Annotated in this window: 52 protein-coding genes and 1 riboswitch (2 of these 53 only partly in view); of the genes, 16 read left to right on the top strand and 36 right to left on the bottom strand. The window is 60.4% G+C overall.

Going from position 1 to position 57671, the window contains the following annotated elements:
- Positions 1 to 103: the beginning of an oligoribonuclease gene (gene orn / locus HGP31_RS02835; RefSeq protein ID WP_020798550.1), read on the bottom strand. 440 nt of this gene lie to the left of the window's left edge; only the first 103 of its 543 coding nucleotides appear in the window; its start codon is at positions 101 to 103; the stop codon falls past the left edge of the window.
- Between the two features lie 107 nt (positions 104 to 210).
- On the opposite strand from orn, the gene rsgA reads away from it, so the two are divergent.
- From rsgA to HGP31_RS02815, 4 genes are all read left to right on the top strand, one after another.
- Positions 211 to 1242 carry a small ribosomal subunit biogenesis GTPase RsgA gene (rsgA, locus tag HGP31_RS02830; protein ID WP_020798551.1) on the top strand — a complete coding sequence of 344 codons (1032 nt, stop codon included), beginning with the start codon at positions 211 to 213 and terminating at the stop codon, positions 1240 to 1242.
- Between the two features lie 198 nt (positions 1243 to 1440).
- Positions 1441 to 1608, top strand: coding sequence for a hypothetical protein (locus HGP31_RS02825; protein WP_020798552.1), 168 nt, complete (start codon positions 1441 to 1443; stop codon positions 1606 to 1608).
- A gap of 2 nt (positions 1609 to 1610) precedes the next feature.
- Positions 1611 to 2570, top strand: coding sequence for a caspase family protein (locus HGP31_RS02820; protein WP_168757134.1), 960 nt, complete (start codon positions 1611 to 1613; stop codon positions 2568 to 2570).
- Positions 2570 to 3061, top strand: a complete 492-nt coding sequence (locus HGP31_RS02815) for a toll/interleukin-1 receptor domain-containing protein (RefSeq protein ID WP_020798554.1) — start codon at positions 2570 to 2572, stop codon at positions 3059 to 3061. Before HGP31_RS02820 ends, HGP31_RS02815 begins: the two co-directional genes overlap by 1 nt.
- Positions 3062 to 3190: 129 nt before the next feature.
- On the opposite strand, the gene motB is transcribed toward HGP31_RS02815, so the two are convergent.
- Positions 3191 to 4207: a flagellar motor protein MotB gene (motB, locus tag HGP31_RS02810; RefSeq protein WP_151143881.1), complete on the bottom strand. Its 1017-nt coding sequence runs from the start codon at positions 4205 to 4207 to the stop codon at positions 3191 to 3193.
- 3 nt (positions 4208 to 4210) lie between these two features.
- Positions 4211 to 5062 (bottom strand): flagellar motor stator protein MotA, encoded by an 852-nt coding sequence (gene motA / locus HGP31_RS02805; protein WP_008063575.1) that lies wholly within the window; start codon positions 5060 to 5062, stop codon positions 4211 to 4213.
- A gap of 166 nt (positions 5063 to 5228) precedes the next feature.
- Between motA and HGP31_RS02800 the strand changes: the two genes are divergently transcribed.
- Genes HGP31_RS02800 through asd form a run of 3 tightly spaced genes read left to right on the top strand, consistent with a single transcriptional unit; the run spans position 5229 to position 8504 of the window.
- Positions 5229 to 6767 carry an HDOD domain-containing protein gene (locus HGP31_RS02800; protein WP_168757133.1) on the top strand — a complete coding sequence of 513 codons (1539 nt, stop codon included), beginning with the start codon at positions 5229 to 5231 and terminating at the stop codon, positions 6765 to 6767.
- 42 nt (positions 6768 to 6809) lie between these two features.
- Positions 6810 to 7625, top strand: a complete 816-nt coding sequence (locus HGP31_RS02795; RefSeq protein WP_168757132.1) for a rhodanese-like domain-containing protein — start codon at positions 6810 to 6812, stop codon at positions 7623 to 7625.
- Positions 7626 to 7643: 18 nt separating this feature from the next.
- The gene (asd, locus tag HGP31_RS02790) at positions 7644 to 8504 is read left to right on the top strand and encodes an archaetidylserine decarboxylase (RefSeq protein ID WP_020798559.1); all 861 of its coding nucleotides are present in this window, start codon (positions 7644 to 7646) and stop codon (positions 8502 to 8504) included.
- A gap of 127 nt (positions 8505 to 8631) precedes the next feature.
- Here the strand turns inward: asd and serB are convergent, their stop codons facing one another.
- Entirely contained in the window at positions 8632 to 9846 is a 1215-nt protein-coding gene (serB, locus tag HGP31_RS02785) for a phosphoserine phosphatase SerB (protein WP_168757131.1), read from the bottom strand.
- A 135-nt stretch (positions 9847 to 9981) separates the two neighbouring features.
- Here serB and HGP31_RS02780 point away from each other — a divergent pair, with 135 nt between their 5' ends.
- Together HGP31_RS02780 and HGP31_RS02775 are read left to right on the top strand one after the other, a co-directional pair.
- Positions 9982 to 11502, top strand: coding sequence for an AhpA/YtjB family protein (locus HGP31_RS02780; protein WP_020798561.1), 1521 nt, complete (start codon positions 9982 to 9984; stop codon positions 11500 to 11502).
- Positions 11503 to 11773: 271 nt separating this feature from the next.
- The gene (locus tag HGP31_RS02775) at positions 11774 to 12943 is read left to right on the top strand and encodes an IS4 family transposase (protein WP_168757130.1); all 1170 of its coding nucleotides are present in this window, start codon (positions 11774 to 11776) and stop codon (positions 12941 to 12943) included.
- A 105-nt stretch (positions 12944 to 13048) separates the two neighbouring features.
- Here HGP31_RS02775 and HGP31_RS02770 read toward each other — a convergent pair whose 3' ends face one another.
- The 9 genes from HGP31_RS02770 to HGP31_RS02730 form a co-directional block, all read right to left on the bottom strand.
- Positions 13049 to 13762, bottom strand: coding sequence for a PqiC family protein (locus HGP31_RS02770; protein ID WP_168757129.1), 714 nt, complete (start codon positions 13760 to 13762; stop codon positions 13049 to 13051).
- Positions 13763 to 13938: 176 nt separating this feature from the next.
- Positions 13939 to 16206, bottom strand: coding sequence for a DNA topoisomerase IV subunit A (parC, locus tag HGP31_RS02765; RefSeq protein ID WP_020798563.1), 2268 nt, complete (start codon positions 16204 to 16206; stop codon positions 13939 to 13941).
- 7 nt (positions 16207 to 16213) lie between these two features.
- Positions 16214 to 16738 (bottom strand): retropepsin-like aspartic protease family protein, encoded by a 525-nt coding sequence (locus tag HGP31_RS02760; RefSeq protein ID WP_020798564.1) that lies wholly within the window; start codon positions 16736 to 16738, stop codon positions 16214 to 16216.
- Positions 16735 to 17724: an esterase-like activity of phytase family protein gene (locus HGP31_RS02755; RefSeq protein ID WP_020798565.1), complete on the bottom strand. Its 990-nt coding sequence runs from the start codon at positions 17722 to 17724 to the stop codon at positions 16735 to 16737. Before HGP31_RS02755 ends, HGP31_RS02760 begins: the two co-directional genes overlap by 4 nt.
- Positions 17724 to 19631 (bottom strand): DNA topoisomerase IV subunit B, encoded by a 1908-nt coding sequence (gene parE, locus HGP31_RS02750; RefSeq protein WP_020798566.1) that lies wholly within the window; start codon positions 19629 to 19631, stop codon positions 17724 to 17726. The genes HGP31_RS02755 and parE overlap by 1 nt, the downstream gene beginning before the upstream one ends.
- A 43-nt stretch (positions 19632 to 19674) precedes the next feature.
- On the bottom strand, positions 19675 to 20283 hold the full coding sequence (locus HGP31_RS02745; protein ID WP_168757128.1) for a YqiA/YcfP family alpha/beta fold hydrolase: 609 nt from the start codon (positions 20281 to 20283) through the stop codon (positions 19675 to 19677).
- Between the two features lie 182 nt (positions 20284 to 20465).
- Positions 20466 to 21281 (bottom strand): 3',5'-cyclic-AMP phosphodiesterase, encoded by an 816-nt coding sequence (gene cpdA / locus HGP31_RS02740; RefSeq protein WP_168757127.1) that lies wholly within the window; start codon positions 21279 to 21281, stop codon positions 20466 to 20468.
- 98 nt (positions 21282 to 21379) lie between these two features.
- The gene (locus tag HGP31_RS02735; RefSeq protein WP_008063540.1) at positions 21380 to 21832 is read right to left on the bottom strand and encodes a DUF1249 domain-containing protein; all 453 of its coding nucleotides are present in this window, start codon (positions 21830 to 21832) and stop codon (positions 21380 to 21382) included.
- Positions 21823 to 22440 (bottom strand): NUDIX domain-containing protein, encoded by a 618-nt coding sequence (locus tag HGP31_RS02730; protein ID WP_020798570.1) that lies wholly within the window; start codon positions 22438 to 22440, stop codon positions 21823 to 21825. Before HGP31_RS02730 ends, HGP31_RS02735 begins: the two co-directional genes overlap by 10 nt.
- A gap of 219 nt (positions 22441 to 22659) precedes the next feature.
- Here HGP31_RS02730 and HGP31_RS02725 point away from each other — a divergent pair, with 219 nt between their 5' ends.
- A complete protein-coding gene (locus HGP31_RS02725; RefSeq protein ID WP_008063538.1) occupies positions 22660 to 23406 on the top strand; it encodes an RsiV family protein in 747 nt (248 codons plus the stop codon).
- Here HGP31_RS02725 and cytX read toward each other — a convergent pair.
- Together cytX and thiC are read right to left on the bottom strand one after the other, a co-directional pair.
- Positions 23375 to 24667 carry a putative hydroxymethylpyrimidine transporter CytX gene (cytX, locus tag HGP31_RS02720; RefSeq protein WP_042955490.1) on the bottom strand — a complete coding sequence of 431 codons (1293 nt, stop codon included), beginning with the start codon at positions 24665 to 24667 and terminating at the stop codon, positions 23375 to 23377. The genes HGP31_RS02725 and cytX overlap by 32 nt on opposite strands.
- A 155-nt stretch (positions 24668 to 24822) precedes the next feature.
- Positions 24823 to 26712 carry a phosphomethylpyrimidine synthase ThiC gene (gene thiC / locus HGP31_RS02715; protein WP_008063536.1) on the bottom strand — a complete coding sequence of 630 codons (1890 nt, stop codon included), beginning with the start codon at positions 26710 to 26712 and terminating at the stop codon, positions 24823 to 24825.
- Between the two features lie 164 nt (positions 26713 to 26876).
- Positions 26877 to 26982, bottom strand: a riboswitch (TPP riboswitch).
- Positions 26983 to 27175: 193 nt separating this feature from the next.
- On the opposite strand from thiC, the gene HGP31_RS02710 reads away from it, so the two are divergent.
- A complete protein-coding gene (locus HGP31_RS02710) occupies positions 27176 to 28609 on the top strand; it encodes a TolC family outer membrane protein (protein ID WP_020798574.1) in 1434 nt (477 codons plus the stop codon).
- 73 nt (positions 28610 to 28682) lie between these two features.
- Here the strand turns inward: HGP31_RS02710 and waaA are convergent, their stop codons facing one another.
- Entirely contained in the window at positions 28683 to 29960 is a 1278-nt protein-coding gene (gene waaA / locus HGP31_RS02705; protein ID WP_020801204.1) for a lipid IV(A) 3-deoxy-D-manno-octulosonic acid transferase, read from the bottom strand.
- Complete coding sequence (locus HGP31_RS02700; protein WP_083350046.1) at positions 29953 to 30867, bottom strand: LysR family transcriptional regulator; 915 nt, start codon at positions 30865 to 30867, stop codon at positions 29953 to 29955. The genes waaA and HGP31_RS02700 overlap by 8 nt, the downstream gene beginning before the upstream one ends.
- Before the next feature lie 104 nt (positions 30868 to 30971).
- Here HGP31_RS02700 and HGP31_RS02695 point away from each other — a divergent pair, with 104 nt between their 5' ends.
- From HGP31_RS02695 to HGP31_RS02680, 4 genes are all read left to right on the top strand, one after another.
- The gene (locus tag HGP31_RS02695; RefSeq protein ID WP_008055699.1) at positions 30972 to 31304 is read left to right on the top strand and encodes a DMT family transporter; all 333 of its coding nucleotides are present in this window, start codon (positions 30972 to 30974) and stop codon (positions 31302 to 31304) included.
- A 151-nt stretch (positions 31305 to 31455) separates the two neighbouring features.
- Positions 31456 to 32631 carry an NAD(P)/FAD-dependent oxidoreductase gene (locus HGP31_RS02690; protein ID WP_168757126.1) on the top strand — a complete coding sequence of 392 codons (1176 nt, stop codon included), beginning with the start codon at positions 31456 to 31458 and terminating at the stop codon, positions 32629 to 32631.
- A complete protein-coding gene (locus HGP31_RS02685; RefSeq protein WP_020801208.1) occupies positions 32628 to 33440 on the top strand; it encodes an aldo/keto reductase in 813 nt (270 codons plus the stop codon). The genes HGP31_RS02690 and HGP31_RS02685 overlap by 4 nt, the downstream gene beginning before the upstream one ends.
- A 33-nt stretch (positions 33441 to 33473) precedes the next feature.
- Complete coding sequence (locus tag HGP31_RS02680; RefSeq protein WP_020801209.1) at positions 33474 to 34442, top strand: hypothetical protein; 969 nt, start codon at positions 33474 to 33476, stop codon at positions 34440 to 34442.
- Positions 34443 to 34550: 108 nt separating this feature from the next.
- Here HGP31_RS02680 and hldE read toward each other — a convergent pair whose 3' ends face one another.
- The 3 genes from hldE to HGP31_RS02665 form a co-directional block, all read right to left on the bottom strand.
- A complete protein-coding gene (hldE, locus tag HGP31_RS02675) occupies positions 34551 to 35975 on the bottom strand; it encodes a bifunctional D-glycero-beta-D-manno-heptose-7-phosphate kinase/D-glycero-beta-D-manno-heptose 1-phosphate adenylyltransferase HldE (RefSeq protein ID WP_033039386.1) in 1425 nt (474 codons plus the stop codon).
- A 75-nt stretch (positions 35976 to 36050) separates the two neighbouring features.
- Complete coding sequence (gene msbA / locus HGP31_RS02670; RefSeq protein ID WP_168757125.1) at positions 36051 to 37856, bottom strand: lipid A export permease/ATP-binding protein MsbA; 1806 nt, start codon at positions 37854 to 37856, stop codon at positions 36051 to 36053.
- 15 nt (positions 37857 to 37871) lie between these two features.
- A complete protein-coding gene (locus HGP31_RS02665; RefSeq protein ID WP_168757124.1) occupies positions 37872 to 39044 on the bottom strand; it encodes an O-antigen ligase family protein in 1173 nt (390 codons plus the stop codon).
- 110 nt (positions 39045 to 39154) lie between these two features.
- On the opposite strand from HGP31_RS02665, the gene HGP31_RS02660 reads away from it, so the two are divergent.
- Positions 39155 to 39760 carry a serine/threonine protein kinase gene (locus HGP31_RS02660; RefSeq protein WP_168759125.1) on the top strand — a complete coding sequence of 202 codons (606 nt, stop codon included), beginning with the start codon at positions 39155 to 39157 and terminating at the stop codon, positions 39758 to 39760.
- Here HGP31_RS02660 and HGP31_RS02655 read toward each other — a convergent pair.
- The 16 genes from HGP31_RS02655 to glnE form a co-directional block, all read right to left on the bottom strand.
- On the bottom strand, positions 39755 to 40849 hold the full coding sequence (locus HGP31_RS02655) for a glycosyltransferase (RefSeq protein WP_168757123.1): 1095 nt from the start codon (positions 40847 to 40849) through the stop codon (positions 39755 to 39757). The two genes, HGP31_RS02660 and HGP31_RS02655, sit on opposite strands and share 6 nt — an antisense overlap.
- 48 nt (positions 40850 to 40897) lie before the next feature.
- Positions 40898 to 41659, bottom strand: coding sequence for a hypothetical protein (locus HGP31_RS02650; protein ID WP_020796228.1), 762 nt, complete (start codon positions 41657 to 41659; stop codon positions 40898 to 40900).
- Positions 41660 to 41714: 55 nt separating this feature from the next.
- Entirely contained in the window at positions 41715 to 42671 is a 957-nt protein-coding gene (locus HGP31_RS02645; RefSeq protein WP_020796227.1) for a glycosyltransferase family protein, read from the bottom strand.
- A gap of 85 nt (positions 42672 to 42756) precedes the next feature.
- Positions 42757 to 44157: a PIG-L deacetylase family protein gene (locus tag HGP31_RS02640; RefSeq protein ID WP_168757122.1), complete on the bottom strand. Its 1401-nt coding sequence runs from the start codon at positions 44155 to 44157 to the stop codon at positions 42757 to 42759.
- A gap of 8 nt (positions 44158 to 44165) precedes the next feature.
- A complete protein-coding gene (locus HGP31_RS02635) occupies positions 44166 to 45062 on the bottom strand; it encodes an antimicrobial resistance protein Mig-14 (RefSeq protein WP_168757121.1) in 897 nt (298 codons plus the stop codon).
- A complete protein-coding gene (locus tag HGP31_RS02630) occupies positions 45062 to 46192 on the bottom strand; it encodes a glycosyltransferase (RefSeq protein WP_020796224.1) in 1131 nt (376 codons plus the stop codon). The genes HGP31_RS02635 and HGP31_RS02630 overlap by 1 nt, the downstream gene beginning before the upstream one ends.
- Positions 46176 to 47933, bottom strand: coding sequence for a carbamoyltransferase family protein (locus HGP31_RS02625; protein WP_020796222.1), 1758 nt, complete (start codon positions 47931 to 47933; stop codon positions 46176 to 46178). Before HGP31_RS02625 ends, HGP31_RS02630 begins: the two co-directional genes overlap by 17 nt.
- 165 nt (positions 47934 to 48098) lie before the next feature.
- The gene (locus tag HGP31_RS02620; protein WP_080725275.1) at positions 48099 to 48434 is read right to left on the bottom strand and encodes a YceK/YidQ family lipoprotein; all 336 of its coding nucleotides are present in this window, start codon (positions 48432 to 48434) and stop codon (positions 48099 to 48101) included.
- A 121-nt stretch (positions 48435 to 48555) separates the two neighbouring features.
- Positions 48556 to 50007, bottom strand: coding sequence for a lipopolysaccharide kinase InaA family protein (locus HGP31_RS02615; protein WP_033039391.1), 1452 nt, complete (start codon positions 50005 to 50007; stop codon positions 48556 to 48558).
- The gene (locus HGP31_RS02610) at positions 50007 to 50759 is read right to left on the bottom strand and encodes a lipopolysaccharide kinase InaA family protein (protein WP_020796219.1); all 753 of its coding nucleotides are present in this window, start codon (positions 50757 to 50759) and stop codon (positions 50007 to 50009) included. The genes HGP31_RS02615 and HGP31_RS02610 overlap by 1 nt, the downstream gene beginning before the upstream one ends.
- On the bottom strand, positions 50756 to 51490 hold the full coding sequence (locus HGP31_RS02605) for a lipopolysaccharide kinase InaA family protein (protein ID WP_020796218.1): 735 nt from the start codon (positions 51488 to 51490) through the stop codon (positions 50756 to 50758). Before HGP31_RS02605 ends, HGP31_RS02610 begins: the two co-directional genes overlap by 4 nt.
- On the bottom strand, positions 51490 to 52296 hold the full coding sequence (gene rfaP, locus HGP31_RS02600) for a lipopolysaccharide core heptose(I) kinase RfaP (protein WP_020796217.1): 807 nt from the start codon (positions 52294 to 52296) through the stop codon (positions 51490 to 51492). The genes HGP31_RS02605 and rfaP overlap by 1 nt, the downstream gene beginning before the upstream one ends.
- A complete protein-coding gene (locus HGP31_RS02595; protein WP_168757120.1) occupies positions 52297 to 53418 on the bottom strand; it encodes a glycosyltransferase family 4 protein in 1122 nt (373 codons plus the stop codon).
- Positions 53418 to 54479 carry a lipopolysaccharide heptosyltransferase I gene (waaC, locus tag HGP31_RS02590; protein ID WP_020796215.1) on the bottom strand — a complete coding sequence of 354 codons (1062 nt, stop codon included), beginning with the start codon at positions 54477 to 54479 and terminating at the stop codon, positions 53418 to 53420. The genes HGP31_RS02595 and waaC overlap by 1 nt, the downstream gene beginning before the upstream one ends.
- A 1-nt stretch (position 54480) precedes the next feature.
- On the bottom strand, positions 54481 to 55515 hold the full coding sequence (gene waaF / locus HGP31_RS02585) for a lipopolysaccharide heptosyltransferase II (protein ID WP_020796214.1): 1035 nt from the start codon (positions 55513 to 55515) through the stop codon (positions 54481 to 54483).
- Positions 55516 to 55718: 203 nt separating this feature from the next.
- Positions 55719 to 57671, bottom strand: the 3' portion of a protein-coding gene (gene glnE / locus HGP31_RS02580) for a bifunctional [glutamate--ammonia ligase]-adenylyl-L-tyrosine phosphorylase/[glutamate--ammonia-ligase] adenylyltransferase (RefSeq protein WP_020796213.1). The gene runs 987 nt beyond the window's last position; only the last 1953 of its 2940 coding nucleotides appear in the window; its start codon lies off the right edge, out of view; it ends in the stop codon at positions 55719 to 55721.

Here is a 57671-nt window from a genome sequence, read left to right as displayed (position 1 = left end):
CGCTGTCAGTGACGATGGTGGCCATTTCGATGATGACATCGGTATCCGGGTTCAAACCGGTCATTTCCAGGTCGATCCAGATCAGGTTCTGCGGGTTTTGCATGTGTCGGCTCCTAGGCAATGCTGCGCAGTTTAGCCTAGGCCGGTGGCCGGGCGTGCTAAACTCGCGGCCGTTTTACCTAATCGCTGCATTATTACTACGGAACACCCATGGCCAAACGCCAACTCAATCGTCGTCAAAACTGGCGCATCGAAAAGATTCAGGGCGAACGCGCTGCCCGCGCCGCCAAACGCGAGTCCTCGGCTGTCGAGGCACTTGAGGGCGGCGATCTGGGCCCGGAACAGCACGGCCTGGTGATCGCCCACTTCGGGGTGCAGGTCGAAGTCGAAGCCCGCAATGGCGCGCTGGCCGGCCAGGTGTTCCGTTGCCACCTGCGAGCGAACCTGCCTGCGCTGGTGACCGGCGACCAGGTGGTCTGGCGTGCCGGCAACCAGGGCATCGGCGTCATCGTGGCGCAATTGCCACGCAACACCGAACTCTGCCGCCCGGACAGCCGCGGCCAGCTCAAACCCGTAGCAGCGAACGTCGACATGATTGTCATTGTGTTCGCGCCACTGCCTGAGCCCCATGCCAACCTGATCGACCGCTACCTCGTAGCCGCCGAACACGCAGGCATCAAGCCGCTGCTGCTGCTGAACAAGTTCGACCTGATCGACGAGCACAACGCCCCGGCGCTGAATGCCCTGCTCGCGGTCTATCGCACCTTGGGTTACCCGGTACTGGAAGTGTCGGCCCACCACGGCGACGGCATGGAACAGCTGCAGAAGCAATTGGACGGGCGCATCAGCGTGTTCGTCGGCCAGTCCGGCGTCGGCAAGTCGTCGCTGGTCAACAGCCTGTTGCCGGAAGTCGAAACCCGCGTCGGCCCGTTGTCCGAGTTGTCCGGCCAGGGCACCCACACTACCACTACCGCGCGCCTGTTCCACTTCCCCGGTGGCGGTGAGCTGATCGACTCCCCGGGTATCCGTGAATTCGGCCTGGGCCACGTCAGCCGTGCCGACGTCGAAGCCGGCTTCATCGAGTTCAACGACTTGCTCGGCACTTGCCGCTTCCGCGACTGCAAGCACGACCGCGAACCCGGTTGCGCCCTGCTCAAGGCACTGGAAGACGGTCGCGTGCAACAGCAACGGATGAACAGCTACCGCTCGATCATCGCCAGCCTGCCGGAAAACGGCTACTAAACAGACGTGCCGACCGCCCTGCTTCAGCGGGGTGGTTGGAGTCTGCGTCTCCCCCTCCATTTAAACTCAGACTTTTCTGTAAGGCCTACCCACGCTTGTTTGTAGGACATTTCTCTTTTCGCGCCAGTCCCTTGTGGCCGCCCGGCAATCGCCTAGGTTCAAACCCTCTTCGCACTCCTGCGACACTGAGGGATACCCATGCAGACCTACCATTTGTTCATCCGTCATTCGGGCAAGATGATCATTGCGTTCAAGCCATTGGCTACCGAGCGCATTGACACGCGGGTACGTGACGCGGCACAGGCCGAATGTGCGTGGAACACCGATAGCATCGTCACCGCTATTCGCCAGCACACGGCGGTGTAACCATGCGCAAGGGACTGTTTATCGGCATCAACGACTACACCCATGTGTCGAGCCTGAGGGGCTGCAGCAACGACGCCATGGCCATGGCCTCGGTGTTGAAGACCGACGCCAATGGCGATCCGAACTTCAAGAACATCGTGCTGACCTCCGCCGAGGACTACCTGGGCCGGGAAAAACTCGAAGACCAGATCCGCGAGCTGTTTTCCGGGGATTGCAATGTCGCCCTGCTGTATTTCGCCGGCCACGGCAGCTTCGATATCGACACAGACGAAGGCATGTTGATCCCGCAGGACTACAGGAGCGCCAAGGACGGGATTCGCCTCAGCGACATCCTGAACTGGGCCAGCAAGGCCACGAAGATCAAGAACAAAGTGATCATTCTCGACTGTTGCCAGAGCGGCTCGGCCGGCGAGGTGCGCGCCTTGCGCAGTGAGGGGAGCGTGGTCGGCGAAGGCATGACCATCCTGACCGCCTGCAAAAAGGAAGAGCCGGCGATGGAGGGCGCACAACACGGTGTGTTTACCGGGTTGTTACTCCAGGCCTTGCACGGCGGAGCGGCGAACATCCTGGGCAAGATCACCCCCGGCAGCCTGTATGCGTTTGTCGACAACGCGCTCGATGCCTGGGAGCAGCGCCCGGTGTTCAAGACCAACGTCTCGCAGTTCATCTCCCTGCGCGAAGTGTCACCGCTGATTCCCAAGGAAATCCTGCGCAAACTCCCCGAGTGGTTTGCCGAAGAGGAGTCGACTTACCCCCTCGCCCCCAGCTTTGAGCCCACCGAACCCGAGTTCAACCCGGAACAGGGCGAGGTCTTCGCCCAGCTGCAAAAGTGCAACCGCCACAGCCTGGTCGAACCGGTGGACGCCGAGCACATGTACTACGCCGCCATCCACTCCACCGGCTGTCGCCTCACCGCCCTCGGCGCCTATTACCGCGAACTCGCGATCAAGGGACATTTCTGATGCCAGTGTTTATCAGCTACCGCCACATGGACCGCGCCTACGCGATCAGCATCAACACGCGCCTGATCCAGGCCAACATCAAGACCTACCTCGACGTACTGGATGCCGAATCCCAGACCACCGACGACATCACCGGGGTGATCACTCGCAACATCAGCGAATGCACGCACCTGCTGGCGGTGGTCTCGGAGAAAACCGCGCTGTCCTGGTGGGTGCCCTTCGAAATCGGCGAGGCGACCATCACCAATCGGCGTATCTGCTCGTTCAAGACCGGCCCGACAGAGCTGCCGCTGTACCTGGACAAATGGCCGAAGCTGAGCAGCGAAAGGGATATCGAGTTCTTTATCGATGCTTATCGCAACGAGATGACGGTCAAGCGTTCGATGTCATTGGAATCGGTGACGGGCAGTGAGTCGGTGCGCAGCGTCAACAGGACTAACGCCGATCGATTCCACACTGACTTGAAGTCCAGAATCATTCGCGGTTTCTGATTTTCTCACCCACCCCCTGTAGGAGCCGGCTTGCTGGCGATAGACTCAAATGCGCCGAGTGCATCCAGGCAGCACGCGTTATCGTCAACGACCATCGCCAGCAAGCCGGCCCCAACAGCCAGTGTCAGGTCACTGCTTGGCCGGCTCACCCGGCTTCGGCGCCGGGTCATCGAACAGGTTCAAGCGCTCACGCAATTCGTGGGCCGGCAGCGGCTCCTTGTCCGCCGGCAATGCGTTCGGATCGACCGGTGCAGCCGGAGCGGCAGAACCTTGCGGTACATCGGGAGCAGGCTCGGCGCCTTGCGAACCTTCGATGGCACGCTGTGCCTTCTTGGTCAGCACAACAATGTCGATTCGACGGTTGACCGGGTTGAACGGATGCTCACGATCGAACAACGCCGACGAGGCATAACCGACCACGCGCGCCACTTGCGACTCGGGATAGCTGCCCGCCACCAGTGCACGGCGCGCCGCGTTGGCACGGTTGGCCGAAAGCTCCCAGTTACCGAATTCACCGGTGCCGCTGTACGGCTTGGCGTCGGTATGGCCGCTAATGCTGATCTTGTTCGGCACGGCCTTGATGGTATCGGCCATGGCCAGCAGGATGTCTTCGAAATAGGGTTTCAGGCGGGCTGAGCCTGAGTCGAACATCGGCCGGTTCTCGGCGTCCACGATCTGGATGCGCAAACCGTCCGGGGTGATCTCGAACAGGATCTGGTCTTTGAATTTCTGCAGTTGCGGGTTCTCTTCGACCTTGTTCTGCAACTCTTGCAGCAGCAGTTCCAGGCGCTCCTTCTCCACCATCTCGGCCATGCCTTCGACCTGTTCGACGTCGACTGTCACCTTGTCCGGCTGCGGCTGGGTCTTCATCTCTGGGTTGAGGGTGTTGTCCGGCGCCATGGTCGGCGTGCCCCCCAGATCGATGATGTACGGCGTGCCACTTTCAGAAAAGCCGATCGGGTCCTTGAAATAACCGGCGATGGCGATCTTCTGTTCCGGGGTGGCGGTGGACAACAGCCACAACACCAGGAAGAACGCCATCATCGCTGTGGCAAAGTCGGCGAAGGCGATTTTCCAGGCGCCCCCGTGATGCCCGCCGGCGATGCGCTTGACGCGCTTGATGATTATCGGCTGATTGTTCTCCATGGCTTAACGACCACGAACCGCTTGTTCCAGCTCGGCGAAGCTTGGGCGGTGCGCCGGGTACAGGACCTTGCGCCCGAACTCCACGGCCAGCGACGGCGGCATGCCGGAAGCGGAAGCCACCAGCGAGGCCTTGATAGCTTCGTAGACGTTCAGCTCTTCCTTGGCATCGTGGGCCAGGGAATGCGCCAGCGGGCCGAAGAAACCGTAGGCCGCGAGAATACCGAAGAAGGTACCGACCAGTGCCGCACCAACGTGCAGGCCGATGGACTTCTGGTCGCCCTCACCCAGCGAGGCCATGGTCACCACGATACCCAGGACCGCCGCGACGATACCGAAACCGGGCATGGCGTCGGCAATACCGTTCACCGCGTGGGACGGGTGCTCCAGGTCCTCCTTGAGGCTGTAGAGCTCCATGTCGAACAGGCCCTCCAGCTCGTGGGGCGCCATGTTGCCGGAAGACATGATGCGCAGGTAATCACAGATGAACGCGGTCATGCGCTCATCCTTGAGGACCGTCGGGTACTTGGCGAAGATCGGGCTCGCCGCGGCATCTTCGATGTCCGCTTCGATGGCCATCATGCCTTCGCGGCGGCTCTTGTTGAGAATCTCGTAGATCAGGCCCAGCACTTCAAGATAGAAGGCATGGCTGAAACGCGAACCGAACATGCTCAGGGATTTCTTGAGCACGTGCATGGTCATGTAACCAGGGTTGGCCTGCAGGAATGCACCGAGGGCCGCACCACCGATGATCATTACCTCGAAAGGCTGGATCAGGGCGGCAATCTTGCCATGGGAGAGCACGTATCCGCCGAGCACGCTCGCGAATACGACGATGATGCCGATAATTTTAGCCATAGGTAGGAGAGCACTTACTGAGTCGGGTTCAAGGTCATATTCGGAAGTTAAAAAATCTCTTCTTCTACTTATCGGCAAAACTGCGCCAGACTATAGCCAGTTCAGGCGAAAAGCTAATTTGACCCCCTCCGGGCATAGGTATTGTTGACGATGATCGCCTCCAGACATGGCTAAAAACACGAACGCCCCAACGCCAACTCCGACCACACTCGAAGACTGGGTCAAACTTCTCGACGGTGTACGCCTGCCGGTTCCGCAGGCCAGTCACGACCGTGTCTGCCGGGCCTTGCGCGACAGTCGCAGCTCTGTGCGCAAGATTGCCGACTTGATGCAGGACAGTCCGGCCCTGGCCTTGAGCGTGATTCGCGAGGCCAACCGACACAGCCATGGCAGCATGACTGAGCCTGCGGAAAATCTTGAGGTCGCCATCAATCGCCTCGGTTTGAAACGCACCGAGGAGCTGCTCGCGCGACTGCCCGCCATGCCCCAGGGCGAGATTCCCAAAGCCCTGCGCCAGTTGCAATTGATCAGCCAGCACGCCAGCCAACAGGCCAACGGTTTTTTTGCCAGCCGCCTGGCCCGCCTGTGGCAGGACATCCATTGGGGCAGCCTGCTGTTTCTGTCACCACTGTGGCCGTTGGCGCTGACGCATCCGCACCTGCTCGATGACTGGGAGCTACGGGTCATTCATAAAGGCGAATCAGCGCGTACCGTCGAAAAGCAACTGTTTGGCGCTCGCCTGCTGGAGATCGGCCTGGCCCTGGTGAACCTGTGGCACCTGCCGATCTGGGTTCAACAGGGCTATCGACTGTTGCTGACCGAGCAACGGGAGCTGGTCAAAGTTCTGCGCATTGCCCGTGACAGCGAGCATCCGCTACGCCAGCAGAACCGCCTGGATGACGACCCGACCCTGCGCCGCTGGCTCAATCAACCGGCCAACACGGTACTTTTAGCCAACGGGCTGGCGCTCTCGGCGCACCATGCCTGGGACAGTCCGCACAGTGAGCGCTGGCAGTACCTGACCAGCCTCTACTTGCAAATACCGATGAGCGAGGTGCAACAACAACTGCACCAGCAAGCCGCCAACAGCGCGCGTTATCACGCCATGCCCGACCTTTGGCATCCCGCTGTCGCGCTGATCTGGCCATGGGGCACGAGCCCTGTGCATGCCAGTTTGCAGCCAGCCCCGGCACCCACCGCCGAAGACCTGGCGAAGTGGCGCAAACAATGCGCTGAGTTGCTGGTCGAGCCGAGTCGCTTCACCAACGCCATCCACCTGACCACCTCTGCCCGCGACGCACTGGTTGCCTGCGGCATGCGCAGGGTGATGATCCTGATGGCCGACCGTACTCATACCCAGCTGCGTGTGCACCAGACGGCTGGGCTGCCTGTCGAAGCATCTGGCCTGAACTTTGTCGTCAGTCAAAGCGCCGTGCTGCAACGCTTGCTCGCGCAACAGGCCCAGGTTCGCCTCACGCCGCTCAACAACGCGCAGTTTTCCGCGTTACTGCCCAACAGCCTGCGCAGCCAGTTCAGCGGCGAACACCTGTTACTGCGTTCGCTGCTCAACAATGGACGGGTAATCATGATCGTCGTGGCAGACCAGGGTGGCGGGCCATTCTCGGACATCACCCTGCAAGCCTTCGGCAAAACCGCACAATGCATTGAAAAAGCGCTGCACAGCTTTAGCCAGCGCGGCCAATAAGGCTGCGCTACAATCCCCCCTTTTGTGCTCTGGAGACCTCACATGTCTGACTTCTCTGGCTTGCCGCTGGTGATCGAGCCGAGCGACTTGCTCTCTCGCCTCGATGCCCGCGAACTGATCCTGGTGGACTTGACCAGTCCTGCCCGCTACGCCGAAGGGCACATTCCCGGCGCGCGCTTTGTCGATCCTAAACGCACGCAATTGGGGCAGGCGCCCGCCCCGGGACTGATGCCACCGCAGGCAGCACTCGAAACGTTGTTTGGAGAGCTGGGGCACAACCCCGATGCCGTCTATGTCGTTTATGACGACGAAGGTGGCGGCTGGGCCGGTCGCTTTATCTGGCTCCTGGACGTCATTGGCCACAGCAAGTATCACTATGTCGATGGCGGCCTGACGGCCTGGCTGGCAGAAGGCATGCCCATGTCAATCCAGATCCCGCCACCCGCTGGCGGCCCGGTTGCGCTGACCCTGCACGACGAACCCACGGCTACCCGCGAGTACCTGCAAAGCCGTCTCGGCGCTGCCGACCTGGCGATCTGGGATGCACGTGGGCCACTGGAGTATTCCGGCGAGAAAGTCCTGGCGGCCAAGGGCGGACACATCCCAGGCGCCGTGAGTTTCGAATGGACCGCGGGCATGGACAAGGCGCGTAACCTGCGCATCCGTACCGACATGCCACAGATCCTCGAACAGCTCGGCATTACCCCTGACAAAGAAGTGATTACCCACTGCCAGACTCACCATCGATCTGGCTTCACCTATCTGGTGGCCAAGGCTCTCGGTTATCCGCGGGTCAAGGGCTACGCCGGCTCCTGGGGCGAATGGGGTAACCATCCCGACACGCCCGTAGAGATTTAAGGTTTTTAAGGACAGTTAATGAACAAGCGTCTGTTTATCGTCAGCCAATACCTGCTGCCCCACAACCTGCTCTCGCGACTGGCCGGCTGCATCGCCGAATGCCGCGTGCGCTGGTTCAAGAATGCATTCACCGCGTGGTTCGCCAAGCGCTACCAGGTGAACATGTCCGAGGCACTGGTCGAAGACCTGACCGCCTACGAGCACTTCAACGCTTTCTTCACCCGCGCCTTGAAAGACGGTGCGCGCCCGCTGGACGAGACACCGGGCGCTATCCTCAGCCCGGCGGACGGCGCCGTCAGCCAGCTCGGCCCGATTGAGCACGGCCGTGTCTTCCAGGCCAAGGGCCACAGCTTCAGCGTGCTGGAACTCTTGGGTGGCGATGCGGCGAATGCTGCGCCGTTCATGGGCGGTGATTTCGCGACTATTTATCTGTCGCCCAAGGATTACCACCGTGTGCACATGCCACTGGCCGGCACCCTGCGCGAGATGGTCTACATCCCGGGCCGCCTGTTCTCGGTCAACCAGACCACCGCTGAAAACGTTCCTGAATTGTTTGCCCGCAACGAGCGCGTGGCGTGCATTTTCGACACCGAGCGCGGGCCGATGGCCGTGGTGCTGGTGGGCGCGATGATCGTGGCATCGATCGAAACCGTGTGGGCTGGACTGGTTACGCCACCGAAACGCGAGCTGAAAACCTTCCGCTACGACGAAGCCGCACGCGCGCCGATCCACCTGGAAAAAGGTGCGGAGCTGGGTCGTTTCAAACTGGGTTCGACCGCTGTCGTGCTGTTCGGGCCGGATCAGGTGAAATGGGCTGAAGAGCTGGTAGCGGGTTCGCCGGTGCGGATGGGTCAGGGTATGGGCCTGCCGAAGGCCTGATACACACCTTTACTGTAGGAGCGAGCCTGCTCGCGATGAACCTGAGGACGACGCGGGCATTCTGAATGCCCGCGTCATCGTTGACGTCCATCGCGAGCATACTCGCTCCTACAGGTGTTCTGCGGTGTTACAGCTGGCCGTCGCGGTCGCGGAAGCCCAGCAGGTACAGCACGCCATCCAGCCCCAGGGTGGAAATCGCCTGCTTGGCCGACTGCTTGACCAACGGTTTGGCGCGGAACGCAACGCCCAACCCGGCAATCGCCAGCATCGGCAAGTCATTAGCACCGTCGCCGACCGCAATGGTCTGCTCCAGACGCAAGCCTTCCTTATGTGCCAGTTCCTTCAGCAGATCGGCCTTGCGTTGTGCATCGACAATCGGCTCGATCGCCACGCCAGTCACCTTGCCGTCGACCACTTCCAGCTCGTTGGCAAACACGTAGTCGATGCCCAGCTTGGCCTGCAATTGCTTGGCGAAATAGGTGAAGCCGCCCGACAGAATGGCGGTCTTGTAACCCAGGCGCTTGAGCTCGGCGAACAGGGTTTCAGCGCCTTCGGTCAGGCGCAGCGAGGCGCCGATCGAGTCGAGCACGCCCACATCCAGTCCTTTGAGCAACGCCAGGCGCTCTTTGAAACTGGCGCGGAAGTCCAGCTCACCGGCCATCGCACGCTCGGTAATTTCCGAAACCTTGTCGCCCACGCCGGCCGCTTTGGCCAGCTCATCGATGACTTCGGCTTCGATCAGGGTCGAGTCCATGTCGAACACCGCCAGACGGCGGTTACGACGGAACAGCGAGTCTTCCTGGAAGGCGATGTCGACGTTCAATTCCTGGGCGACGCTGAGGAATTCGGCCCGCAGTGCCTGCGGATCAGCTGCTTCACCGCGCACGGAGAATTCGATGCAACCCTTGCCTTTATCGTCCGGGGTATCCAAAGGCATGCGCCCGGACAGGCGATCGATGTGATCGATGTTCAAGCCATACTTGGCGGTGATCGAGCTCACGGCCTGCAATTGCCCGGCGGTGACCTTGCGCGTCAGCAGGGTCACGATATGGCGTTTTTTGCCCTGGTTACCGACCCACTGCTGGTAATCCTCTTCGGACACCGGCGTGAAACGCACTTGTTGATCCAGCTCATAGCCCTTGAACAGGATGTCCTTGAGCACCGACTTGCCTTGTTCGGTATCAGGAATTTCAACCAGGATGCCGAACGACAGGGTGTCGTGGATCACCGCCTGACCGATGTCGAGAATGTTCACACCACCCTGGGCCAGAACGCCGGTAATGGCCGAAGTCAGACCCGGACGGTCGACTCCCGTGATGTTTATCAGGACGATTTCGCGCAAGGCGCACCCCCGCAAGTGGAAAAAAACCGCATTCTACCCACATTCAGTGACCATCGGGCACCGTGAGCGCTTTGACGGCCTAGGGCCTGTCGCTATACTGCGCGTCAACTTCACGGACAAAAGAGCCGAGCTCAAGTGAACCGGCCCACGCCAGTAAAAACCGATAACTTCTTTCTGCTGATCTTCCGTGCACTGCGCCACCGCCGTGTACCGATTGCATTGCGCATTGCCAGCCATAACGTGATCCTGGTCGCTCTGGCCCTGGTGATCTATGCCTGCGTGATGGGTTTGCAGTTCAAGCAGGCCATGCACGAGCAGGCGGATGCGCTGGGTGAAAGCCTGACCATGCAGACGGCCACTTCCGCCACCGAGCTGTTGGTGTCCAACGACATCCTCAGCCTCAATGTCCTGCTCAACAACCTGACCAAGAACAAGCTGGTGGCCCACGCCGCCATCTACAGCATGGATAACCGCATCCTTGCCGAGGCCGGCCAGCGTCCCAAGCATGGCCTGCTGGGCGAGGCCGAAGGCATCTATCAGAGCAAGATCACTTTCCAGGACGTGACCGCCGGTCAGCTGCGCATCAGCCTGGACATGGATCAGTTCCAGCAGCCGATGACCATCAGCCTGCAGAGCATGGGGATTTTGAGCGCGATCCTGCTGGCCCTGTCCCTGGCATTGAGCCTGCGCATGGGGCGATATCTCTCTACGCCGCTACTGCAATTGCGGGTGTGGTTGCGCAACATCGACGAATACACCCCGGCCACCGAGCGTAATGACGAGATCGGCGACCTGGCGCGCCAGCTGCATGCCGAATTCGCGCCGGAACCGGCTGAACCGGAGCCCGTGCCAGAACCTGAACTCGACGATGCCGAGGACGACGATGCTGAACCGGGCTTCGAAGTGCGTAACCTGCGCGATCCGAGTTTCGATGAAAGCCGCCCGATGGCCGCGATGAAGGCCGCGCCACGACGTGTCGTCAGTACCGTTGAAGATGATGACGACGATGCGTTCGCCGATCTGCTCGATGATGCGCCAGCAAGCACCGCCAAACCGTTGGGCAAGCCCGTGGCCTCCAGCGTGCCGCAGCACAGCGCCGTTCTGGCCGTACAGTTGGGCTCACAGGAACAACTGCGACGCCTGCCCCGGACACGCCTGGAAGAGTTGCTCAAACGCTACCGCGACTGCCTCGACCAGGCTGCTTCGCTCTACCAGAGCGAACTGCATACCCTGAACGATGGCAGCACGCTGATGCTGTTCCACAACGAAGACAGCGGCGACGATTACCTGACCAACGCCATCTGCTGCGGCGAGCTGCTGCGGGCGCTGGGCCATCAACTGCAGATCGAAGTCGCCGACAGCGGCATCACCTTGCAATTGCAGCTTGGCTTGACCCTGGGCGACGAACTGTTTGGCCTGAGCCAGATCGACCTGTTGCTGACCGACGCCGCGCAGGATGCCCTGGCCCTGTCGCAGCACAGCCGCAACCTGCTGCTGGTGGAACGCAAGATCAATGACGACGCCCTGATCCGCCAGCGCGCACGGATCCGCCCGATCGCCAGCCCTGAAGGCGCCTGCTGCGTGGAGCGGCTGATGGAGCCTTATCCGTCGATGCTCGAGCGACAGCTGGCGCGGATGCACGAACGCCGCGCGTAGCCTTAGCCCCGCTGTAAAGAAGCTCGCAGATGAGTGATCGTCTGCGGGCTGATCGTTCCCACGCTCTGCGTGGGAATGCCTCAAGGGACGCTCCGCGTTCCAGCCTCACCTCATATCCCAACCCTGGCACCGTTGTGACGCAGAGCGTCACGGGCTGCATTCCCACGCAGAGCGTCACTAGTGTCCGGTAAAAACCGAAGGGGGAGCTTGCTCCCCCTTGCTGTTGGCGGCCGTCAGTCATAATCGGATTTTTCAGACTCGATTTTGGCTCATGTTTACCAGCACCCGTTTAGCCCACCTGCTCAGTGCGATCCCGCGCCAGTTCTTTCGGCAATCCACCGAAAGGCACCAGGCTGATCGCTACGTCAAACGCTGCACGTCCTGGCAATTGCTGGTGACACTGGTCAGCGGTCATGTAACCCAAGCCTTAAGCCTGCGGTCCTTGGCGACTTTCTCCGAAACTCTAAGCCCGCATAGCTACCATCTTAAAGCGGGTCCCGTCGCCCGCTCGACCCTGTCGGATGCCTTGAACAAGCGTGACTACCGGCCATTCCAGGACCTTTGCGAGTTGCTGTTGCGCGGCATCAGCCGCCAGCAGCGCAAAGAAGTCGGTGCCATGGTTAGCCTGCTTGATTCCACGTCGATCACTTTGCGCGGACCTCACTTCGATGGCTGGACAGCCGCCACGAAAACCCGCATTACGCAGGGCTTGAAAGTACATGTCGGGCTAGATTTGGCACAGTTGGCCCCGGTGTACGTCAACATCACTCCTGCCAACGTCAACGACCTGAGCGATGCACTGGAAATGCCGATTCAGGCCGGCATGACGTATGTCTTTGACAAGGGCTATTGCGATTACAACTGGTGGCACCAGTTGCAGACCAAAGGCGCTTTTTTCGTCACCCGCCTGAAGAAAAACGCCAATATCAAAGTGCTGCACAAGCACTCGACCGTAGCCGAGCAAAGCCCGGTCATGACCGATGAAGTCATTCTGTTCGGCAAAAAGCATCTGGGCGGTAAGCGTCTGAATGACTACCGAGAAACGCCGGTAAGACGCGTGGTGGTTGAGCGCGAGGGACATGCCACGCCATTAATCCTAGTGACCAACGACTTCGCAAGAACAGCTGAAGAAGTCGCGGGCTTGTACAAAGATCGCTGGAAGATCGAGCTGTTTTTCAAGTGGATCAAGCAACATCTGAAACTCAAACGCTTCTATGCCTTCTCTGAAAACGCCGTGCGCCTGCAGATTTACAGTGCCTTGATCAGCTACTTGTTACTGCACCTTTTCCATCGTCGTTCAGGATTTACCGGTTCGTTGTTCGAGCTGACGGTTCGCATATCTCACGTCCTGCACGAACGGCCCGCTACTCCAGAACTGAGGGATCGACGAAGGCAGGAGCGAGAAAAGCTGAAGGCTGCCCAAGGCAGCCTTCAGCTATGAAACATGTTTACCGGACACTAGTGACGCAGAGCGTGGGAACGATCAGTACGCAGCAGAAACAACAAAGCCCGCACGAGGCGGGCTTTGTGTTGTACCGGTCCGAACCTAGAAGCGAAACACTTCCATATCCGTACGGATCGGAGCAGCCATCGGGATCTTCGGCTGTTTTTCCTGCTCCGCCGCCGGCGCTGCGGGCTTGGCTGCCGGTTTGCGTGGCGCTTCGGCAATCGGTGGCTGGTTGGCCAGCGGCTTGAGCGCGACCGACAGCTGTTCAGCGAGCTTCTGCAGCAACGCACCCTGCGCTTGAACCTGAGCCGCCGTGCTGCCGGTGTGCTGTTCCTGCAGATGGATGATGCGATTATCGCGCACCTGGCCACGACGGTCGATCAAACGCCATTGCGCATCGAGGATAGCCGGCTGCTTTTCACCCGAATCCAGACGCGTGATGGTCAACAGTACCTGGACATCCGGTGTGAACCCCGTTGTCGCAGGCGACAGCACTACGCGCTGGCTGTCCAGGTGACCGGCCACCTGGCGCAGCAGCAGTTGATCGATGTCGGAAGACAGGCTGCCAGCCCAGCGGCCATCGGTCGAGGCTTGCAGGCTGCCATCGGGCTGACGCTGCAGCAGGGTTTCGCGCTGCAGGTAGTCCGCCACGGTTACCGGGCCCAACAAAACCGCCATGCCCGCGCTTTGCGCAGGCTGGACCGGACTTCCACTGTCCAGTTGGTACAGCGACACCGGCTGGTGAACGCTGCAACCCGCCAGGCCAAGTACGCCGGCGAGCATCAAAATAAAAGGAAGGCGCAGAGCAGTCATCGTCCCATCCAGGTGATTGCCACAAGGCTAATCACAGTGAAAATACTCAATAAATGTGAAGAACGCTCGGCCACGCCGGCGCTTGAAAGGCCATATCATCCGTGAATATGCGTTCCGACTCCAGCGCCAAAGCGCCGATCTACGCGTTAAATCGCAGATCAGGCGCTCTAGGACGCTTAATTGAGGTTTTCGACGAGCAGCGCATCTACCCTCTGGAAGCCACGTGGCAATTTGTTACCACGGCGGCCACGTTCACCTTTGTAGTGTTCCAGGTCGTCCGCTTTCAGTGACAATGTACGTTTACCTGCCTGAAGCACCAACGTAGCGCCATCCGGCACAACGGCGATGTCCGTGACATATTCTTCGCGGCTGGCTACGCGCTCACCGGAAATCCCGATGATCTTGTTGCCTTTGCCCTTACCTAATTGTGGCAGATCGCTGATCTTGAAGATCAGCAAGCGACCTTCGGTGGTCACCGAGGCCAGCCAGTTGTGCTCACGATCGGCCACCGCACGCGGCAGAATCACCTTGGCGTTGTTTGGAAGGCTCAGCAATGCCTTGCCCGCCTTGTTCTTGGCCTGCAGGTCTTCACCTTTTACGACGAAACCGTAACCGGCGTCCGAGGCAATGACGTACAGCGCATCATCTTCGGGCATCAGCACGCATTCAAAGTTCGCCCCTGGCGGCGGCGTCAGACGGCCGGTCAGAGGTTCGCCCTGGCCACGGGCCGACGGCAAGGTGTGCGCGGCCACCGAATAGCTGCGACCGGTGGAATCGATAAACACCGCAAACTGGTTGGAACGCCCCGCCGCCAAGGCCTTGAAACCATCCCCGGCCTTGTAGGAAAGACCGGTGGCGTCGATGTCATGGCCCTTGGCGGAGCGAACCCAGCCTTTTTCCGAGAGCACGACGGTGACTTTTTCGTTCGGCAGCAGATCGTGCTCGGTCAGCGCCTTGGCTTCAGCACGCTCGACGATTGGCGAGCGACGGTCGTCACCATAGGTCTCGGCGTCCTTGATCAGCTCGGTGCGTACCAGCTTTTTCAACTTGGCTTCGCTACTCAGCAGCGCTTGCAGCTTGGCTTGTTCCTTGAGCAGTTCATCCTGCTCGGCACGCAACTTCATCTCTTCCAGTCGCGCCAACTGACGCAAGCGGGTGTCGAGGATGTAGTCAGCCTGGATTTCACTCAGGGCGTATCGTTCGATCAGCGCGGCTTTTGGCTGCTCCTCGGTGCGGATGATATGGATCACTTCATCCAGGTTGAGGTAGGCGATCAACAAACCGTCCAACAGGTGCAAGCGACGCTCGACCTTGTCCAGGCGGAACTGCAGGCGACGACGCACGGTCTGGACCCGGAACGCCAACCACTCGACCAGCAGCGCCCGCAGGTTTTTCAACTGCGGCTTGCCGTCCAGTCCGATGATGTTGATGTTGACCCGGTAGCTCGACTCCAGCTCGGTGCTGGCGAACAGGTGCTGCATCAAGGCATCGTGGTCGAAATTTTTCCGGGCGCCCGGAATGATCACGATGCGGCACGGATTCTCGTGGTCCGACTCGTCGCGCAAATCGGCGATCTGCGGGGCTTTCGATGGTTTTGCCTGCATCATCGCCGCGATCTGTTCCAGCACCTTTGCACCTGAGACCTGATGCGGCAGCGCGGTAACAATGATGTCGCCGTCTTCGATGTGATAAACGGCGCGCATGCGCACCGAACCACGACCTGTTTCATAGATTTTCAGCAGGTCGGCGCGCGGCGTGATGATTTCTGCTTCAGTCGGATAATCCGGCCCCTGGATGTGCTCGCAGAGCTGTTCGACCGTGGCCTTGGGCTCATCGAGCAAACGCACGCAGGCGCCGGCGACTTCGCGCAGGTTGTGCGGCGGCACATCGGTGGCCATGCCCACTGCGATACCGGTGGTGCCGTTCAGCAGGATGTTCGGCAAACGCGCCGGCAACACCAGAGGCTCGTCGAGTGTACCGTCGAAGTTCGGCCCCCAGTCCGCCGTGCCCTGGCCCAGCTCGCTGAGCAGCACTTCGGAGTAGCGCGACAGCCGCGCTTCGGTGTATCGCATGGCGGCGAAGGACTTGGGATCGTCCGGCGCACCCCAGTTACCCTGGCCATCCACCAGCGTGTAGCGGTAGCTGAATGGCTGGGCCATCAGGACCATGGCTTCGTAGCAGGCCGAGTCGCCATGGGGGTGGAACTTGCCGAGCACGTCACCGACGGTACGCGCCGATTTCTTGTGCTTGGAATCGGCGTCCAGCCCCAGCTCACTCATGGCGTAGACGATACGCCGCTGTACCGGTTTCAGGCCGTCGCCGATATGCGGCAAGGCACGGTCCATGATCACGTACATGGAGTAGTTGAGGTAGGCATTTTCGGTGAAGTCAGCCAGTGATCGGCGTTCTACACCGTCCAGGCTGAGATCAAGGGAGTCGCTCATGCGGGCCTCATCGGTTCGTTGTCTGGCGCAGCAGCATGGTGCCACCGCGCTGGGTAAATTCAAGTTTGTTCAGCGCGCTCATACCGAGCAGCACTTGATCGCCATCCAGGCCTGGCACGACGATGGCGCGCACATCACGCAACACAATGTCGCCCAGTTGCAGCCGGTCGACGCGGGTTCGATAACCCTCGGTGCGACCATTGGCGGTGCTCAGGGTCACCCCGAAGCCTTGTTCCAGTTTCAGCCGCTGCGCCAATTGTGCCGGGATCGCCACATCGGTCGCCCCGGTATCGAGCATGAAATTCACCGGCTGACCATTGATATGGCCGCTGGCAACGAAATGTCCCTGGCCGTTGCCGATCAGTTTCACTTCGACGAAACCATCGCCGAGCTCCGAGCTCACTACCACATTCGGGTTTTGCTGACGCTCTTCCCACTGGCCGAAAAAACGCGTCGCCAGGAACAACGCGGCGCACCAGGCCAAGACCATCAAGACGCGACCGGCACGTTTGCCCGGCGTTTGCTGGCTCATGGCTTGGCACTCCAGCCACCTTCAGGTGCAGCGAAGCGCCAGACGATCGGACGTACCTCGCCATCGGCGCGGGCACCGTTGTTGTTATCGACACCGATCCAGGCACCCTCGGCGTCCACGATCAACGCTTCGGTCAGTGCAAAGCCCTGGGGATAACGACGATTTTCCTGCAATGCCTCATCGGCAAAGGACCAGCAGCGTTCGACCTTGGCAGTCACCGCATCACGACGACAAATCTCGTACGCGTTGCGCTCGAGGGTAAACAACTTGCCGTCGAACCATGACAAATCGGCAAAATCCCGGGGCATCGCTCTGGCGCTGGGAAATTGTGCAGGTTGCATTTCCTTTCCCCCTTCACTCAACAGCACACAACCGCCGTCGCAGTCCCACACGGTTTGCTTGCGCTTGATCAGTAGCAACCCGCGACTCTCGCGCTCGGCAGCCAACCACAACTGGTCACCTTGCGGATTGATCGCCAGGCCTTCGAACAATGCATTGAAACGCAGCAACAGCCCACTGGCCCGGGCCTCGCGAACCATGATCGGCGAAATCTTCAGCCAGGAGGTCGGTCCGGTTGGCGGAATTTGCAGCACCGCCGCATGGGACTCACTGACCACGTAGCGATTTCCGGCGCTGTCGCAGGTGATCCCTTCGAAATCCAAGTCACCGCCACGCACGAACGACGACACCCAGGCCCGCGAACGCAAACCCCAGGGCAAGCCGCTGTCGGGTACGGGCGGGACACCGATGCCCACCGCTTCCGCGTGCCAGGCACCCTCGCCAGTCTCCAGGCGGTAGATCTGATCGTCGTCGCGGTCGGAGACTGTCCACAGCTCGTTGCCGCACTGGGCCAGCCCGGACAGGTTGCCACCGCGCATGCCGTCCACGGCATGTTCGGACAACAGGCGCAACTGCGGTGTCGGCTTGGCAGACACCGTCATCGAGGTCAGCAGCAACGCACACGCCAGGGCAAAGCCCAGCCGCATCAGCCCAGCACCTCCGCCAGGTTGCCCTTGGACTCCAGCCAGTTCTTGCGGTCACCGGCGCGCTTTTTCGCCAGCAGCATGTCCATCATTTCCGAAGTCGCGGCGAAATCCTCACCGAGGGTCAGCTGCACCAGACGCCGGGTATTGGGGTCCATGGTGGTTTCGCGCAACTGCGGTGGGTTCATCTCACCCAGGCCTTTGAATCGAGTGACCTGCGGCTTGCCGCGTTTCTTCTCGGCCACCAGGCGATCGAGAATCCCGTCGCGCTCGGCTTCATCCAAGGCGTAGTAGATCTCTTTGCCCAGGTCGATACGGTACAGCGGCGGCATGGCGACGTAGACGTGACCAGCGTCCACCAATGGGCGGAAATGCTGGACGAACAATGCACAGAGCAGCGTTGCAATGTGCAGCCCGTCGGAGTCGGCGTCAGCGAGGATGCAGATCTTGCCGTAGCGCAGCTGGCTCATGTCCGCGGCGCCCGGATCGACGCCAATGGCCACGGCAATGTTGTGCACTTCCTGGCTGGCCAGCACTTCGCTGCCGTCGACTTCCCAGGTGTTGAGGATCTTGCCGCGCAACGGCAGGATCGCCTGGAACTCTTTGTCCCGCGCCTGCTTGGCCGAACCGCCGGCGGAATCACCTTCCACCAGGAACAACTCGGAACGCATCGGGTCCTGCCCGGCGCAATCGGCGAGCTTGCCCGGCAATGCCGGCCCCTGGGTGATGCGCTTGCGCTCGACCTTTTTGCTGGCCTTCAGGCGACGACCGGCGTTGCTGATCGCCAGTTCTGCCAGCGCCAGACCGGTTTCCGGGTGGGCGTTGAGCCACAGGCTGAAGGCGTCCTTGACCACGCCAGAGACGAACGCCGCCGCTTCCCGGGACGACAGACGTTCCTTGGTCTGCCCGGAGAATTGCGGCTCCTGCATCTTCATCGACAGCACAAAAGCGATGCGCTCCCAGACGTCTTCCGGCGCCAGCTTCACACCGCGTGGCAACAGGCTGCGGAACTCGCAGAACTCGCGCATGGCGTCGAGCAAGCCTTGGCGCAGGCCGTTGACGTGAGTACCGCCCTGGGCGGTCGGGATCAGGTTGACGTAGCTTTCCTGCACTGCGTCGCCACCTTCCGGCAGCCACAGCAGCGCCCAGTCCACGGCTTCCTTGTTACCGGCCAGGCTGCCGCAGAACGGCTCGTCCGGCAGACGCTCGAATTCGCTGACGGCATCGACCAGGTAGGAACGCAGGCCATCTTCGTAATGCCATTCGACTTTCTCGCCGCTGGCCTTGTCTTCAAAACTGACCAGCAACCCCGGGCACAGGACGGCCTTGGCCTTGAGCACGTGCTTGAGGCGGCTGATGGAGAATTTCGGAGAATCGAAGTATTTCGGGTCCGGGGCGAAGAACACGCTGGTCCCGGTGTTGCGCTTGCCAACCGTACCGACGATTTCCAGCTCGGTTTTCTTGTAACCGTCGGCGAAGGTCATCTGGTATTCGTTGCCGTCACGTTTTACACGCACCCGGACTTCGGTCGACAAGGCGTTGACCACCGAAATACCCACCCCGTGCAGACCGCCGGAGAACTGGTAGTTCTTGTTGGAGAACTTGCCGCCCGCATGAAGCTTGGTGAGGATCAGTTCGACGCCCGAAACGCCTTCTTCGGGATGGATATCCACTGGCATGCCACGGCCGTCATCGCTGACTTCCAGCGAGTGATCGGCGTGGAGGATGACCTGCACCGATTTGGCATGCCCGGCCAAGGCTTCGTCGACACTGTTGTCGATGACTTCCTGGGCGAGGTGGTTCGGCCGACTGGTATCGGTGTACATGCCGGGGCGTTTACGCACCGGGTCGAGGCCCGAGAGGACTTCGATGGCGTCGGCGTTATAAGAGCTAGCGCTGGGAGTGGCCATGGGGTCTCGTCGTCAGTCTTTCATTGAAAATAGGGGCAAGGTTTCACAGCGCGGTGAAATCAATCGCCTGGTACAAATCTGCGCCAATGCCGGCAAAACTCAGCATTGCCGGAAGCCGCTCGGCGAAACCCTGGAAACCATGGTCGCCACCCGCCTGGATGCGTAAGGCACAAGCCCGGTAATACTGCTGGGCAAGGCGATAGTCCAGCGTTTCGTCACCGGTCTGCAACCATACCTGATAGCGCTGTGGGTCTTGGGGTGCCGGCACTTCCAGCTCGGCGAGGGCCGTCATGTGGTCGTGGGTCATTTCCCAAGTCTGTTCGGTATACAGGTTTTTCTGTGTACCCAGGAACCCGTCGAACATCCGATGCGGGCTGACGGCAGGGTTGATCAACAGGGCTTTCAAGCCATGGCGCTCGGCCAGGTGAGTCGCATAGTAGCCGCCGAGTGAGCTTCCGACCAGCAGCGGTCGTCCGAGCGCTTCAATCGCCTGCTCCAGCTGGCCAATGGCCTCGCGGGGATGGTGATGCAGGGCCGGCACACGCAGATGGTCGCTCAAGCCCAGGCGCTCCATCACGTCACTCAACTGAGTGGCCTTTTTCGACGCCGGCGCGCTGTTGAAGCCATGGATATAAAGGATCGAGCCGGACATGAAGACTCCCTGTGGGTCGGGTAAGGAAGGCGGAGTTTACAGGGTGTCGCAGATGTTGGATGCCCCCTGTAGGAGCGAGCATGCTCGAGATGGTCGCCAACGATAACGCTGGTGACCTGTTTTCCAGTGTCGTCATCGCGTTTTTCGCGAGCGTGCTCGCTCCTACAGTGACGGTGGGCGTGTCAGTAACCGTCGGAGCCGTAATCGACCTGGAAGTCGAAGCCGGTCACACGTTCCACACCCGTTTCAAGCCGCCCATCCGGCAACAGCCGTAACCAGCGATACCCCGGAGCCTGCTCTCCGACCTTGAAATCCTCACTGCCCGGCTCGAACTGAATGCAGGTCGATGGCGAGGCAATCAGACGCACGTTGTTACGCAATTGATCGATTTCCTGATGCACATGCCCCCACAGCACGGCGCGCACCTGTGGAAAGCGATCCAGAACCTCAAAAAAAGCTTCAGGATTACGCAGCCCGATGGGCTCCATCCACGCACAGCCGATCGATACGGGGTGGTGGTGCAAGCACACCAGATGGTGCCGCTCCGGTGCTTCGCTCAATGAACGAGCCAGCAGTTGTAACTGTTCGTCCTGCAAATACCCCGGCACCGAGCCGGGCACTGCCGAGTCGAGCAGTGTGACCCGCCAGTTGCCGATATCCACCACCGAGTCCAGCAAAGCACTTTGCACCGCGGCCTCGGCCATGATTTGCGGCTCGTCGTGGTTGCCGGGAATCCAACGGGCCGGCGCGTCGAGCTGCCGGGTCAATTCACGAAACTGCTGGTATGACGCAAGAGTACCGTCCTGGGACAGATCGCCCGTGGCCAGGAGCAGATCGATCTGCGACTGCTGCACTCGCACCAATTCAATGACTTTTTGCAGACTGTCGCGGGTATTCATGCCCAACAGCGTGCCGTGCACCTCGCCAAACAGATGACTGTCGGAGAGTTGCACCAGGAATGCCGGATCGGCGCTGGTCAATGAGGATACGCTCGGCAAGGTGTTCTCCCAGGGCGTGAACACGGATTGGGTGAGAGACGTGATTATGCTGGGAGACGATCGAAAGGGGAAACCTGTGAACCTGACGCAGTTCACAACTAACGGACGACTTCGTACTCATGCCCCAGTGCCAGGCAATGGCTCAGCCACTCGCCCAGAAACATGTTTAGCTGGGCCTTTTCGTCGGGCTGGTGCATCGAGGCGTTCGGGTAAGGATAGATGCCGCGAAAGCGCCGTGCATGTTCGGCGCTGACCACTTCGGCCATGCACGCGTCGTGATAGACCTGCACTTCCAGTTGCGGCACCGGCAGCCACGGCAGGCTGTGTTCCTGCCGCACCTGCAGGGTCGTGGTGTAGGGACAAACCTGCAGCACTTCCAGCGCCAGCACGCCCAGCATCTGGTCGCCATGGGTCACGGCAATCCGCCGCGCCGCTGGCTCGCTGCGCATGTCCGGCAACAGTCGCATAAGGCGCGCGTAGTTCGCCTCACAGGACGCCTGCAGCCCCACGAGGTCCACCCGATAGCGATCGCGCAACTTGTTTACGACCATAGCCCCCTCACTTCAACGCGGTTCAGTGCCAGCCATTGCAAGGCAATGATGCTGGGCGCGTTGGCAATACGTCCGTCGCGTACGGCTTGCAGGGCATCTTCAAACGCCCACACCGTGACGCGGATATCTTCAGCCTCTTCCTCCAGCCCATGCAGGCCGCCTACCCCACTACTATCGCAACGTCCGAGGTACAAATGCACGAATTCGTTGCTGCCGCCCGGCGATGGAAAATATCGGGTCATCGGCCACAGTGCCCCAATCACAAGCCCAGCTTCCTCCTGCGCTTCGCGGTGAGCAACTTCTTCCGGTTGCTCATCCTTGTCGATCAGACCAGCGACCAGTTCGATCAGCCATGGATTGTCAGTCTTGCCCATGGCGCCGACGCGAAACTGCTCGATCAGTACCACTTCGTCGCGCTTCGGGTCATAGGGCAGCATGCACACCGCATCGTGGCGCACGAACAGTTCACGGCTGATCTCGCGACTCATGCCGCCGGCGAACAATTCGTGGCGCAAGTGCACGCGATCGAGCTTGTAGAAACCCTCGAAGCACTTTTCACGCCGAACGATATCCACGGCGGTCGGAATGGCTTTGGCAAAATCAGTCATGACTATCCTCTTACTTCAAACCGATACGAGGTTCATTCCCGGAACCTCGACTTCGCGCCATCCTAACGCGCCCGTGAGGTTTGATGCAGCCCCTTTACCTTCATCGAGATAGACGGTGAGTACGAAACCCACTCTAATTAGCTTAGTGGCGAACTGACTGCTCCGTTGATAGTCGAAGCGGGTAACTTTTTGCCTTTCCCTGTTTTATCAAGGACACCCATGTCACTTTTTAAAATTGCCTCCGTGGCCGCTCTCGCCCTGACCCTTGGCGCTTGCCAGAGCCTGTTCCAGCCCAATTATCGCGCGCCGCTGGAAACCACCCGCGACGCCACCGAGCAGCTCAAGCCAGGCTGTTCGGACCAGGACTGCCCGCTGGTGAACATCGACACCCTGCACTTTCCCGCCGAGCCTGCGCTTGACGGCATCATCGAAAAACGCCTGCTGCAAATGACCCGCACCTCGCCCGACGCCCCGGTGGCGCCGACACTGGCGGCCTATCGCGAACAATTTTTGCGCACCGCCGGCCCGCGCAACAGCAGCTATTTGCAGGCCAAGGTACGTGAACAGCATGACGGACTGGTGATCATCGAATTGTCCAGTTACCTGGACACCGGCGGCGCCCATGGCACACCGGGACGAGGTTTCATCAACTACTCGCGCCAACAGCAGAAAGTGCTGACGCTTTCGGACATGCTGGTGCCAGGGCAGGAAGAGGCGTTCTGGAAAGCGGCGCAGGTGGCGCACAACAGCTGGTTGATCAGCACCAAGCTCGATCAGGAACCGGAGTTCGTCAAGAGCTGGCCGTTCCAGAAAACCCAGAACGTGGCGCTGACCTATGGCGGGGTGATCCTCAAGTACGAAACCAGCAGCATCGCGCCTTACGCGCTGGGCCATGTCGAATTGAAGATCCCCTACCCTCGCCTGAACGGCATCATCAAGCCCGAGCTGTTTCCTGGCCGTAACTGAAGGCCCGACCCAGCACCAACTGCAGCAGCCCTGCGAGGATCAACGCCGGCAGGGTTGCGCCAATATCCGGATACAGATTAGCCAGCAGGTGATAGGTGCTGACCCCGCCCAACCAGGCGAGCAGCGCCGGCCAGCGCAATGCAGCTGAGGCAACCTGGCCACTGCGCTTGCGCAGGATGAAGTGATCCACCAGCACCACGCCGAACAGCGGCGCGAACACCGAGCCGATCAACAGCAGGAAGTTCTGGTACTGGGCCAGTGGTGCCAGCAAGGCGATCAGGGTGCAGATCACGCCAATGGCCAAGGCCAGGTGCTCGACTTTCAGGCGCAATAGAATCCCGCTGGAAACGGCTGCCGAGTGAATGTCGGCGAAGGCGTTTTCCGATTCGTCCAGCAGAATCAGCAACAGTGGAATACCCAGGCCCGCGCCCGCCAATGCCAACAGCAAGGCATTGACTTCACCGCTCGGCGCGAACGCCAGGGTGTAGGCCACGCCCAGGCTCATCAGCCAGAAGTTACCGATAAAGAAGCCGATTGCGGTACCACCGAAAACGTTTTTCGCCCGCTTGCCGAAACGCGAGTAGTCGGCGATCAGCGGCAGCCACGACAGCGGCATCGCGATGGCAATGTCAAAACCTACGGCAAACGGCATCGAACCGTCGCCGGCCTGGGCCCACAAGGCGGCCAGGTCGGCCTTGGCGAACAGGTTCCAGGTCAGCCAGATGCACGCTGCCAGCAGCAGCCAGATGCCCCATTTGCGCAGGATCTGGCGCACGAAGGTCAAGGGGCCGCTGACGGCCAACAGGGTCGCAAGCGCGCCGAAAAACAGCGTCCACAGCACTGGATTGGACAGCGCACTGCCATCGCTGAAGGCCTTTGCGCCCAACAGGCTGGCGGCATCGCGCATGACGATGATCTCGAACGAGCCCCAACCAATCAGCTGCAGCAGGTTCAGTACGGCTGGCAGGCTCGCGCCCCGATTGCCCAGGCTAAGCTTGAGCGCGGCCATCGACGACAGGCCGGTATCGCTGCCGATCACGCCGACGGCGGCCAGCAACAGGACGCCGACCAGCGTGCCGAGGAAAATAGCCAGCAAAGAGCCGGACAGACCCAGGCCTGGCGCGAGCAACGCACCGGTCTGCAAGACCATCAGGCCGATGCCGAGAGAGAACCACAGGGAAAACAGATCGCGACCGCCGAACACACGCTTGTCGGCTGGCACCGCGATGCCAGGTGAATAAGTACTCGGTTGAATGCTCAAGGGTGTTATCTCAGAGGGACATTTGTTGTGATGTGTGATCGTTCCCACGCTCTGCGTGGGAATGCCTCAAGGGACGCTCTGCGTCCAGTGGCGCGGAGCGTCACGGGCTGCATTCCCACGCAGAGCGTGGGAACGATCAGCACGAGGTTGTCAGATCAAACTTTCTGGTAAAGCTGACTGCCTTCCTGCTTGAAGCGCTCGGCCTGTTCGGCCATGCCTTGGGCGACGTCCACGTCCACCGCTTCGATCCGTTGGTTGGCCGCATACTCGCGGACTTCCTGGGTGATCTTCATCGAGCAGAATTTCGGCCCGCACATGGAGCAGAAGTGCGCGACCTTGGCCGAATCCTTCGGCAACGTCTCATCGTGATACGAACGAGCGGTGTCCGGATCCAGGCCCAGGTTGAACTGGTCTTCCCAACGGAATTCGAAACGCGCCTTGCTCAAGGCATTGTCGCGGATCTGTGCGCCGGGATGTCCTTTGGCCAGATCGGCGGCGTGCGCGGCGATCTTGTAGGTGATGATCCCGGTCTTCACGTCATCCTTGTTCGGCAGCCCCAAATGCTCTTTCGGCGTCACGTAGCAGAGCATGGCGCAACCGAACCAGCCGATCATCGCCGCACCGATGCCGGAGGTGATGTGGTCGTAGCCCGGCGCAATGTCGGTGGTCAGCGGGCCGAGGGTGTAGAACGGCGCTTCGTCGCAGCACTCGAGCTGCTTGTCCATGTTCTCCTTGATCAACTGCATCGGCACGTGGCCCGGGCCTTCGATCATGCACTGCACGTCGTGCTTCCAGGCGATCTTGGTCAGCTCGCCGAGGGTTTCCAGTTCGCCGAACTGCGCTTCGTCGTTGGCATCGGCAATCGAGCCCGGACGCAGGCCATCGCCCAGCGAGAAGCTGACGTCGTAGGCCTTCATGATTTCGCAGATGTCTTCGAAATGGGTGTAGAGGAAGTTCTCCTTGTGGTGCGCCAGGCACCACTTGGCCATGATCGAACCGCCACGGGAAACGATGCCGGTCACGCGCTTGGCGGTCATCGGCACGTAGCGCAACAATACGCCGGCGTGGATGGTGAAGTAGTCGACACCCTGCTCGGCTTGCTCGATCAGCGTGTCGCGGAACAGCTCCCAGGTCAGGTCTTCGGCCACACCACCGACTTTTTCCAGGGCCTGGTAGATCGGCACGGTGCCGATTGGTACCGGCGAGTTGCGGATGATCCACTCGCGAGTTTCGTGAATGTGCTTGCCGGTGGACAGGTCCATGACCGTGTCCGAACCCCAGCGAATGCCCCAGGTCAGTTTCGCCACTTCTTCTTCGATGGACGAACCCAGGGCACTGTTGCCGATGTTGCCGTTGATCTTCACCAGGAAGTTACGGCCGATGATCATCGGTTCCAGCTCGGTGTGGTTGATGTTGGCCGGAATGATCGCGCGACCGCGGGCAATCTCGTCACGGACAAACTCTGGTGTGATGATTTTCGGCACGCTGGCGCCGAAGCTGTGTCCGGCGTGTTGCTGGTCCAGCAGGCCGGCGGCGCGGGCCACTTCCAGCTTCATGTTTTCGCGGATGGCGACGTATTCCATCTCGGCGGTGATGATGCCTTTGCGCGCGTAATGCATCTGGCTGACGTTGGCGCCCGGCTTGGCGCGACGCGGGTTGTTGACGTGGGCGAAGCGCAGCTTGGTCAGTTCCGGATCGGCAAGGCGCTCCTGGCCGAAATTGGAACTCAGGCCACTCAGGCGCTCGGTGTCACCGCGGGATTCGATCCATGGCGAGCGCACATCGGCCAAGCCTTTGCGCACATCGATGATGACATTGGGATCGGTGTAAGGGCCCGAGGTGTCGTACACCACCACCGGCGCGTTGACCTCGCCTCCGAAGTCGGTCGGCGTCACGTCCAGGCTGATTTCGCGCATCGGCACGAGGATGTCCGGGCGAGTACCCTGGACATAGATTTTTTGCGAACGGGTAAACGGCTGAACCGATTGTTGATCGACCTTGGCCGAGTCACTCAGGTTGGTGGCGATTTTTGCTTTTGTAGTCATCACGGGCTCTCCAGACAGCATCCAGGCAGTGGAATTTTGTCGGAGCGAACCTGTAAACGAATGGACGCACGTGCGCTGGGAAAACCAGCTGTGCTGTGCTCAGTGCTCGAGGGGTGTTCGATTGTCGAACAACATCCCGGACGAAGCACAAGAGGACTCGCCGGGTGACGAGAAATCTTGTTCCCTACGCAGGCGCTAACCTGATCAGGTTCAACGGGATCCGAAATTATTCGATCTCAGCCTCATAGCAAGGCACCCCGACAAGAACCCGGCCAGTCTAGACATAACTGCCCAAGAACGCCAACACCGCTGCAAACACCGTGATGAATGGCGCAATTACAGGATTGTTGCGGGACGAGCGCGCAACTACACTCGCTACGGCCACGCTGCGCATTGACGCTGCAGGTGCCGCGCCGTAGCCTTGGCGCTCAAATTATCAGCATAATCTTTTAGGGATCGCCTCATGCTGCGCAAACTCTCACTGGCCCTTGCCGTGTCTTGTGCGTCCAATGGAATGGCCTGGGCAGCAGAAGCGCCCTTATCGACCAAGACCGATCTGGTCAGCGTCTATCAGGAAGCGGTCAACAACAACGCCGACCTCGCCGCCGCCATCGCCCAATATGGCGCCCAGAAGGAAGTCGTGCCCCAGGCCCGCGCAGGCTTGCTGCCCAACCTGTCGGGCGGCGCCAATGTCTCCAACGTACGCACGGCCATCGACCAGCCTTCGGCCACGACCAACCGCAATGCGCATTCGTACCAGGCAACCCTGGCGCAACCGCTTTTCCGCGCCGATCGCTGGTTCCAGTTCCAGGCCGCCAAGGACGTCAATGAACAGGCTGCGCTGCAACTCTCCGCGACCCAGCAGAACCTGATCCTGCAGACCGCCGACAGTTACTTCAACGTGTTGCGCAGCCAGGACAACCTTGCCTCGACCAAGGCCGAGGAAGCCGCGTTCAAGCGTCAACTCGATCAGTCCAACGAACGCTTCGATGTCGGGCTCTCGGACAAGACCGATGTGCTCAACTCACAAGCCAGCTACGACACCGCACGCGCCAATCGCATCGTTGCCCAGCGCCAGGTGGATGATGCCTTTGAAGCCCTGGTGACACTGACCAACCGCCAGTACAACTCGATCCAGGGCATCAGCCACAACTTGCCGATCCTCCCGCCAGCACCGAACGACGCCAAAGCCTGGGTCGAAACGGCGGCCAAGCAAAACCTCAACCTACTGGCCAGCAACTACGCCGTCAGCGCTGCCGAGCAAACACTCAAACAGCGCAAGGCTGGACATGCGCCGACCCTCGACGCCGTGGCGCAGTACGAAAAAGGCGACAACGATGCGTTGGGTTTCAGCAACCCGAACGGCTTTCCCCAGGCCTATGGCGGTAACGTCGAGCAAACCACCGTGGGCCTGCAATTGAACATCCCGATCTACAGCGGCGGCCTGATCAACTCCCAGGTGCGCCAGTCCTATGCGCAACTGGACCAGACCGAACAGCAACGCGAATCCCTGCGCCGGCAAATCGTCGAAAACACCCGCGACCTTCACCGTGCGGTGAATACTGACGTCGAGCAGGTGCAGGCGCGCAAGCAGTCGATCATCTCCAACCAGAGTGCTGTGGAAGCGACGGAAATCGGCTATCAGGTAGGTACGCGCAACATCGTCGACGTGCTGGATGCGCAGCGTTCGCTCTACACCTCGGTACGCGACTACAACAACACCCGCTACGACTACATCCTCGACAACCTGCGCTTGAAGCAGCAGGCCGGTACATTGAACCCGGGGGATCTGCAGGATCTGGCACGTTGGCTCAATCCCAACTACAACCCGGACAAGGACTTCCTGCCGCCGGACCTGGCGAAGGCTGCGGCGGAACAACTCAAGGCCCGCCCCTGAGAAACTGTAGGAGCAGGCTTGCTGGCGAGGGCGATTTCAAGAACGCCATCGCCAGCAAGCCGGCTCCTACAGGTTAGCGGTCAATTAAACGGCCTAATCCATCCAGCAACCGCTGCAACGCCCCCTGATTGGTGCGCATCACCTTCAACCCCGCCTCGGCCATCCGCTGCGCATCCCGCGGAAATTCGAACAGCCGCTGCACCGCCACCGCCAGCCCTTGTGCATCCTCAACCTCCTGCAATGCGCCGGCACTGCGTAACTGCGCGGCAATTTCAAGGAAGTTGAACAGGTGCGGGCCACTGAGCACCGGTTTGGCCAAAGCCGCCGGCTCAAGCAGGTTATGCCCTCCATTAGGCACCAGGCTGCCGCCAACGAATGCGCTGTCGGCCAGGGCGTAGAGAAACAACAGTTCGCCCATGGTGTCACCCAATAGCACCGATGTGGCGGCGGTGACCGCTTCTGCGCTGGAACGCCGCACCGTGGCAAAACCCTGCTGGCGGCACAGTTCGAATACCGCATTGAAACGCTCGGGATGGCGCGGCACCAGAATCAGCAAGGCGTCGGGATGGCTCGCCAGCAACTGGCGATGGGCCGCCAGTACCACCTCGTCTTCGCCATCATGGGTACTGGCGGCGATCCACACCGGGCGTTCCAAGGCCTGCCATTGCCCGCGCAACTCGGCTGCACGTTGCAACAGTTGCGGATCGATGGTCAGGTCGAACTTGATCGAGCCGGTGACCTCAACGGTTTCCGCCCGCGCACCCAACTCACGAAAACGCTGGGCCTCGGCCTCGGTCTGCACCGCGAACAGGCTCATCTCACCCAACATCGGCCCGGTCAGCTTACCGAAGCGGCCATAGCCCCTGGCCGAACGTTCAGACAGTCGAGCATTGGCCAGGGCCACGGGAATCCCCCGCCTGGCGCATTGATGGATATGGTTGGGCCAGAGCTCGGTTTCCATGATCACTGCCAGCTTCGGCCGGACCCGATCAAGAAAACGCTTGGCGGCGCACGGCAAGTCGTACGGCAAATAGCAGTGCTGGATGCGCGGTTCGTTGGCGAACAACGCCTGGATGCGCTCCGAGCCGGTCGGCGTCATGCAGGTCACGGTGATCGGCAGTTGTGGGTAACGCTGCAGCAAGGCCCGAATCATCGGCGCGGCGGCAATGCTTTCGCCCACAGACACCGCATGTACCCAGATCCCACCGGGCTTCATCGTCGGCATCCCGTAGGAGAAACGCTCGCCGATGCGCTTGGCATAGGCTGGTGCCTTGCGCGAGCGCAGCCACAGACGAATCGCCACCAATGGCAGCCCCAGGTAAAACAGCGCGGTGTAGAGAGTTCTATTCATGGCGGCGGAGTTTATCGGTTTTTTCACCGATAGCCTGCAAATGCACGGCAAAACGCTCCGCCAACCATCGAGCGGCCGGCCCGAGTGGCTCATCGCGGCGCCACACCAACTCAACCACCAAGGCCGGCGGGGTCCATTCGCTGGCCAATTCGACGATCAAGCCCTGGTATGCCGAGTACTGCACCACGTGCCGCGGCAGCCAGGCCCAGCCGAGGCCGCGTACCAGCCATTCGGCCATCACGTAAAAACTGTCGGCCCGCCAGACCTGCGGGCTGGCCGGTTCGCTGCCGGGGTAAATGCTGGACTGCGTGGACATCAGCAGCTGGCGATGCTGCGCCAGTTCCTGGCAATTCACTTCGGCCTTCGCCGCCAACGGATGCCCGACGCCACACACCGTGACCATCTCAACGCTGCCCAGCACCCGCCGTTCCAGGGCTTCAGGAATTTGATCGTGATAAAACAACAACCCCAGGTCGGCCCGCCGCTCCACCAGTTTGCGCGCCACATCGCCTTGGGCGGCGCTGGTCAGTTGCACTTCAAGGCTGGGAAATTTTTCCGCCAGGGCTTCAAAGCTTTCGATAACCGGCTGGTACGGCATGGCCTCGTCCTGTGCCAGGCGCAAGCGAGCTTCCTGGCCGCGCATCATCGCCAGCGCCCGGCCATTGAGGCGCTCGCATTGGCGCAGCACTTCACGCGCTTCTTCCAGCAAAGCGTTGCCGGCCTCGGTGAGTTTCGGCTGGCGACCGCTGCTGCGATCGAACAGGTTCACGCCCAGGTCTTCCTCCAGCAGTGCAATCGCGCTGCTAACCGCCGACTGGGCTTTGCGCTGGTCCCGTGCCACGGCAGAAAACGAACGCTGCTCCGCCACACCGACGAAAAGCCGCAGTTGTTCAAGATTCCATTGCATAGGGCAAACCCATCTTCTGAACAGATAGGTAATGACTTTACCGCATCTGGAGAATCTCTAGAATGCCGAACTCAGCAAGCAACACTTCATACGAGGATTGAACCATGACCGCTTACTACTACCTGGCCATTGCCATCTGCGCCGAAGTGATTGCCACTGTTTCGATGAAAGCGGTCAAGGGCTTCAGTACGCCGTTGCCGCTGCTGCTGGTCATCGTCGGCTACGGTATCGCCTTCTGGATGCTGACCCTGGTGGTGCGCAGCGTGCCGGTGGGCGTCGCTTACGCGGTATGGGCCGGCATGGGCATCGTGATGGTCAGCGTCGCGGCGTTGTTCATCTACGGGCAGAAGCTGGATGTGCCGGCAATGCTGGGGATGGCGATGATTGTGCTGGGGGTTGTGGTGATTCAACTGTTCTCCAAGACTGCAGGGCATTAACACCTTGTAGGAGCCGGCTTGCTGCGGGCGGCGTTCCGACGATAGCGGTGAATCAGGACACCGTGTTGCAAGGATCGCCAGCAAGCCGGCTCCTACAGGGTCTGCTGTATCCCGTATACTGCGCCCTCGTCTTGAACACTGAGGTCGCTGCATGCCATCCGTTATTTCCACCGACGTTCTCATTGTCGGCGCTGGTGTTGCCGGCCTCTGGCTGAATGCGCGCCTGCGTCGCCAGGGCTTCTCGACCGTACTGGTGGAAAGCGCCAGCCTCGGCGGCGGGCAAAGTGTGAAGTCCCAGGGCATCATCCATGGTGGCGCCAAGTACGCTCTGCATGGCGCCCTGACCGGTGCCTCGGAAGCCATCGCCGACATGCCGCGTCGCTGGCGTGAAGCCCTGGCCGGGAATGGCGAACTGGATCTTTCGGGTGTGCGCCTGCTGTCCGAGGCGCACTACCTCTGGTCCCCGGGTACGATCGCCGGCAACCTCACCAGCTTCTTCGCCAGCAAAGCCGTGCGCGGTCGCGTCGATCAGGTCAAGGGCGATCAACTGCCGCCGGCCCTCCAGGACAAACGCTTCAAGGGCAAGGTCTATCGCCTGGCGGAACTGGTGATCGACGTACCAAGCCTGATCCAGCGCCTGGCCGACCTCGCGGGCGATGGCCTGCTCGCCGGCCAGAAGATCGAGCCGCTGCTGGAGGGTGGCGTGCTGGTTGGCCTGAAGGTGGACGAGCGCGAAATCCGCGCCCAACGCATCGTCTTGAGCGCCGGAGGCGGAACGGCGGCGTTGCTCGAAGCGTTGGGGCTGACCCAGCCCGCCATGCAACGTCGCCCGCTGCACATGATCATCGCCAAAGGCCCAAGCCTCAAACCGCTTTACGCCCATTGCCTGGGCGGTGGAACCAAACCACGCATTACCGTGACCACGCACCCGGCGGCCGATGGCCAGTGGGTCTGGTACCTGGGCGGCGATATCGCCGAAACCGAAGGCGTGAATCGTGAGCCGGTCGAACAAATCGCCACCGCGCAGAAAGAACTTGGCCAGTTATTGCCATGGATCGACCTCAGCACGGCGCGATGGGCAACGTTGCGTGTAGACCGTGCGGAACCACTGCAATCGGGGCTGACACGTCCCGACAACGCCTTCGTGGCCGAGGAAGGTCGCCTTCTGGTGGGCTGGCCAACCAAGCTGGCCCTGGCGCCGGACTTCGCCGACCGCGTCATCGCCAGCCTTGACCGCGATGGCATTCAACCGGGTCCGGTCACCGCTTTGCCGCCACTGCCAAGACCGCCGCTGGCCATCCCGGCCTGGGAGCAATTGCTGCCATGAGCCAACCGACTCTGCACGACTTGCATCGTCCCCTGGGCAGCACCGGCCTGCTGGTATCGCCCCTGGGCCTGGGCACGGTAAAACTCGGCCGCGACCAAGGCGTGAAGTACCCCAATGGCTTCCAGATCCCCGACGACAATGAAGCGCGGATGTTGCTCAAGCTCACGCGCGACCTGGGAATCAACCTGATCGACACCGCGCCGGCCTATGGCCGCAGCGAAGAGCGCCTTGGCCCGTTGTTGCGTGGTCAGCGTCAGGATTGGGTGATCGTCAGCAAGGTCGGCGAAGAGTTTACCGACGGCCTGTCCCGTCACGACTTCAGCGCCGCGCACACCCGTTTTTCTGTCGAACGCAGCCTGCAACGCCTTGAGACTGACTTCATCGACCTGGTGCTGGTGCACTCCGACGGCAACGACCTGGCGATCCTCGCTGAAAGCGAAGTTTATGCCACGCTCGCCGCGCTCAAGGCCGAAGGCAAGATCCGTGGCTTTGGCTTTTCCGGCAAGACAGTCGAAGGCGGCTTGAAGGCGCTGGAGCAAGGTGATTGCGCAATGGTCACCTACAATCTGAACGAGCAAAGCGAAAAAGCGGTCATTGACTATGCTGCTGCTCATGGCAAAGCCATTCTGGTCAAAAAAGCCCTCGCCAGCGGTCATGTGTGCCTGAGTCCAGGGGTGGACCCGGTGCGCGCCAGTTTCCAATTGTTGTTCGAACATCCCGGTGTGGCCAGCGCTATCGTTGGAACGATCAATCCGCTGCACCTCGCCCATAACGTGGCGACCGTTGCCCAGGTCCTACGTAGCAACTGATGCCGCCTCTCGCGGCCTAAAGCAGGAGCCGACATGCCGCGTACGCTCATTAGAAAGAACCCGAGCAACTTCAAGACCCTGCCGTTATTCGTCGAAGCGACTCCCGAAGGCCTGAGTTATCAGAGCGTCGGGAGACCGTTGAATTTCGCCCAGATCCTGCAGCGTCGACGCCCGGTGAGCGTCGCCGATAAGGAACGGTTTTCCCTTGAATTGGCCAACCTTGGGGTCTCTGTACGCCTGACACTGCATTGGCAGAATCGCGATTACTGGGTGCTGGTGCGTCAACGGCGGCAGGATCGCGGCGACGTGGTGCTCAAGCTGATTTCCGGCTACGTGCCCGCCCATGAGCTGAATTTGCCGCTGCACACCGCCATTCAGGAAATCGCCGAAGAGTGCCTGCTGGAAACCCCGGAAGGCTGGCTCGGTGGGCGCTTCAACGACACTTGGTTACCCGCCCCCTATTCGAGCGCACTGCACTACCGCGAAGCCCTGCCGTTTCGCCTGTCGCCGCTGTCCGGCTCGGCGCGTCCGGTGCGCTGCGCCAACCTGCCACTGATCGAACGGCCTCGGGCCTATGTGCACTTGCCGACCGCATCGCTGCAATTGATTTACGATTTACGCCTGGAGGTCCCCAAGGAAGCCAAATCCCTGAGCCTGTTTCACGTCGACGAACGACTGGAAGGCGATCAACTGGTGGCCCGCCTGGATCGCAAGCGCCCGGATCTGTACCTGATGCCGTTGAAGGATGGCCATCCCTTGGCCGAGCTCTACACCTTGAAAAAGGATCAACTGCACCCAGCAAGCACCCGTGGACTGTACCTGGCCGAAAGCTTTGCCAGGCAGGAAGGTTGGCTGGTGAAAGATGAGCGGATTCGCTGGAAAGACTGGGTACGGCAGCAGGGCTTGACGCCGCCAACGAAGGATTCGGGATTGGCGCGGTTGCGTGGCAAGGCCAAGCAACTGCTGAAGAAGATAGTACCGCGCAAGGCTGCGCGCCCCTGATCGTTCCCACGTGCAAGCCCGGGATGCAGAGCGCCCCAACAGCCGACGCAGAGCGTCCATAGTGGCATTCCCACGCAGAGCGTGGGAATGATCAGGAGAAGGGCTGTGTCATTCGGACTTGCGGATCTTCTCGACAATGGCAGTCGTGGAACTGTTTTCCACCAACCCCAGCACTTTCACCGTCCCGCCGTAAGCGGTCACGATGTCCGCACCGACCACCTGGTCAATCCCGTAGTCCCCACCCTTGACCAGCACATCCGGCTTCACCTCGCGCAGCAAGTTCTCCGGCGTGCCCTCAGCGAAGCTGATCACCCAATCGACGGCACCCAGGCCTGCCAGCACCGCCATGCGTCGGTCGACACTGTTGATCGGACGGCCAGGCCCTTTCAGGCGGCTGACCGACGCATCGTCGTTGACCGCAACGATCAGGCGATCGCCCTGCGCCCGTGCTTGCTCCAGGTACGTCACGTGCCCGGCATGCAGGATGTCGAAGCAACCGTTGGTGAAAACGATCTTCTCGTTATGCGCACGCGCATCATCGACTGCCAGCAATAGCTGCTCCAGGCCCAGCACACCGCGCTCGGAACCCTGATCGCGCTGGATGGCACGCCGCAATTCCGGCGCGCTGATGGCCGCCGTACCGAGCTTGCCGACCACGATGCCTGCCGCCAAGTTGGCCAGGCCCACTGCGTGTGGCAGTTCCTCGCCAGCAGCAATCGCCGCTGCCAAAGTGGAAATTACCGTATCGCCAGCACCGGTCACGTCGAACACTTCACGGGCACGTGCCGGCAGGTGCAATGCTGGATGATCCGGGCGCAGCAAGGTCATGCCGTGTTCGCCACGGGTCACCAGCAAGGCGCCCAGGTCCAGGTCGTGCATCAGCTTCGCGCCTTTGTTCACCAAATCATGCTCATCGACGCAACCTCCGACGATGGTTTCGAACTCGCTGAGGTTCGGCGTGATCAGGCTCGCACCGCGATAAATGGAAAAGTCCTTGCCCTTGGGATCCGCCAGCACCGGAATGCCTCGGGCACGGGCGGCCTGGATCAACGCCTGATGGTTTTTCAGCGCGCCCTTGCCGTAGTCGGACAGTACCAGCACCTTGATGCCTTCGAGCAGTTCATCGACCTGCACGGACAACGCCAAAGCGTCGGTGGCGAAGGGTTCTTCGAAGTCGATGCGCAGCAGTTGCTGGTGACGACTCATGACCCGCAGCTTGACGATGGTCGGCTGGTGGGCAATGCGCTGGAACAACGCGCGCACACCGGCACCCTTGAGACTATTGACCAGGCTGTCGGCGGCTTCATCGTCGCCGGTCACTCCGACCAGCGAAGCCGGCGCGCCGAGGGCGGCAATGTTCAACGCAACGTTGGCGGCACCGCCCGGGCGGTCCTCGATGTGATCGACCTTGACCACCGGTACTGGCGCCTCAGGGGAAATCCGTGAGGTACCACCATGCCAGTAACGGTCGAGCATGACATCGCCGACCACCAAGACAGGGGCTTGATCGAATCGCGGCATGGACAACTTCATGGAGCAACCCACATACAAAATGAACAGGGGCGCGATATTAACACAGGGTGAGTCAGGCTCACCCTGATGTCGGTATCAGGCGATGTCTTCGGCCGGCGTATCGAGCCCCATCGCATGCAGCCGCGAATAGTAGCCATTTTGCGCCAGCAATTGAGAGTGGGTCCCACGCTCGACGATTTCGCCGTGGTCCATCACCAGGATCAGGTCGGCCTTTTCGATAGTCGACAACCGGTGAGCGATGACCAGCGTGGTACGACCCTTCATGACTTGATCCAGCGCTGCCTGAATGTGGCGCTCGGACTCGGTATCAAGTGCCGAGGTTGCTTCATCGAGAATCAGCAACGGAGCATTTTTCAACAAGGCCCGGGCAATCGCCAGGCGCTGGCGCTGACCGCCGGACAGCAGTACGCCGTTTTCCCCGACCTGGGTATCCAGGCCTTTCGGCATCTGCGCGATGAAGTCCATTGCATAGGCGTCCGCGGCAGCCTTTTCAATGTCTTCGCGAGGTGCGCCAGCCAAATCGCCGTAGGCGATATTGTTAGCGATGGTGTCATTGAACAGGGTCACATGCTGTGTGACCTGCGCTACGTGCCGACGCAGATTGCGCAGGCGATAGTCTTCGATTTCGACATCGTCGAGCAGGATCTCACCGACTTCATGATGGTAGAAGCGCGGTATCAGGCTGGCGAGAGTCGATTTGCCGCTGCCAGAGCGACCCACAAGGGCGATCATCTGTCCCGGCGCGGCGGTAAAGCTGATGTTCTTCAGCACCTCACGCTCTGTGCCTGGATAGGTGAAGCTCAGGTTGCGTACTTCCAGATAGCCGTTGACGCGATCACGCTCAACGGTTCCGTTGTCGACTTCCGGCTCAACGTCCAGTTGCTCGAAAATGCTTTCGGCGCCAGCGACACCTTTCTGAATGGTCGAACTGACTTCCGACAGCTGCCGGATCGGCTTGGGCAGCAGACCCGCCGCAGTGATGTAGGCCACCAGGTCACCGGCGGTTGCATCACCACGCAGGAGCAGCACCAGGAACATCAGAGCGGCCATGGCGGTGTAGATCACCAGCTGCAACATCGGCGTATAGACCGCACCGGTCTTGGTCATACGTAGTTGCTTGTCGGTGTTGCCCTGGCTGGCTTCGGCAAAACGCCGCTCTTCGTAGCTCTCGCCACCGAAACTGCGCACTACGCGATAACCCTGGATGGTCTCGGAAGCCACATGGGTCACGTCGCCCATCGCCACCTGGATCTTCTTGCTCTGCTTGCGGAATTTCTTGCTGGTATTACCCACCATGAATGCAATCAGCGGCAGGATCGCCAGCATCACGAGGGTCAGTTTCCAGTTCATCCACAGCAGGTAGGCAAACAGGAAGACCACGGTAAGGCCTTCGCGGATAACTACCTTGATAGCGTCGGTGGCGGCCCCGGTCACCATGGTCACGTTGAACGTAATTCGCGAGATCAGATGCCCGGAGTTGTGGGTATCGAAATAGCGATTCGGCAGGACCAGCAATTTATTGAACAACTCGACGCGCAGGTCATGCACCAGCCCCAATGACACCTTCGCCAGGTAATAGTTACCGAGGAAGGAGCCCAGGCCTTGCCACGCCGCGATCAGGATGATCAGCAGTGGCACGGCCATCAGCAGCTGCAAGTCCTTCAGGTAGGGGACGTCGGGAAAGAGCACCGCTTCAGGATTGCTCAGGCCATCGACGAAATACTTGAGAATCCCCGCCAGCATCGGCTGTGTGGAGGCAAAGATCACGAAGCCCACGATACTCAGCAAGAAAAGACCGAGATAAGGTTTTACATAACCCAACAGCCGAAAATAGATTTTCAGGCTGGAGTCCTGTCCCGCTTTGGGCGGTGCGTCACTCATCGTAGAGCTCACTGGTTAGGAAGAACGCGAAATTTTATCACAAGCGTCAGGATTGACCCGCGCCCATACCAAAACACTGGCCAGGCCAATGGGCAACCAGCTGATAAACCATTCAGCCCTTGGCGTACCATTCAGGCTGGCGGCGTCAAACTGCATCGCCAGGGTAGAGAACAGCCATATGCCGATGATTCCCTTGGCATAGAGTGTTTCCCGAACCTTCCACGCTTCGCGCAGTACAGCGATCCAGGTCGCAGCCCACAACAATAATCCCGGCAGGCCCAATTCGATGGCCACATGGGTGAACAGGTTGTGCGCGTGGTCAAAATACTGCCCATCGGCAAACACCGTGTAGTGACTGCCAAGGCCCAGGCCCCGCCATGGGTGCTCGGCGATCATTTGCAGACTGGCCAACAGGATCTGCGGGCGATAGGAAGCGCCGCGCGCCAGTACCAGGGATTCGAAAAGCCAGAACGCAAGCATGGCGACGATCAGTGCGACCGCCGCAATGATGCGACTGCGCCGGTCACCGCACCAGATCGGCATGGCAAGTATCGTGAGAAACATTGCCAAGGCAGCACCGCGGCTCTGGCTGAGCAGAACGAATAACCCCAGGAAACCCAACGCAACGGCACAAACCACCTGCATCGTGCCAGTACGTGGCGCCCAGAGCACCAGCCACACCGCAGCCAACCCGATGACGTAGCCGCCCAGAATCGGATGGGCCAATTCGCCCAACCCTTCCACACGTGAACTCCAGGCGTTGCCTTGCATCCCATAAAATTTGACGATCGCCACCAATGCAGTGACAGCCAATCCTATGCCTCCCCACTGCATGATGCGGATCACGCGCTCGGGGCGGGCACTGGCGAATACCGGGAAAAACAACAGGAATACCACGACGTACAGCACACGTTTGGCTGCGCGTTCCAGGTCAGGGGTATTCGACCAGGAAAGGCTGAGCAGTGACCAGATCACCAGCCCGAGCAATGGCAGGTAGATCCAGCGCTGCTCATGGAATAATTCCCGAAGCCGGGCCCGCGCAGGCCAGCAGAAGATGATTGCAGGCAACCAGAGAAACGCCACCAAGCCTTGTTGATAGAGCTTGTTGGTAGGCGCAATGGCGATGGCCAACAAAAACCACAAAAGACCTACTGCCATCCATGCTTGCGCCCAACGAGTTTCTTGCATCAAATTGCTCCTGTAAGCGTTCGCCTACCCAACCCGACATGGTTAAAGCTGAATTTTTTCGGCATCATTGCCCGCCACTGTGCCCCGTTCTTCCAACAAGGCTTTCTACGATGCAATGTTCCCGGCTCCCTCAAGCAGCCATAGATCAATTGATTGACGGTGCCAAAGTACTCGAGGCCGACAGTTACGGGCCAAAAGTCTACCTGTTGCAAGATGGGAATATCCTCAAACTGTTTCGCCGCAAGCGTATTTTTTCATCTGCCTTGTTTCGTCCATACTCGAAACGCTTTATCGACAACGCGCTCGAACTGCAAAAGCTCGGTGTGCCGACCTTGCAGGTCCTGCAGCATTACCGACTGCAGGCACCGGGCATGACAGCCGTGCTGTACCAGCCATTGCCAGGCCAGACCCTGCGCCAGGTCGCCAGCAAGGACGGATTCAACTGGCCGCAAGCCTTGCCAGAATTGGCCGCACTGATACGCAGCCTCCATCAATCGGGGATTTACTTCCGCTCACTGCATCTGGGCAACATCGTGATCACGCCCGACAATCGTATGGGGCTGATTGACGTGGCTGACATGCGGTTCCTGCGAGCCCCATTGCCTCGCCACTTGATCAAGCGCAACCTGCAGCATTTCGCACGCTATATTGCGCGCGAGAACCTGAACGACACCTTTCCGATGCAGGCATTGGAGCAGGCAGTGTTGCCATCATGAGAGTAGCGCACGGGCGGTCTGGCTGAAGCTCAGCCAGGCTTGATCCGGCGCTAACGCTTGGAATTGTTCAGCAGCGACCGCTTCGGCAGAGACACTGAACGCTCGCAAGATCGCTTCGCGCCACGCACTCACGTCATCAACCGGGGCATACCAGCCGCTATCGGCCAACTGTTCGCGAAACACCGGTAACTCACTGCACAGTACCGGAACGCCCGCCATGACCGCCTCCTGCATGATCAACCCCAGGCCTTCTTCCCGCGAAGGGATCGCCACCCAGTCAAAGGCACGATAAAGACGCGCCGCGTCATCGAGATGGCCCGGCAGCAAGACTTGCTCACGCAGTCCCAGCTCATCGATTCGCGCTTGCAGCGAGGCCCGGGCGCTGCCCTCCCCGACAATGACCAATCTCAGGTCGGCGCGCTTGTGCAATGCCCCTGCAAAGGCATCGAGCAGGCAAATGAAGCCCTTCTCCGAAACCAGGCGCCCCACCGCTCCCAATATTGGTCCTCCGCTCGCAGACAGTCCCAAGCGGCTCAACGCCTCTTCCCGAGGAAGTAAAGCGCTATGGAAAGCGGCAGGCTCAAAGGCACTGCGCAATGTCACGACCGGTACCTGCAAGTCACGATTCAGGGAAGTTGCGAGGGTGTTCGACACGGCAGCCAATGCCAGCTGGGAGGATGGGAGCTGTTGGAAGAGCGCTCGATCACCTGCATGCAGCCGCGTCGCCCCATGAAAAATGACCACTACACGGATATGCGGCAACCCCTTGAGTATCGGCAACAGCGTGCGCGCCACTCCCAACCCGTCAAGCAATAGCAAACGCGCGTCGCTGTCCTTGAGGGCGCGGTGAAACCGGGCGCGCATCCAGGGTTTGGTCAATCGCCAGAAATGCCGCCCTTTCAATTGGGCAGAAGTCAGCCCCCATTCCCGAATCTCACCAACGTTCACTCCACATTCGCGCGCACCTCCCTGAAGCAACCAGGTTTTCACCGGGGCCGAGGGCAAGGCATGAGACAGTATCTGCTGATGCACCTTGTGGATCGAGGCAAATGGAGCACCACCGGCCCACATCACATTGAGAATACTCATAGGGCAAGCAGCCAATACAAAAGGTAATGGGGATAAGCTGCGGTGTCGCTACTTGATGGTCCAGCCAATGCAGACTCCCAACAACAAAAACAAAACGAATTTGACCTGTTCGCGCCGACTACGACGCGCCTTGCGCTGTCGCTCGATAGGCGTTTGCACGTGCAGGCCAAACCCGGTGTGCATGACTGCGTCCGCTTCAAGCGTCAGGGCAGTCAGATTCAGCTGTGCGTATCGTTGTGACAGCGCTTTCTCTCCACCGTGCCCGGAGAATGGCGCGCACAATCGATATTCCTTTACCCTCCGCAGGCCCGGGTTCAGCGAGAACCCCTGCCACTGCGGCTTGTCGGAAATCAATGGATGGCAAGCCACTCCACCTACGACCTCACGCGGCCCCAGATGAATGTAGGGACTGTGAACCCGCAGATCATGAGTATAGCTACGCAGCCACACTTGCAGGATTTCCGGGCGCAATTGGAGAATGGTCATGGAGTCTTCCACAAACCCTGGGCGATAGAATTCCCAGTCATCCTCGCAATGGAAGATGTAGTTCGTGCTGACGTGTTCGTACGCCAGGTCGATTGACGCCAGTTGACCCAGCTTGGGTCGATTGACGAACACCGTGCAGTGTTCCTTCCAGTTAGCTGGAATGACCGCGTGAACGCCTTCGTCACCCGCATCCTCAGTGATGAACACTTCACGGATAGGGGCCGTATTGAATCGATCGAAGCTCTCGAGTGTAGTCTTCAGCAGATCCAGGCGACCACAGCTTGTGACCACTAGCGTGATGTCACTCTCGTGGGAAAAATGCACGGTTTTCTCAATAGGATAAAAGTGGTCAGCAATATCAATGGCCGGCCTACACTTGTCAAACACCCAAATTGAGTCGAATTCTTTCCAACAGACTCAGCGGCGCACGGGCACGCAGTGCAGGCTCAAGCTCCTCAACGATACGCTGGCCGATGCGTGCAAAGCTGAACTGACTGACCGCCAGCTCCTGACCGTTGCGCGCGATACGCTGCGCCAGTTGCGGGTCGCTGCGCAGAATGGCCAGCTTTTCCTGAAGCTGTGCAATGTCCCGATACAACACCACGTTGTGCATATCCTGCAAGCCCAGCGCTTGGCATTCCGCGGCACCCTGATCATAGGCTAGCAAGACACAGCCACAGGCCATGGCTTCGAAGTTCTTGATCATGAATTCGCCCATGCCGACGTCCGCACTGACGAAAAATCGAATGCGGTTAAGCGTATCGCGGTACTCCTCGCCGGACTTGGTACGAGTGACAACCAGGGGTTCGACACTCGCCAGCTCATCGAGCAGCGCCTTGCGGCCGCTATAGGCAACGCTGTTGGTACTGCCAACGAACGCCAGCTCGATATCCCGCTCACGCCCTTGATCTTCAAGTTGCGTCTGGTCGTAGCCCTTGGGAACGAACACTGCATCGAAGCCCTCCGAACGCAGGCGCTCGGTGACAACGAAACCGGAACTGATGACTCGCGCCCACGGCAATCGACGGTAGTGCGCACTGAACTTACCGGTGTACTTGCAAGGAATGTAGTTCTGGTAGGCATCGTGCTCGAGGATGACCAGGTTGGGAATCGTGCGGATAAATCCGACCTGGCGGATCTCCTGCTTGAACCGCAGGAAAAACACGATCCGGTCGTACCGGGACACGTCGACTTCACGCCGGAAATAACTGCGCAGGTTGCGCTGTTCCTTGCTGCTCAACCACCGCAAGTCGCACTCGCAATGAGCCGCCACCCCGTCGTACAGACGGTCCAGGATGGCCCGCTGATCTTTCTGCACCAGAAATAGAACTTTCATCGTCTTCCTTGCCACAACAGGCAAATGGAGCAACACCTGAAACCGGACCTGCCCTCAGACGGCCGACCTTCAGGCCCATGACACCTTATAAACGCCAAAACAGTTCCTGGCGTCGCACAGCCTTGCGAAAAAATTCATTTTCGCCGTAACGCGAACCGGCCCGGCCCGCCAGCAACCGCTGCAACCCACGCCGCAAGCGACGCTTGAATGGCGGTGGCGGTTGCAGGTCGTGCATCATCGCCAATGCCATTGCCTTGTCACGCTGCTGAGCCAGGGAAAGCTGCAGGCAGTAGGGATGCATCTGCTGACCAAGATCGAACACGGGAGGAAGGGCAATAGCGGTACCGGTGTCACCCATCGGCCAGCGATCGTTGTCATGAAGGTGATTGGCATAGCCCAACAGCGTCGGTTGCCAATCAAGCCCCTTTAGCGCTTCGAGCACTGCTGCCTGCGCACAAAAATGATCGGGATGGGGATCAAGGGTCGGGTGCGGCAATACGATTACCTCAGGCCGGGCACGCAGCAGCAGGGCTTGCAGATCTGCCAGCAGGTTGTTCCAGGTTGGCGCGCCATCGACATCGCCCGGCAGGCCAAACGGGTTCAATTGGCGAAATACCCGGGTGTCGTGCAAATCCGCTTCCCGCGAGCCTATCGGCTTGGCGGGCGATGCCTGCATGGCTTCCAGTTGCAAGCAGAAATAGCCCAACTGCACGCAATGGTCTGACGGCACTCCCGCCCAGCGCGGCACGGCAATACTGTCCCAGGCACGCAAACGGCCTTTCAGGCGCGCCGCCTCGACCTTGTTCATGCCCATGCGTTGATAATGTTCGGCTTCGATTTCACCGGCGGTGAGCGTCACGATCCAGGCTTCATCTGCCTGACTGTACAAACCGTAAGCCGCGAGCTCGGCATCATCGGCATGCGGGGCGATGACCATCACCCGTTGACGGCGAAAGTCCGGATGTTCAAAAGCCCACAACACAGGCTCACCCTGTAGCCGGCAGAATCTCCCACGCAGGCGCAACTCACCGCGCGACAGCACCTGGGCCTGGCCGCTGAGGTTGAGGTAACGCAGGCCGTCCACTCCCCGTTCGAAGGTCTGCCGGTCAGGGCTGTCGCCCCCCGTCAACTCGACCACTGGATCGAAGAAACGTCCCAGCCACGTGCTTTTTACCTTGAGGGCCAGCACCAGCGTAGCGTCGTCGACCAGCATGACGCCCTCATCCAGGCGCAGGTGCTCCCCGTTCAGGTGAACCTTGGGCTGCGGGGTGTAGGGCGTAAAGGTGTACTGATAGTCGTCTTTGGCGCTATAGAACAGGTGATCGGCAAACCAGGCTTCGTGGGCCACCCAGCCCACCAGCGCAAGCACCAGTGGCAACCACCACACCACCAGGATGCCGGACAGGATCAACAGCACCAGCGCCACCAGCAGACCGATGCGTTTATTGCGCCGATGGCGCTTGAGCAATTGCTGTTTGCGGGTCATGGCTTGACTCATACGGTGTAGACCGGCACAGGGTTGCACCAGCGATCCTTGTATTCCCGGTCGGCACGGCCAAAGGAAAAGCGCAGGGGCTTGTCCAGTGCCCTGGCGTGCTCCCAGGCGCTTTGGGTGTTGAGAAAACTCAGTACGCTACCGGGGCTGAACTCGCGGGTTTCGGGATCGACACCGCCATTGATGTATTCAACGCTGATCCATTGCGGCGTCTCAACGCGATAAACCAGTTGAATGGCGATGGCGGCATCATTGAGGAAGATCACCGAACCGATCAGAAACTCGCGCAACAACTCGATGACCTCGGCCATGCGTTCGGCACCGGTAGCCGGGAAACCCCAGCGGCGCAGGAACAAATCACAATAGATCGCGCCCAGCTCCTGGCTGGAAAACTCGGAAACCGCTCGCACGACGCCACCCGCTTCCTCCAGCAACCTGAGTTCGCGACGCTGGTTGTAGCGAAATTTCTTCGACAACTCTTCGGGCGTGCGCGCCATGGCCAGTTGTTCGGCCTGCAGCCTGATACCGGTGAAACGGTTTTCGTTGAGCGCCGACAAGTAGCGGCCACGATGGCGCAAAGGTGCATGGGCATCGGCGGCAGCCGGCAGAATGATTTCGGCATTGCCGAGGTCGAACAAGCCCTTCTTGCCGTGACGCTTGAGCACGTCCTTGGACAAGGCAAGGTCGCGCCCCCAGGTCGGAATCGCCGCCTTGATTTCGCCGCCTTGCTCCCACGCCAGGTATCGCACTGGGATGTCGGCGAGCCGCGCCAGGCGCTCGACCACCAGCGGGTGAGTGGCGACGCTGCCGCCATAACGCTGCCAGGCCTCGGCATAAGTCGAGGCATCGGATAGCGACCAGCCGCGTTCGCGCCAGCCTTGAAATCGGTTGAGCATCAGCCCCTCTGTGCCAGTTCGGTAACGTGCGGCAAGTGCCAGAAAGCATCGCGCACCGCGCGGTCGGAGAAGCGTTCACGCAGGCGCTCAAGCATCAACTCGGCGCACTGGCGACGTTGCTGCTCGTCCATTGCGGCCAGATGTTGCAGGCCTTGAGCCAAGTGCTCGGCATCCCCCAAGGGAAACAGGATACCAACGCCTTCGACCACTTCCTTGGCTCCGCCACAGGCCGTTGCGAGCAATGGCACGCCCGCCGCCATGGCTTCGAGCAGCACCATGCCGAATGGTTCATGATCGGAACTGAGGGCAAACACATCGAAAGCGCTGAAATACCGCCGGGCCTCAGGGACCTGACCAAGGAACAGCACCCGGTTGCCAATCCCCAACTCGAGAGCCTGGGCCTTCAAATCCTGTTCCAGACGACCGCTACCCAAAATGACCAGTTGGCTGTTGGCCGGCAACCCGGGGAGCGCCTTGGCAAAACCTTCCAGCAACGTGGCTTGATCCTTGTCCGGGTGCAGACGACCGACGTTGCCGACGATCCAGGCATCCGCAGACAGGCCGAGGGTCTCGCGCGCCTCGCGAGCCGACACCTGGCTAGCCTGCAAAGCCGGTACATCGATCCGGTTATAGAGCGTCTGGATCCTTGCCGCCGGCCACTTCGGCAGGCATTGGCGCATGTCATCACGCACGGCATCGGACACCCCGAGCAGGCTCAGGCGCTTGCGGAAAATATGCGCGAAAAGCTTGCGTGTGCCGCGCTTGTAATCGTCAAACGCATGGTGCACGCCAATCACCGGCAACGAGGTGCCGAGCAAGGCGATGTAGATCGGCTTGAAGCGATGGGCGATGCAGAAACTGAAATTGCGCGAAGCGGCGATCTTGCGCAGATCGCCAATGGCGCCCAGCTTCAGGCCACGAATGGCCTTGGAGCTGTACTCCATGAACAACACTTCATCCGAGGCGCAACCCGCGGCCACCTCGGCGTCAGCGACCCCGGTCAGAAACACCGTGGTCACGCGATAGCCGGTGCCCGCGAACAGGCTGGCGTACTGCCGGGCGCAGTCCAGGAACGGCCCGTCATAGCCGTGACAAAACTGCAGCACATGGCGTTCAGCCGAGCGTGTCATAGGTGTCCGCGCCCTCTTTGACCACCAGGATGTCTTCCATGATCAGATACTGTAGATCCGAACCGAAGAACATGTTCAAGGCGTCCGTCGGCGAGCAGATCATCGGTTCGCCACGACGGTTGAGCGAGGTGTTCAGCGACACGCCGTTACCCGTCAGGTTTTCCAGTGCCTTCATCATGTCGTAGTAGCGTGGGTTGTATTCACGCTTGAGCACCTGGGCCCGGGACGTGCCGTCTTCGTGAACGACTTCCGGCACGCGGGTTTTCCATTCTTCAGCCACTTCGAAAGTGAAGGTCATGAACGGCGCCGGGTGATCGATCTTGATCATCTGCGGTGCGACGGTGTCGAGCATCGACGGGCAGAAAGGCCTCCAGCGCTCGCGGAACTTGATCTGGTGGTTGATGCGGTCGGCCACGCCGGCCACGCTCGGGCAACCGATGATCGAACGACCGCCCAGTGCACGCGGACCGAACTCCATGCGGCCCTGGAACCAGGCCACCGGGTTGCCGTCGACCATGATCTTGGCGATCTGCTCGGGCATGTTGTCGAGCTTGCGCCACGTTGGTTTGTTCTCGTGACGAGCACAGGCCGCGATCACGTCTTCGTTGCTGTACGACGGACCGAGGTAAACGTGTTCCATCTTCTCGACAGGTACGCCACGGGCATGGGACACATACGCTGCCGCGCCCACCGCAGTACCGGCGTCGCCGGACGCCGGCTGCACGAACAGCTCCTTGACGTCGTCGCGAGCGATGATTTTCTGGTTGAGCTTGACGTTCAGCGCACAACCACCGGCGTAGGCCAGCTTGCCGGTTTCCTTGAGCACGTCGCCCAGGTAATGGTCGATCATCTGCAAGGCAATTTTTTCAAACAGCGCTTGAATGCTGGCGGCATAGTGAATGTAAGGCTCGTCGGCGATGTCGCCTTCGCGCTTTGGACCCAGCCACTCGATCAGCTTCGGCGAGAAGTAGTAACCCTTGCCCTTCTCTTTGTAACGACGCAGCCCGATAACGTTGGCGTAGTCGGTGTTGATGACCAGCTCACCGTTTTCGAACGAAGCCAGGCGCGAGAAATCATATTTGCTGGCGTCGCCGTACGGCGCCATGCCCATGACCTTGAACTCACCGTCAAGCATGTCGAAACCGAGGAACTCGGTGATCGCGCCATACAGGCCGCCGAGAGAGTCCGGATCGAAAAATTCCTTGATCTTGTGGATCTTGCCGTTTTCGCCATATCCGAAGAAGGTCGTGGCGTACTCGCCCTTGCCGTCGATGCCCAGGATCGCGGTTTTCTCTTTGAAACCGGAACAGTGATAGGCGCTGGAGGCGTGGGCCAGGTGGTGTTCAACCGGCTCGATCTTGATCTTCTTCGGATCAAAACCCAGTTGCTCCAGGCACCAGACGATCTTGTTGCGATAGCGCTTGTAGCGACGGTTACCCATCAGGATCGCGTCAAGTGCGCGGTCCGGGGCGTACCAGTATCGCTTGGCGTACTGCCACCGCGCCTTGCCGAACAGGCTGATCGGTGCGAACGGAATCGCTACCACGTCAACGTCGGAAGGCTTGATGCCGGCCTGTTCCAGGCAGAACTTCGCCGACTCGTAGGGCATGCGGTTCTTTGCATGTTTATCGCGTACGAAGCGCTCTTCTTCCGCCGCCGCGACCAGCTTGCCGTCGATGTACAGGGCTGCGGAAGGATCATGGCTAAGGGCGCCGGACAGGCCAAGAATCGTCAATGCCACAGGGGTCTAGCCTCTTTAGTCTGCGTGCAGGCGCAATGCGCCTCAAAAATTAATGTGCCCTCGCAACGGGCGAGAGACAGCTAAAGGGCGGGATTATAGCTTAAAAGCAGCTTCAAGCCTCTAGCGGCAAGCTGCAAGCGATAGCGGGGTTGACCGTGCCGTTGGTTATTCGGGTGCTGGCCGCCAGTAAATGCTGATATTGCCATCCGTGCCCTGCCGGTAAATCGTATACGGCAAGACAACGGTATCCAGCACGCCAGTCAATACCAGGTCCACCAAAACGAGCGGGACGTAGATACCCGTTGGATCGGGCGGCGCATTCAGCACACAAAAATCGTAGGCCAGGCCGCTGTACACCCGAGGAATGGACTGACAATAGGTTTTTTGCCGTCGAAGCCCGTGGGCCGCGTCGGCATCGTCCTGAAATACCGTTGCGACCGTCCCGCACCCTGTCAAAGCCAGTGAAATGAAACCTGATACAACTAGCGTCTTGATCGTCAAAGCTTGCCCTCCGTAAGCGTCAGGCAAACTAGCATCGCGGTCATTCAGGCCACAGTTCATGGCTTCTCAAAATCATGTAGGACCGTTCGCAGGAACTTGTCCGCTAATCTCTCGAAGGGGTTCAGGCAGCGCCAGAGACGTCCTTGGGTAGACGCTGATCGATGACCTGATAGAGCGCGCTATTCTCGGGCCAATTACGCATGAACCGCGCCCGATCCCGAGCATACGCCGGCGCGAAGCTGGCGAGCGAGCCATGCTGGCACATCGAATCCAGATCGATCAGCGCCCAACGATCCTGCTGCCAGAACAGATTGTGGCCCTTGAAGTCGCCGTGGCTGATGCGCTCGCGAATCAGTTCGGCGAACAGGTGATCCAGCGCCAGCAACTCGGTCTCAGGAGCATCGCCGCTATCAATGTACGGCGCGAATCGCTCGATGATGTCTGGCCCCGGCAGATGCTCGGTGATCAGATAGGCACGACCGCGCAACCCGAGAAAACGCTTTTCCTGCACCGCCAGCGGCTTGGGCGTGGCGATGCCGAGGAATGCCAGGCGATTGCCCTCGCGCCAGGAGTGCCAGGCACGGCTCGGGCGCCAGAAGCGCTTGAGCCAGTGGGCGAAACCCTTGATGTTGTAGCGCTTGATCACCAGCGTACGTCCGTCCACCTCAACCTTGCCGACACTCGCCGCGCCGCCGGTCTTGTACAGATGCCCCTGATCCAGCAAGGCATCAGCCTGGGCCAATACCGGCAGCATTGCTGCCTCTTCCTCGCGACGGATCGCCCGCAAGCCGAACGCACCGCGCTGGACGCTGAACAGCGTGCATTCGCGACCGGTCTTGATCAGGAAGTCCTTCAGGCGCCAGCTGCGAACCTTGTCGACCTGTTTTTGCAGCGCCTCCATGGGTAGGGCATGCTCGCCGTTGCTCAGCAGGTAGTACACCAGCAATTCTTCGGTGAACGGCTCCAGCGACTTGGGCAACTGGGCGAAAAACACCCCGAGGTTTTCCAGGACCTTCTGGCGCGAGAGTGGCTGGCCCGCCGTTTCGCTGCAGATCCCGGCGCCATCGATCAAATACAGTCGATTGCCCTGGCGCAACAGGTTGTCCAGGTGCAGGTCTTCCTGCCACAAACCTTTGCGATGCATCTGGCCGATCGCACCCAAGGCTTGCGCCAGCACGGTTGACTGCTCGTCGGCCAGCACCGGCAGGCCTTCCACCTGCTGCCAGGCATCGCCCAGGCTCTGGGCACCCTCAAGGAACTCAAACAGCAGCCAGCCACCCTCGCCATCCTTCAGGCCATCAGCCAACAGGAGTGGCGTGGTCAGGCCTTGGGCGGAGAGCAATCGCACGCCGTCCAACTCGCGCTGGAAATTCCGTGCTGCCTTGTTGCCAACCAGCAACTTGGCCAGCACTGGCCGACCGCGCCAGACACCGGCACCGACATAACGCTGTCCAGGCAATACCCGCAACAGGGTCAGCAACTGCAACTGCGCCGGCCCGGCAGCATCGGCCAGTGAAAGACTGATGGGCAGGCTCGGCTGACGGCCAGCGTTTTTCAGCTCGGACAAATGCATCAGCGCTTCTCCTTATGGCTACGTCGCGCGGTCAGGCGCGCCAGCCAGCTATCGATCAGCGTGCTGTCCTGAGATTGATCCAGATAGGCGGCCAGCAGAATGCGCAGCTGCGCCTCGCTCCATTCCGGCGCCCGACGTAACAGCGGCTCCAGGTCCTTGACCCGATCCCGCTGGCCGAACAGCAGTGGCCGAGTCTTTTCCAGATCGATCAGTTGCGCCTGATAGCCGTCACCGGTGGCGCACAGGAAAATATGCTTGGGGTAAAAACAGCCATGCACCTGACGCTTGCCGTGCAGGTGCCGCGCCAGTTTTCCGCAGGCTTGAAGTATCGCCACATGTTGCGCCTCGCCGAGGTCCGACCAGCGCTGCAGCAGCGAATCCAGGTCATCCCAGCCGTCCAGGGCGCGAGTGAGGAGAATCGCCCGGACTTCGCCGTCGACCTTGCGCTCACCGAAAAACGCCGCTTTCAGCGCTGGAATGCCGAGCTTTTCGTAGCGGCTGATGTTACGAAACTCCCTGGCAAAACTCGGCTCGCCAAAGGGCGCGTGCAAGGTATGCATCTGGTAGTTGCTCTGACGCTTGAGGTAGAAACCCTGACCCTCCAGATCCAGTCGAAACACGCTGCTCCAGCCTCCACGCAAGGTGTTGGGTTCGTCCACGGCATCGAGCTGCCGGGCCCAGAGCGCATCGAAAGTACCGAGGCCGTGGCGCTCAAGCAGCGCACGGTCTTCAGCGGCCAGGAAATCAGTCATTCGCGTCCCTCGAAAAATCTCACCACATGCCGGATGCGCTTTTTATCGGCGGCATTGAGCCGGCTGCACTGGCGGTATTGCAGGTAAAAGCGCAGGCGCTGGGTAGCCGACAGTTGATACTTGGCGACCTTGTCCAGGCAGGCCAAGTCCTTGGTGATTCGGTATTTGAGCCAGAAACCGCTCCAGAAATCACCGTTGGGGCAGTCGATCAGGAACAGGCGGGCCTGATCGTCGACCAGCAGGTTGCGCCACTTCAAATCGTTATGGGTAAAGTGATGTTCGTGCATTGTGCGGGTGTAGCTGGCCAGTTGTCGGCTGATGCTGTCGACCCAGGCGCGGTCCGCCAGTTTCGCATCGTGCCGCTCGGCCAGCGCCGACAGGTCTTCTGTATGTGGCAGTTCGCGAGTGATCATCGCCCCACGATCGTAGGCCGCACCACGCCGCTCCAGGCCCCAGGCCACTACTTCGGCGGTGGGGATGCCCCACTTGGCGAAACGCTTGAGGTTCTGCCACTCCATTTTCACCCGTGGCTTACCCAGGTAGCGCCGCAAGCCCTTGCCCGCCCCCACGTAGCGTTTGACGTAATAGTTGACGCCATTGCGCTGGACGCGAATGACCTCCGACAACGGATCGCGGGTCAGGCGCTCACCTTGCAGCGCAAACACGGCATCAAGGCTGCCGAAGTCTTCTGCCAGATCGTTGTAAGCAGGCTCAAGCCTCCAGCCCGCCATCAGAGCGCGTCCCCGTATCGCTGTTTACGCTCGTAAAGCTTGTTGGCCTTGCCTTCGAGCCAGCTCAGCAGCCCGGCTTCTTCGCTCAAGACCTGGCGCAGCGGCTGCTGGAAATAGCCCTTGAGAAAACGCAGCTTGTCGCGTCGGGTCAGGCCGATATCCAGCGCGGAAAAATACAGCGCCGCCAGATCCTTGTTACGCCAGCGCGCGGTGATCGTCGGACGGGTCTGGGCGCGGTGCAGGTCGATCACCGAGAGTTTGAAATCGTCCGCGGTCACCGGCTTGTCGGTGTGCAACAGGAAGTGGCAGATGTAACAGTCACGGTGGTTTACCCCGGCACGGTGCATCATGCCGGTCATGCGTGCCACTTCGGCAATCAGCGCACGCTTGAGTTTTGGCTCGGGCGGCTGCTTGATCCAGTTGATGCTGTAATCTTCGAGACTGACAGTCGGCGCCAGCTCTTCGGTGACGATGAACGAATGCTGGTCCGCCGGGTTGCTGCCCTTCTCGCCATAAGCGACGGCGGTCATGGTCGGCACGCCGACTTCCTGCAGGCGTTGGATGGCCTTCCATTCCTGGCCAGCCCCCAGCACCGGCAACTTGGCAGTGAGCAGGTTCTTGAAGATTTCGCCCCAGCCGATGCCACGGTGGATTTTCACGAAAAACCCGTTGCCGTTCACTTCGGTACGCAGCGTGCGGCGAGCCTCAAGCTCCCGGTATACCTCGCCCTGCAAGCCCTCGACTTCGGCGAACGGATCGCGTCCGGCCCAGAGGCTCTTGAACGGTTCAGCCAGCATCAACTTCATTTAAGCGTGCTCCGCCAGAATCACATCGGCCGCGTGTTGCGGCATGCTGTAGAGGTCGGCCGTCTCGGCGAAGGCCAAACCGTTGCGGCTCCAGGCCGCCCTTGCTTGAGCGTCGTTCAGCATACCGGTCAGGTACTGGGTCAGCTGGGCTTGATCGAACGGCTCGTCCAGCACCAGACCGGCGTCGGCCTCGGCGATGTAATGGGCGTACCCGCATACCGCACTGACCAGCACCGGCAACCCAGCCACCAGCGCTTCGAGCAGCACGGTGCCGGTGTTTTCGTTGTAGGCCGGGTGAATCAACAGATCGGCGCCCAACAGGAAACGCGGTATATCACTGCGACCCTTGAGGAACGTCACGTTGTCGCCGAGCCCCAGCGTGGCGCTCTGCATCTGGAATAACTTGGGGTCGTCCTGGCCAATTACAAACAGACGGGTACGCTTCTTCAGATCAGCGGGCAACCCGGCCAGGGCCTTGAGACTGCGATCCACGCCCTTGGTCTTGAACCCGGAGCCGATCTGCACCAGCAGCAAGTCATCGTCCTTCAGATTGAATTCAGCGCGGAACCCGGCGCGAATTTCGTCCGCATCCGCCGGCCGGCGACGATCCTGGGCAATGCCCGGCGGTAGCAGGTGGAAGCGCTCCAGTGGCGTGCCGTAATGCTTGATGAACAGCGGTTGCTGGACCTCGGAAATCATCAACACTTCAGTCTTGGCGTCCTTGGCGAACACCGCGCGCTCGTACTCGGCGAAATGGCGGTAGCGGCCCCAGCGCCGATACAGCGAATTGCGCAGGTTTTGCGCCTTGTCTTCGAAACAGCCGTCAGCGGCGTAGTAGACGTCCAAACCCGGCATCTTGTTGAAGCCGATCAAACGGTCCACCGGACGCTTGGCCAGGTCCGCTTCCATCCACTCGCTGAGCTTTTCGTTGCGCCGATGGTTGAAGAATGCCTTGACCGGCGCCACGAGTACCTCGAAACCCGGTGGCACCTCGCCTTCCCAGATCAGCGTGTAGACGCGAATCTGGTGCCCGCGCTTCTGGCACTCCAGGGCGATGCGCATGAAATCTCGCTGCAGGCCACCAAAGGGAAAGTACTTGTACAGGACAAATGCCAATTGCATCAGCGCAGCTCCTCAGCCAGTAACAACGTGCTCAGTCGGCTCGCGACACGCTCGGGATTCAGACGCGTGAAGCACAATGGCCACTCGCGTTTCAGGTCAAACCGATTGGCATCTTCGGCCGTCGGTTGATAAGTGCATTTCTTTTGCAAACACGGTGCGCAGGGGAAATCGCTGGCCATGTGAATCTGCGACTTGCCGTAGGCCCCGGTCAGGCCCGGATTGGTCGGGCCGAACAGCGACAGCGTTGGCACATCAAGGGCTGCGGCCAGATGACCGAGGCCGGTGTCCACCGCCACGCAGGCTTGCGCGCCGGCCAGCACCTTGCCGACCCCGGCCAGATTCAGCTTGGGCAAAACCTCGGCGTGCTTGAAGCCGGCAGCGATGCGCTCGGCACGGGCCTTTTCCGCGCCGTTGCCCCAGGGAAGTTTCACGCCCACGCCGAGGTAACCGACCCGTTCAGTCAGCTCGCGCCAGTAGGCTTCGGGCCAGTGCTTGGTGTCCCAGGTGGTGCCATGCAGGAACACCACATAGGGGTTCTTGCGCGGCAATTCCACCAGGCGCTCGACACTCAGGCCGTAGTCACCCAGCCCCTTGGGCAAGTCATAACCCAGGGCGATGGCGAACAACTGACGCACCCGCTCTACCGCATGCTGACCGCGGGCAACCGCCAGCCGCCGGTTATAGAAACGCGCGGCGACGGGTTCGCGCGCCGAACCTTTATCGAGGCCGGCCACCGGGGCTTTCACATACCGGGTCAGCAGAGCGCTTTTGAGCAGGCCCTGGGCATCGATGACCAGATCGTATTTCGTGGCGCGAAGGCTCTGCTTGAAGCGCTTCCACTCGCCACTCTTGATGGTCTGCCAGAGGTTCTTGCGCCAGCGACGGATCGCCACCGGAATCACCTTGCCCACCGCCGGGTGCCAGGTCGGAATTTCGGCGAAGCCTTCTTCCACCACCCAGTCGAAGGTGATGCCGGGGATGGCCCGCGAGGCGTCGGTCAGCGCCGGCAGCGCATGAATCACGTCGCCCAGCGATGAAGTCTTGATCAGCAATACCCGCAAACTATTTGACCTCGACCACAGTGCCCTGCAAACGCTGCAAGGCTTCGTTCACCGCCTGCGGCATCAGTTGGCGCAGGCAGTTGTAATGGCCGAAACGGCAGGTGCGGTCGAAGCATGGGCTGCATTCGATGCCCAGGCGCACGATCTCGACATGTTCGGCCAAGGGTGGCGTGAAGCCCGGTGACGTCGAGCCATAGACTGCCACCAGCGGGCGGTTCAGCGCGGCGGCAACGTGCATCAGGCCAGAGTCGTTGGACACCACCGAATCGGCGCAGGACAGCAAATCGATGGCCTCGGCCAACGAGGTGCCGCCACTGAGGTTCACCGACTCTTCACGCAAGCCGGGAATCAACCGCGAACGGATGTCTTCACCCACGGCGTGATCGTTTTTCGAACCGAACAGCCAGACTTGCCAGCCCTCGCGAATCTTCGCTTCGGCCACCTTGGCGTAATGCTCGGACGGCCAACGCTTGGACTCGCCGAACTCGGCACCGGGGCACAGCGCCAACACCGGGCGGTCGAGGGTCAGGCCAAACTTGGCCAATGCCGCCTCGCGAGTCACCGGGTCGATCCGCAGGCTCGGGCGCGGGTAAGGCTTGGGCAGCTCAAGGCCTGGCTCGTAGGCCAGGGCCATGAAGCGCTCGATCATCAACGGGTAACGCTCTTTATCCAGCGTGCGTACGTCGTTGAGCAGGCCGTAGCGGAACTCACCACGCCAGCCGGTACGCTTGGGGATGCCGGCGAAGAACGGCACCAGTGCCGACTTCAGGGAATTGGGCAACAGGATCGCCTGGTCGTACTGGCCGGCCAGGGATTTGCCGATGCGCCGACGCGTCGCCAGCTCCAGTGCGCCGTGGCCGAGCGGGAAGCTCAAGGCCTGGCGAACTTCGGGCATGCGCTCAAGAATCGGCCGGCTCCACTCGGGGGCCAGCACGTCGATTTCGCATTGCGGGTGGCGTTGCTTGAGACACTGAAACAGTGTCTGCGCCATCACCATGTCACCGACCCAACTGGGCCCAACGATCAGAATTTTCATGTGGTTTCCATAAACGAACCGGGGAGGCCTACGCCTCCCCGCCTCGAAAATTCTACAGAACAACGCAAATCTACTGTAGAAGCGAGCCTGATCGCGATGGTCGTTAACGATAACGCAGCAAGTCTGGCACTCCGCGGCGCTCTCAAATTCATCGCGAGCATGCTCGCTCCTACAGGGGATATTGGCGTATCAAATATCCCGTTTCAGCTTAGCCCCAGTTCACGCCAGATCCGCATGACCTGTCGCCGTTCGTCCGCGAACTGGTCACCCGGAATCACCCCGGCATTCTTCTGCAAGGCCTGCCGGTGGGCGGCGGAGCGGTAAGCTTTATAAGCTTCACGCAACAGACTGGCGTCCTCGACAGGCATCAGCCCGGCCTTCTCCAATTCTTCCAGAATACGGATATTGTCTGTCCAGCGCAGCAATGGCGGGTACGTTTCGGACCACGCCAGGGCCGCGTATTGCACCATAAATTCAATATCGACGATACCTCCGGCGTCCTGCTTGAGGTCGAAGGGCACTGTGGCTTCGAAGGCATTTGCCCCGGTGCCGGCCGCGGTACTCTTGCTGCCCAGGTTATCGCGCATCTTGGCGCGCATCTCGCTGACCTCCTGGCGCAGGGTCGGCAAGTCGCGTGCCTTGCCCAGGATCGCTGCGCGAACCTGCTCGAATGCCCGGCCGACGTCGTCGCTACCCACCAATACCCGCGCCCTGACCAACGCCTGATGCTCCCAGGTCCAGGCTTCATTTTCCTGGTAGCGCGCAAAGGCCCCCAGCGAACTCACCAGCAGCCCTGATGCACCGGACGGGCGCAGGCGCATGTCGACTTCATAGAGCTGACCGGAGTTGGTCTGCGCTGTCAGCAAGTGAATGATCCGCTGCCCGAGCCGGGTGAAAAACTGCGCGCCATCGATCGACTTCGGCCCGTCGGTTTCTGCCTGTGGATCGCCATCATGGATGAACACCAGGTCCAGGTCCGAACCATGCCCCAATTCCAGGCCACCGACTTTCCCATAACCGACAATGATGAAGCCGGGATCGCACAAGGTGCCATCGGTGCGTAGCGGCGTGCCGTACTTGGCGACCGTTTGCCGCCAGGCCAGGGCCAGTACTTGTTCCAGTATCGCTTCGGCGAGCCAGGTCAGGTAATCGCTGACTTTCATCAACGGCAGGCTGCCGGCGATTTCCGAAGCGGCGACCCGCAAGCGGTGCGCCAGCTTGAAATGGCGCAAGGCCTCCATCTGCTGCTCGAGGTCGTCCTCGGGAATCCGGGTCAGGCGTTCGCGCAACTCAGCGGCCAGCTCCGGCGCCAACGGCGGCTTGAACAACCGGCCTTCGTTGAGCAACTCATCGAGCAACAGCGGAAAGCGGGTGATCTGTTCGGCGATCCATGGGCTCGCTGCACACAAGGTCAGCAAGCGGCGCAGGGCACCGGGATTTTCGGTCAGCAAAACGAGATAAGCAGAACGGCGGGCTACAGCTTCCACCAGTGGCAACACCCGTTCCAGCACCAGATCCGGATTGGCATGCTCGACAGCCTGGGCCAGCAAGCGCGGAATAAAGGCGTCGAGGCGCTCACGCCCCAGTCGCTGCATGGCGCGCAATTGCGGGCTGCCGCGTAAACTGGCCAAGGCTTTCAGAGCCTGGGTGGCATCGGCGAAACCGCCTTCCTGCAACTGTCGGCAGGCAGCTTCTTCATCCTGAGCCTCTTCCCACAGCGGCAACCACTCTCCACCGACCACCACTTCGTTTTCGGCGCCCTGCTCCTCGTCAGGGTCGGCGATCACCTGAGCGAAGTGCCAGGCCACGCGGCCGCGCCAGTACATCAGGCGCTCATGAAACGCCGGCCAATCGGCAAAGCCCAACATGAAGGCAATGCGCGCCTGATCCTGAGCACTGTCCGGCAGCATCTGGGTCTGGCGATCGGCAATCGCCTGAATCGCATGTTCGGTGTAACGCAGGAACTCGTAACCTTCACGCAGCTCACTGATCACCGCTGGCGGGAGATAACCCTGACCTTCCAGCGTACTCAGTACTTTTAATAGTGGACGTTGTTGCAGACTCAGGTCGCGACCGCCGTGAATCAACTGAAAGGCCTGGGCAATGAACTCCACCTCACGGATGCCGCCGGAGCCGAGCTTGATGTTGTCGGCCAT

The sequence above is a fragment of the Pseudomonas umsongensis genome (assembly GCF_012647205.1).
Classification (GTDB): Bacteria; Pseudomonadota; Gammaproteobacteria; order Pseudomonadales; family Pseudomonadaceae; genus Aquipseudomonas; species Aquipseudomonas umsongensis.
Note: the sequence above shows the minus strand (reverse complement) of the source record. Positions and strands in the feature narration are given on the sequence as shown.

What these genes read in the sequence shown, in the direction of transcription:
- HGP31_RS02635 (WP_168757121.1), bottom strand. Translation starts at nt 45,062, where the DNA reads ATGCTCAACCGATTTCAAGGCTGGCGCGAACGCGGCTGGTCGCTATCC.
- HGP31_RS02820 (WP_168757134.1), top strand. Translation starts at nt 1,611, where the DNA reads ATGCGCAAGGGACTGTTTATCGGCATCAACGACTACACCCATGTGTCG.
- HGP31_RS02660 (WP_168759125.1), top strand. Translation starts at nt 39,155, where the DNA reads ATGCAATGTTCCCGGCTCCCTCAAGCAGCCATAGATCAATTGATTGAC.
- HGP31_RS02775 (WP_168757130.1), top strand. Translation starts at nt 11,774, where the DNA reads ATGTTTACCAGCACCCGTTTAGCCCACCTGCTCAGTGCGATCCCGCGC.
- HGP31_RS02755 (WP_020798565.1), bottom strand. Translation starts at nt 17,724, where the DNA reads ATGCGGCTGGGCTTTGCCCTGGCGTGTGCGTTGCTGCTGACCTCGATG.
- HGP31_RS02605 (WP_020796218.1), bottom strand. Translation starts at nt 51,490, where the DNA reads ATGGCGGGCTGGAGGCTTGAGCCTGCTTACAACGATCTGGCAGAAGAC.
- HGP31_RS02630 (WP_020796224.1), bottom strand. Translation starts at nt 46,192, where the DNA reads ATGACACGCTCGGCTGAACGCCATGTGCTGCAGTTTTGTCACGGCTAT.
- HGP31_RS02595 (WP_168757120.1), bottom strand. Translation starts at nt 53,418, where the DNA reads ATGCAATTGGCATTTGTCCTGTACAAGTACTTTCCCTTTGGTGGCCTG.
- asd (WP_020798559.1), top strand. Translation starts at nt 7,644, where the DNA reads ATGAACAAGCGTCTGTTTATCGTCAGCCAATACCTGCTGCCCCACAAC.
- HGP31_RS02825 (WP_020798552.1), top strand. Translation starts at nt 1,441, where the DNA reads ATGCAGACCTACCATTTGTTCATCCGTCATTCGGGCAAGATGATCATT.
- HGP31_RS02795 (WP_168757132.1), top strand. Translation starts at nt 6,810, where the DNA reads ATGTCTGACTTCTCTGGCTTGCCGCTGGTGATCGAGCCGAGCGACTTG.
- rsgA (WP_020798551.1), top strand. Translation starts at nt 211, where the DNA reads ATGGCCAAACGCCAACTCAATCGTCGTCAAAACTGGCGCATCGAAAAG.
- HGP31_RS02665 (WP_168757124.1), bottom strand. Translation starts at nt 39,044, where the DNA reads ATGCAAGAAACTCGTTGGGCGCAAGCATGGATGGCAGTAGGTCTTTTG.
- rfaP (WP_020796217.1), bottom strand. Translation starts at nt 52,296, where the DNA reads ATGAAGTTGATGCTGGCTGAACCGTTCAAGAGCCTCTGGGCCGGACGC.
- HGP31_RS02725 (WP_008063538.1), top strand. Translation starts at nt 22,660, where the DNA reads ATGTCACTTTTTAAAATTGCCTCCGTGGCCGCTCTCGCCCTGACCCTT.
- HGP31_RS02815 (WP_020798554.1), top strand. Translation starts at nt 2,570, where the DNA reads ATGCCAGTGTTTATCAGCTACCGCCACATGGACCGCGCCTACGCGATC.
- HGP31_RS02700 (WP_083350046.1), bottom strand. Translation starts at nt 30,867, where the DNA reads ATGCAATGGAATCTTGAACAACTGCGGCTTTTCGTCGGTGTGGCGGAG.
- HGP31_RS02730 (WP_020798570.1), bottom strand. Translation starts at nt 22,440, where the DNA reads ATGACTGATTTTGCCAAAGCCATTCCGACCGCCGTGGATATCGTTCGG.
- HGP31_RS02710 (WP_020798574.1), top strand. Translation starts at nt 27,176, where the DNA reads ATGCTGCGCAAACTCTCACTGGCCCTTGCCGTGTCTTGTGCGTCCAAT.
- HGP31_RS02640 (WP_168757122.1), bottom strand. Translation starts at nt 44,157, where the DNA reads ATGACCCGCAAACAGCAATTGCTCAAGCGCCATCGGCGCAATAAACGC.
- HGP31_RS02760 (WP_020798564.1), bottom strand. Translation starts at nt 16,738, where the DNA reads ATGAGCCAGCAAACGCCGGGCAAACGTGCCGGTCGCGTCTTGATGGTC.
- HGP31_RS02690 (WP_168757126.1), top strand. Translation starts at nt 31,456, where the DNA reads ATGCCATCCGTTATTTCCACCGACGTTCTCATTGTCGGCGCTGGTGTT.
- HGP31_RS02695 (WP_008055699.1), top strand. Translation starts at nt 30,972, where the DNA reads ATGACCGCTTACTACTACCTGGCCATTGCCATCTGCGCCGAAGTGATT.
- parC (WP_020798563.1), bottom strand. Translation starts at nt 16,206, where the DNA reads ATGAGCGACTCCCTTGATCTCAGCCTGGACGGTGTAGAACGCCGATCA.
- HGP31_RS02800 (WP_168757133.1), top strand. Translation starts at nt 5,229, where the DNA reads ATGGCTAAAAACACGAACGCCCCAACGCCAACTCCGACCACACTCGAA.
- waaA (WP_020801204.1), bottom strand. Translation starts at nt 29,960, where the DNA reads ATGAATAGAACTCTCTACACCGCGCTGTTTTACCTGGGGCTGCCATTG.
- HGP31_RS02680 (WP_020801209.1), top strand. Translation starts at nt 33,474, where the DNA reads ATGCCGCGTACGCTCATTAGAAAGAACCCGAGCAACTTCAAGACCCTG.
- msbA (WP_168757125.1), bottom strand. Translation starts at nt 37,856, where the DNA reads ATGAGTGACGCACCGCCCAAAGCGGGACAGGACTCCAGCCTGAAAATC.
- HGP31_RS02615 (WP_033039391.1), bottom strand. Translation starts at nt 50,007, where the DNA reads ATGCATTTGTCCGAGCTGAAAAACGCTGGCCGTCAGCCGAGCCTGCCC.
- HGP31_RS02745 (WP_168757128.1), bottom strand. Translation starts at nt 20,283, where the DNA reads ATGTCCGGCTCGATCCTTTATATCCATGGCTTCAACAGCGCGCCGGCG.
- HGP31_RS02655 (WP_168757123.1), bottom strand. Translation starts at nt 40,849, where the DNA reads ATGAGTATTCTCAATGTGATGTGGGCCGGTGGTGCTCCATTTGCCTCG.
- waaF (WP_020796214.1), bottom strand. Translation starts at nt 55,515, where the DNA reads ATGAAAATTCTGATCGTTGGGCCCAGTTGGGTCGGTGACATGGTGATG.
- hldE (WP_033039386.1), bottom strand. Translation starts at nt 35,975, where the DNA reads ATGAAGTTGTCCATGCCGCGATTCGATCAAGCCCCTGTCTTGGTGGTC.
- HGP31_RS02685 (WP_020801208.1), top strand. Translation starts at nt 32,628, where the DNA reads ATGAGCCAACCGACTCTGCACGACTTGCATCGTCCCCTGGGCAGCACC.
- HGP31_RS02770 (WP_168757129.1), bottom strand. Translation starts at nt 13,762, where the DNA reads ATGACTGCTCTGCGCCTTCCTTTTATTTTGATGCTCGCCGGCGTACTT.
- motB (WP_151143881.1), bottom strand. Translation starts at nt 4,207, where the DNA reads ATGGAGAACAATCAGCCGATAATCATCAAGCGCGTCAAGCGCATCGCC.
- motA (WP_008063575.1), bottom strand. Translation starts at nt 5,062, where the DNA reads ATGGCTAAAATTATCGGCATCATCGTCGTATTCGCGAGCGTGCTCGGC.
- HGP31_RS02735 (WP_008063540.1), bottom strand. Translation starts at nt 21,832, where the DNA reads ATGGTCGTAAACAAGTTGCGCGATCGCTATCGGGTGGACCTCGTGGGG.
- HGP31_RS02645 (WP_020796227.1), bottom strand. Translation starts at nt 42,671, where the DNA reads ATGAAAGTTCTATTTCTGGTGCAGAAAGATCAGCGGGCCATCCTGGAC.
- HGP31_RS02610 (WP_020796219.1), bottom strand. Translation starts at nt 50,759, where the DNA reads ATGACTGATTTCCTGGCCGCTGAAGACCGTGCGCTGCTTGAGCGCCAC.
- thiC (WP_008063536.1), bottom strand. Translation starts at nt 26,712, where the DNA reads ATGACTACAAAAGCAAAAATCGCCACCAACCTGAGTGACTCGGCCAAG.
- parE (WP_020798566.1), bottom strand. Translation starts at nt 19,631, where the DNA reads ATGGCCACTCCCAGCGCTAGCTCTTATAACGCCGACGCCATCGAAGTC.